The sequence below is a fragment of the Mixta tenebrionis genome, from assembly GCF_006517625.1.
Lineage (GTDB): Bacteria > Pseudomonadota > Gammaproteobacteria > Enterobacterales > Enterobacteriaceae > Mixta > Mixta tenebrionis.
Genome location: NZ_VHQI01000009.1, coordinates 1 through 57,671, shown reverse-complemented (window position 1 = coordinate 57,671; position 57,671 = coordinate 1). Strand labels below are relative to the sequence as shown.

Annotated in this window: 50 protein-coding genes and 9 tRNA genes (1 of these 59 running past the window's edge); 38 read left to right on the top strand and 21 right to left on the bottom strand. The window is 56.6% G+C overall.

Annotation, left to right across the window (positions count from 1 at the left end):
• The 3 genes from ybeY to miaB all read right to left on the bottom strand — a co-directional run.
• On the bottom strand, positions 1-50 hold the beginning of the coding sequence (gene ybeY, locus FKM52_RS15035) for an rRNA maturation RNase YbeY (protein ID WP_141176986.1). It extends 424 nt beyond the left edge of the window; the window shows 50 of its 474 coding nt (coding positions 1-50); it begins with the start codon at positions 48-50; its stop codon lies beyond the left edge, outside the window.
• Positions 47-1,114, bottom strand: a complete 1,068-nt coding sequence (locus FKM52_RS15030; protein WP_141176985.1) for a PhoH family protein — start codon at positions 1,112-1,114, stop codon at positions 47-49. The genes ybeY and FKM52_RS15030 overlap by 4 nt, the downstream gene beginning before the upstream one ends.
• 209 nt (positions 1,115-1,323) lie before the next feature.
• Positions 1,324-2,748, bottom strand: a complete 1,425-nt coding sequence (gene miaB, locus FKM52_RS15025; RefSeq protein ID WP_141176984.1) for a tRNA (N6-isopentenyl adenosine(37)-C2)-methylthiotransferase MiaB — start codon at positions 2,746-2,748, stop codon at positions 1,324-1,326.
• Positions 2,749-2,923: 175 nt separating this feature from the next.
• Here miaB and ubiF point away from each other — a divergent pair, with 175 nt between their 5' ends.
• The gene (ubiF, locus tag FKM52_RS15020; protein WP_141176983.1) at positions 2,924-4,096 is read left to right on the top strand and encodes a 3-demethoxyubiquinol 3-hydroxylase; all 1,173 of its coding nucleotides are present in this window, start codon (positions 2,924-2,926) and stop codon (positions 4,094-4,096) included.
• 87 nt (positions 4,097-4,183) lie between these two features.
• Here the strand turns inward: ubiF and FKM52_RS15015 are convergent.
• From FKM52_RS15015 to nagB, 12 genes are all read right to left on the bottom strand, one after another.
• Positions 4,184-4,258 (bottom strand) — tRNA-Gln (locus FKM52_RS15015).
• Positions 4,259-4,284: 26 nt separating this feature from the next.
• A tRNA-Gln gene (locus tag FKM52_RS15010) sits at positions 4,285-4,359 on the bottom strand.
• 6 nt (positions 4,360-4,365) lie between these two features.
• Positions 4,366-4,442 (bottom strand) — tRNA-Met (locus FKM52_RS15005).
• Positions 4,443-4,479: 37 nt separating this feature from the next.
• Positions 4,480-4,556, bottom strand: a tRNA-Met gene (locus tag FKM52_RS15000).
• 21 nt (positions 4,557-4,577) lie between these two features.
• A tRNA-Gln gene (locus FKM52_RS14995) sits at positions 4,578-4,652 on the bottom strand.
• A 35-nt stretch (positions 4,653-4,687) separates the two neighbouring features.
• A tRNA-Gln gene (locus FKM52_RS14990) sits at positions 4,688-4,762 on the bottom strand.
• Between the two features lie 20 nt (positions 4,763-4,782).
• Positions 4,783-4,867, bottom strand: a tRNA-Leu gene (locus FKM52_RS14985).
• A gap of 7 nt (positions 4,868-4,874) precedes the next feature.
• A tRNA-Met gene (locus FKM52_RS14980) sits at positions 4,875-4,951 on the bottom strand.
• Positions 4,952-5,171: 220 nt separating this feature from the next.
• Positions 5,172-6,836: an asparagine synthase B gene (asnB, locus tag FKM52_RS14975; RefSeq protein WP_141176982.1), complete on the bottom strand. Its 1,665-nt coding sequence runs from the start codon at positions 6,834-6,836 to the stop codon at positions 5,172-5,174.
• Positions 6,837-7,123: 287 nt separating this feature from the next.
• The gene (nagC, locus tag FKM52_RS14970; RefSeq protein ID WP_141176981.1) at positions 7,124-8,344 is read right to left on the bottom strand and encodes a DNA-binding transcriptional regulator NagC; all 1,221 of its coding nucleotides are present in this window, start codon (positions 8,342-8,344) and stop codon (positions 7,124-7,126) included.
• A 6-nt stretch (positions 8,345-8,350) separates the two neighbouring features.
• Positions 8,351-9,499 (bottom strand): N-acetylglucosamine-6-phosphate deacetylase, encoded by a 1,149-nt coding sequence (nagA, locus tag FKM52_RS14965; RefSeq protein ID WP_141176980.1) that lies wholly within the window; start codon positions 9,497-9,499, stop codon positions 8,351-8,353.
• Positions 9,500-9,570: 71 nt separating this feature from the next.
• Positions 9,571-10,371 carry a glucosamine-6-phosphate deaminase gene (nagB, locus tag FKM52_RS14960; RefSeq protein WP_141176979.1) on the bottom strand — a complete coding sequence of 267 codons (801 nt, stop codon included), beginning with the start codon at positions 10,369-10,371 and terminating at the stop codon, positions 9,571-9,573.
• A gap of 337 nt (positions 10,372-10,708) precedes the next feature.
• On the opposite strand from nagB, the gene nagE reads away from it, so the two are divergent.
• From nagE to FKM52_RS14935, 5 genes are all read left to right on the top strand, one after another.
• The gene (gene nagE, locus FKM52_RS14955) at positions 10,709-12,733 is read left to right on the top strand and encodes an N-acetylglucosamine-specific PTS transporter subunit IIBC (RefSeq protein ID WP_181407946.1); all 2,025 of its coding nucleotides are present in this window, start codon (positions 10,709-10,711) and stop codon (positions 12,731-12,733) included.
• Between the two features lie 156 nt (positions 12,734-12,889).
• A complete protein-coding gene (gene glnS / locus FKM52_RS14950) occupies positions 12,890-14,557 on the top strand; it encodes a glutamine--tRNA ligase (RefSeq protein WP_141176977.1) in 1,668 nt (555 codons plus the stop codon).
• Between the two features lie 268 nt (positions 14,558-14,825).
• Positions 14,826-16,076, top strand: a complete 1,251-nt coding sequence (gene mtr, locus FKM52_RS14945; RefSeq protein ID WP_141176976.1) for a tryptophan permease — start codon at positions 14,826-14,828, stop codon at positions 16,074-16,076.
• Between the two features lie 358 nt (positions 16,077-16,434).
• Positions 16,435-17,835: a chitoporin ChiP gene (gene chiP, locus FKM52_RS14940; protein ID WP_141176975.1), complete on the top strand. Its 1,401-nt coding sequence runs from the start codon at positions 16,435-16,437 to the stop codon at positions 17,833-17,835.
• Between the two features lie 116 nt (positions 17,836-17,951).
• A complete protein-coding gene (locus FKM52_RS14935) occupies positions 17,952-20,609 on the top strand; it encodes a beta-N-acetylhexosaminidase (protein WP_141176974.1) in 2,658 nt (885 codons plus the stop codon).
• A gap of 104 nt (positions 20,610-20,713) precedes the next feature.
• Here FKM52_RS14935 and fur read toward each other — a convergent pair whose 3' ends face one another.
• The 4 genes from fur to ybfF all read right to left on the bottom strand — a co-directional run bounded on the left by fur (position 20,714) and on the right by ybfF (position 23,385).
• Complete coding sequence (fur, locus tag FKM52_RS14930) at positions 20,714-21,157, bottom strand: ferric iron uptake transcriptional regulator (protein WP_141176973.1); 444 nt, start codon at positions 21,155-21,157, stop codon at positions 20,714-20,716.
• Between the two features lie 359 nt (positions 21,158-21,516).
• Positions 21,517-22,047, bottom strand: coding sequence for a flavodoxin FldA (gene fldA, locus FKM52_RS14925; protein ID WP_141176972.1), 531 nt, complete (start codon positions 22,045-22,047; stop codon positions 21,517-21,519).
• A gap of 141 nt (positions 22,048-22,188) precedes the next feature.
• Positions 22,189-22,464, bottom strand: a complete 276-nt coding sequence (gene ybfE, locus FKM52_RS14920; RefSeq protein ID WP_141176971.1) for a LexA regulated protein — start codon at positions 22,462-22,464, stop codon at positions 22,189-22,191.
• A gap of 156 nt (positions 22,465-22,620) precedes the next feature.
• On the bottom strand, positions 22,621-23,385 hold the full coding sequence (ybfF, locus tag FKM52_RS14915; RefSeq protein WP_141176970.1) for an esterase: 765 nt from the start codon (positions 23,383-23,385) through the stop codon (positions 22,621-22,623).
• A 256-nt stretch (positions 23,386-23,641) separates the two neighbouring features.
• Here ybfF and seqA point away from each other — a divergent pair, with 256 nt between their 5' ends.
• Both seqA and pgm read left to right on the top strand, forming a co-directional pair.
• Entirely contained in the window at positions 23,642-24,193 is a 552-nt protein-coding gene (seqA, locus tag FKM52_RS14910; RefSeq protein WP_141176969.1) for a replication initiation negative regulator SeqA, read from the top strand.
• A 24-nt stretch (positions 24,194-24,217) separates the two neighbouring features.
• Entirely contained in the window at positions 24,218-25,858 is a 1,641-nt protein-coding gene (gene pgm, locus FKM52_RS14905; RefSeq protein WP_141176968.1) for a phosphoglucomutase (alpha-D-glucose-1,6-bisphosphate-dependent), read from the top strand.
• A gap of 64 nt (positions 25,859-25,922) precedes the next feature.
• On the opposite strand, the gene kdpE is transcribed toward pgm, so the two are convergent.
• Positions 25,923-26,600 (bottom strand): two-component system response regulator KdpE, encoded by a 678-nt coding sequence (kdpE, locus tag FKM52_RS14900; protein WP_141176967.1) that lies wholly within the window; start codon positions 26,598-26,600, stop codon positions 25,923-25,925.
• A 266-nt stretch (positions 26,601-26,866) separates the two neighbouring features.
• Between kdpE and FKM52_RS14895 the strand changes: the two genes are divergently transcribed.
• The 11 genes from FKM52_RS14895 to nei all read left to right on the top strand — a co-directional run bounded on the left by FKM52_RS14895 (position 26,867) and on the right by nei (position 36,124).
• Positions 26,867-27,067, top strand: coding sequence for a YbfA family protein (locus FKM52_RS14895; RefSeq protein WP_141176966.1), 201 nt, complete (start codon positions 26,867-26,869; stop codon positions 27,065-27,067).
• Between the two features lie 185 nt (positions 27,068-27,252).
• Positions 27,253-28,206: a YbgA family protein gene (locus tag FKM52_RS14890; RefSeq protein ID WP_141176965.1), complete on the top strand. Its 954-nt coding sequence runs from the start codon at positions 27,253-27,255 to the stop codon at positions 28,204-28,206.
• A gap of 16 nt (positions 28,207-28,222) precedes the next feature.
• The gene (gene phrB, locus FKM52_RS14885) at positions 28,223-29,668 is read left to right on the top strand and encodes a deoxyribodipyrimidine photo-lyase (protein WP_141176964.1); all 1,446 of its coding nucleotides are present in this window, start codon (positions 28,223-28,225) and stop codon (positions 29,666-29,668) included.
• A gap of 4 nt (positions 29,669-29,672) precedes the next feature.
• Positions 29,673-30,416 (top strand): type 2 GTP cyclohydrolase I, encoded by a 744-nt coding sequence (locus tag FKM52_RS14880; RefSeq protein ID WP_141176963.1) that lies wholly within the window; start codon positions 29,673-29,675, stop codon positions 30,414-30,416.
• 152 nt (positions 30,417-30,568) lie between these two features.
• Positions 30,569-31,225 (top strand): 5-oxoprolinase subunit PxpB, encoded by a 657-nt coding sequence (pxpB, locus tag FKM52_RS14875; RefSeq protein WP_141176962.1) that lies wholly within the window; start codon positions 30,569-30,571, stop codon positions 31,223-31,225.
• On the top strand, positions 31,219-32,151 hold the full coding sequence (gene pxpC, locus FKM52_RS14870) for a 5-oxoprolinase subunit PxpC (RefSeq protein ID WP_141176961.1): 933 nt from the start codon (positions 31,219-31,221) through the stop codon (positions 32,149-32,151). Before pxpB ends, pxpC begins: the two co-directional genes overlap by 7 nt.
• Positions 32,141-32,881 carry a 5-oxoprolinase subunit PxpA gene (pxpA, locus tag FKM52_RS14865; protein ID WP_141176960.1) on the top strand — a complete coding sequence of 247 codons (741 nt, stop codon included), beginning with the start codon at positions 32,141-32,143 and terminating at the stop codon, positions 32,879-32,881. Before pxpC ends, pxpA begins: the two co-directional genes overlap by 11 nt.
• A 41-nt stretch (positions 32,882-32,922) precedes the next feature.
• Complete coding sequence (locus FKM52_RS14860) at positions 32,923-33,651, top strand: DUF969 domain-containing protein (protein ID WP_141176959.1); 729 nt, start codon at positions 32,923-32,925, stop codon at positions 33,649-33,651.
• Positions 33,651-34,667: a DUF979 domain-containing protein gene (locus tag FKM52_RS14855; RefSeq protein WP_141176958.1), complete on the top strand. Its 1,017-nt coding sequence runs from the start codon at positions 33,651-33,653 to the stop codon at positions 34,665-34,667. Before FKM52_RS14860 ends, FKM52_RS14855 begins: the two co-directional genes overlap by 1 nt.
• Before the next feature lie 8 nt (positions 34,668-34,675).
• Positions 34,676-35,323 carry a pyroglutamyl-peptidase I gene (gene pcp / locus FKM52_RS14850; protein ID WP_141176957.1) on the top strand — a complete coding sequence of 216 codons (648 nt, stop codon included), beginning with the start codon at positions 34,676-34,678 and terminating at the stop codon, positions 35,321-35,323.
• Positions 35,324-35,335: 12 nt separating this feature from the next.
• Complete coding sequence (gene nei / locus FKM52_RS14845; protein ID WP_141176956.1) at positions 35,336-36,124, top strand: endonuclease VIII; 789 nt, start codon at positions 35,336-35,338, stop codon at positions 36,122-36,124.
• Between the two features lie 219 nt (positions 36,125-36,343).
• Here the strand turns inward: nei and FKM52_RS14840 are convergent, their stop codons facing one another.
• Positions 36,344-37,627, bottom strand: a complete 1,284-nt coding sequence (locus FKM52_RS14840) for a citrate synthase (RefSeq protein WP_141176955.1) — start codon at positions 37,625-37,627, stop codon at positions 36,344-36,346.
• 634 nt (positions 37,628-38,261) lie between these two features.
• On the opposite strand from FKM52_RS14840, the gene sdhC reads away from it, so the two are divergent.
• The 19 genes from sdhC (at position 38,262) to FKM52_RS14745 (ending at position 57,624) form a co-directional block, all read left to right on the top strand.
• A complete protein-coding gene (gene sdhC / locus FKM52_RS14835; protein ID WP_141176954.1) occupies positions 38,262-38,651 on the top strand; it encodes a succinate dehydrogenase cytochrome b556 subunit in 390 nt (129 codons plus the stop codon).
• Positions 38,645-38,992 carry a succinate dehydrogenase membrane anchor subunit gene (gene sdhD / locus FKM52_RS14830; RefSeq protein WP_141176953.1) on the top strand — a complete coding sequence of 116 codons (348 nt, stop codon included), beginning with the start codon at positions 38,645-38,647 and terminating at the stop codon, positions 38,990-38,992. The genes sdhC and sdhD overlap by 7 nt, the downstream gene beginning before the upstream one ends.
• Before the next feature lies 1 nt (position 38,993).
• The gene (sdhA, locus tag FKM52_RS14825) at positions 38,994-40,760 is read left to right on the top strand and encodes a succinate dehydrogenase flavoprotein subunit (RefSeq protein ID WP_141176952.1); all 1,767 of its coding nucleotides are present in this window, start codon (positions 38,994-38,996) and stop codon (positions 40,758-40,760) included.
• 17 nt (positions 40,761-40,777) lie between these two features.
• The gene (locus tag FKM52_RS14820; protein WP_141176951.1) at positions 40,778-41,494 is read left to right on the top strand and encodes a succinate dehydrogenase iron-sulfur subunit; all 717 of its coding nucleotides are present in this window, start codon (positions 40,778-40,780) and stop codon (positions 41,492-41,494) included.
• 263 nt (positions 41,495-41,757) lie between these two features.
• Positions 41,758-44,565: a 2-oxoglutarate dehydrogenase E1 component gene (sucA, locus tag FKM52_RS14815; protein WP_141176950.1), complete on the top strand. Its 2,808-nt coding sequence runs from the start codon at positions 41,758-41,760 to the stop codon at positions 44,563-44,565.
• Between the two features lie 13 nt (positions 44,566-44,578).
• Positions 44,579-45,796, top strand: a complete 1,218-nt coding sequence (odhB, locus tag FKM52_RS14810; RefSeq protein WP_141176949.1) for a 2-oxoglutarate dehydrogenase complex dihydrolipoyllysine-residue succinyltransferase — start codon at positions 44,579-44,581, stop codon at positions 45,794-45,796.
• 69 nt (positions 45,797-45,865) lie between these two features.
• Positions 45,866-47,032, top strand: a complete 1,167-nt coding sequence (sucC, locus tag FKM52_RS14805; protein ID WP_141176948.1) for an ADP-forming succinate--CoA ligase subunit beta — start codon at positions 45,866-45,868, stop codon at positions 47,030-47,032.
• Positions 47,032-47,907: a succinate--CoA ligase subunit alpha gene (sucD, locus tag FKM52_RS14800; protein ID WP_141176947.1), complete on the top strand. Its 876-nt coding sequence runs from the start codon at positions 47,032-47,034 to the stop codon at positions 47,905-47,907. Before sucC ends, sucD begins: the two co-directional genes overlap by 1 nt.
• A gap of 781 nt (positions 47,908-48,688) precedes the next feature.
• Entirely contained in the window at positions 48,689-50,257 is a 1,569-nt protein-coding gene (gene cydA / locus FKM52_RS14795; RefSeq protein ID WP_141176946.1) for a cytochrome ubiquinol oxidase subunit I, read from the top strand.
• Positions 50,258-50,268: 11 nt separating this feature from the next.
• Entirely contained in the window at positions 50,269-51,408 is a 1,140-nt protein-coding gene (gene cydB, locus FKM52_RS14790) for a cytochrome d ubiquinol oxidase subunit II (protein ID WP_141176945.1), read from the top strand.
• Positions 51,409-51,423: 15 nt separating this feature from the next.
• Positions 51,424-51,534 (top strand): cytochrome bd-I oxidase subunit CydX, encoded by a 111-nt coding sequence (gene cydX, locus FKM52_RS14785; RefSeq protein ID WP_141176944.1) that lies wholly within the window; start codon positions 51,424-51,426, stop codon positions 51,532-51,534.
• Between the two features lie 263 nt (positions 51,535-51,797).
• Positions 51,798-52,202, top strand: coding sequence for a tol-pal system-associated acyl-CoA thioesterase (gene ybgC, locus FKM52_RS14780; protein ID WP_141176943.1), 405 nt, complete (start codon positions 51,798-51,800; stop codon positions 52,200-52,202).
• Complete coding sequence (tolQ, locus tag FKM52_RS14775) at positions 52,199-52,885, top strand: Tol-Pal system protein TolQ (RefSeq protein ID WP_141176942.1); 687 nt, start codon at positions 52,199-52,201, stop codon at positions 52,883-52,885. The genes ybgC and tolQ overlap by 4 nt, the downstream gene beginning before the upstream one ends.
• 13 nt (positions 52,886-52,898) lie before the next feature.
• A complete protein-coding gene (tolR, locus tag FKM52_RS14770; protein WP_141176941.1) occupies positions 52,899-53,327 on the top strand; it encodes a colicin uptake protein TolR in 429 nt (142 codons plus the stop codon).
• Between the two features lie 31 nt (positions 53,328-53,358).
• Positions 53,359-54,603 carry a cell envelope integrity protein TolA gene (gene tolA, locus FKM52_RS14765; protein ID WP_141176940.1) on the top strand — a complete coding sequence of 415 codons (1,245 nt, stop codon included), beginning with the start codon at positions 53,359-53,361 and terminating at the stop codon, positions 54,601-54,603.
• Positions 54,604-54,727: 124 nt separating this feature from the next.
• Positions 54,728-56,023, top strand: coding sequence for a Tol-Pal system beta propeller repeat protein TolB (tolB, locus tag FKM52_RS14760; protein WP_141176939.1), 1,296 nt, complete (start codon positions 54,728-54,730; stop codon positions 56,021-56,023).
• A 43-nt stretch (positions 56,024-56,066) separates the two neighbouring features.
• Positions 56,067-56,597, top strand: coding sequence for a peptidoglycan-associated lipoprotein Pal (gene pal / locus FKM52_RS14755; RefSeq protein ID WP_141176938.1), 531 nt, complete (start codon positions 56,067-56,069; stop codon positions 56,595-56,597).
• Positions 56,598-56,606: 9 nt separating this feature from the next.
• Entirely contained in the window at positions 56,607-57,383 is a 777-nt protein-coding gene (gene cpoB / locus FKM52_RS14750; RefSeq protein ID WP_141176937.1) for a cell division protein CpoB, read from the top strand.
• Positions 57,384-57,548: 165 nt separating this feature from the next.
• A tRNA-Lys gene (locus tag FKM52_RS14745) sits at positions 57,549-57,624 on the top strand.
• The last annotated feature ends 47 nt before the right edge of the window (positions 57,625-57,671 follow it).

Below are 57,671 nucleotides of genomic sequence, written 5' to 3'. Positions count from 1 at the left end.
CCTTCCGTTTGCTCGCAGGCGAGCTGTAAATCGAGAATCACCTGATTCATTTAGGTTCCTGTGTCGCCTGTACAGCCTGCGCCGCCAGCGCTTCGCGCTTACGCTCTTCCGCCAGCCTGTCGCGCCGTTTTTGATCGGCTTCTTCCCACGCTTCATAGGCGGTAACGATACGGGCGACCACCGGATGGCGCACTACGTCCTCGCTGTGGAAGAAGTTAAAGCTAATCTCTTCTACCTCTGACAGCACTTCGATCGCATGGCGCAGGCCCGATTTGGCGTTGCGCGGCAGGTCGATCTGGGTGATATCGCCGGTAATCACCGCCTTTGAGTTAAAGCCGATGCGGGTCAAAAACATCTTCATCTGTTCGATGGTGGTGTTCTGGCTCTCATCGAGAATAATAAAGGCGTCATTCAGCGTGCGTCCGCGCATATAGGCCAGCGGCGCGACTTCAATCACGTTGCGCTCCATCAGCTTTTCGACGCGCTCAAAGCCCAGCATCTCAAACAGGGCGTCATACAGCGGACGTAAGTAGGGATCGACCTTCTGGCTTAAGTCGCCCGGCAGGAAGCCCAGCTTTTCGCCCGCCTCGACGGCCGGACGCGTCAGCAGTATACGGCGTATCTCCTGACGCTCCAGCGCATCCACCGCTGCCGCTACCGCCAGGTAGGTTTTCCCGGTGCCCGCCGGCCCAACGCCGAAGGTAATATCGTGATCGAGAATATGGGCGATATACTGCGCCTGGTTCGGCGTGCGCGGCTTGATTACCCCGCGTTTGGTTTTGATATTTACCGCTTTGCCGTATTCCGGCACGCTTTCCGCCGACTGTTCCAGCACGCGGCTCTCTTTAATCGCCAGATGAATCTGTTCCGGCTCGATATCGGGTATAACGCCGCGTACCGGCGCGGTATCAACGTAGAGGTTGCGCAGAATATCGGCGGCGGCATTAACGCAAAGAGCGCGGCCAACCAGCTTAAAGCTGTGGTCGCGGTGGCTGATTTCGATGCCTAAACGACGCTCAAGCTGCTTGATGTTATCGTCGAAGGGGCCGCACAGGCTCTGCAATCGGTGATTATCCGCAGGTTCTAACACTATTTCGCGAGTTTCAATATTCAAACTAATCCTTTGGGTCACTCAGGGCCAGGTTGAGAAGTCACAGGAGGCATGTCGCCTGTCTGGCAGGCGCGTCATAGCAGAAGTATTTATGTCATGACAGAAAGGCGCAAGCCGTAAAGCGGATATTTGGGCGCGGCTTTCAGAAAGCAAGTGCAATGGCGTGAAATTGAGCGGCGGAGCGTGAATCTCCGCCGCAAAAGGAAAGGCGATCAAGGCTGATAAATGCCTACGCCGATGTCGTTCTCTTTACGCGTGCGCGCAATGACCGAGGCCGGGCTTTCCGCTACGCGCAGGCCCATCTGATCTTCGGTACGCACTACCACGCCGCGCAGCGAGTTGGGGTAGACATCGACAATTTCCACATCAACGAATTTACCGATCATCTCCGGCGTGCCTTCAAAATTCACCACGCGGTTGTTTTCGGTGCGTCCGGAAAGCTCCATTACGCTTTTACGCGAGGTGCCTTCCACCAGAATACGTTGCACGGTGCCCATCATGCGGCGGCTCCATGCCATCGCCTGCTGGTTGATGCGATCCTGCAGGATATAAAGGCGCTGCTTCTTCTCATCGTCGCTAACGTCGTCCGGCAGATCGGCCGCCGGCGTGCCCGGACGCGCCGAGTAGATAAAGCTGAAGCTCATATCAAAGTTGACGTCGGCGATCAGCTTCATCGTTTTCTCAAAGTCTTCCTGCGTTTCGCCAGGGAAGCCGATAATAAAGTCGGAGCTGATTTGAATGTTGGGGCGCGCCTCTTTCAGCTTGCGGATAATCGCCTTGTATTCCAGCGCGGTATGGGCGCGTTTCATCAGCGTCAGAATGCGATCGGAACCGCTCTGTACCGGCAGATGCAGGAAGCTCACCAGCTCCGGCGTATCGCGGTAAACCTCGACGATATCGTCGGTGAACTCGATGGGGTGGCTGGTGGTAAAGCGGATGCGGTCGATACCGTCAATGGCGGCCACCAGACGCAGCAGCTCGGCAAAGGTGCAGATGCCGTCATCATAGGTCGCGCCGCGGTAAGCGTTCACATTCTGACCGAGCAGGTTGACTTCGCGTACGCCCTGCGCCGCCAGCTGAGCGATCTCCAGCAGAATATCGTCGCAGGGACGGCTGACCTCTTCGCCGCGCGTATAGGGCACCACGCAGAAAGTGCAGTATTTATTGCAGCCTTCCATAATGGATACGAATGCCGTCGGGCCTTCGGCGCGCGGCTCCGGCAGGCGGTCGAATTTTTCAATTTCCGGAAAGCTGATATCGACTACCGGGCTTTTTGAGCCGCGTACGGTATTGATCATTTCCGGCAGGCGATGCAGCGTTTGCGGGCCAAATACGATATCAACGTAGCTGGCGCGTTGACGAATATGGTCACCTTCCTGCGAGGCGACGCAGCCGCCCACGCCAATAATCAGTTCAGGGTTGCGCTCTTTCAGCGTTTTCCAGCGTCCCAGCTGATGAAAGACCTTTTCCTGTGCCTTTTCGCGGATGGAGCAGGTATTGAGCAACAGAACATCAGCTTCTTCCGCCACTTCCGTGAGGGTATAGCCGTGCGTACTCTCCAGCAGGTCAGCCATTTTAGATGAATCGTATTCGTTCATCTGACAGCCCCAGGTTTTGATATGCAGTTTTTTACTCATCTAACTTGCCATTTATCAGTGCAGGAAGGATTGCAGGGCGCGTATTGTAATGCTTTGCTGCTGTTGTGACCAGCCTCCAGGCTTTTCTGTTTTCCGCTGATTTTCCGGTACACTTTAATCTGAATGATTCGCTGGCCTGTCGCAGCGAGACGACAGGACACAGAAGGAAAAACTTATGCATCAAACGCATGTTGATATCGCCGTGGTCGGCGGCGGAATGGTTGGCGCGGCGTTAGCCAGCGGGCTGACGCAGCAGGGCTTTCAGGTGGCGGTGCTGGAGCGGGACGCGCCGCCGGCGTTTCATCCTGAGGCGCCGCCCGATATTCGCGTTTCGGCTATCGGCTGCGCTTCGGTAGCGCTGTTAAAAGAGCTGGAAGCGTGGCCTGCCGTAATGCAGATGCGCTGCGCCCCTTATCGTCGCCTGGAGACCTGGGAGTGGCAGACGGCGCGGGTGCAGTTTACCGCGCAGAGCCTGGGGCTGCCGGAGCTGGGCTATATGGTTGAAAACAGCGTGCTGCAGCTGGCGCTGTGGCAGCGTTTGCAGCAGCAGGCGGTAACGCTGTTCGCCCCGGCCAGGCTATCGGCGCTGGCGCAGTATAACGGCGGCTGGCGGCTAACGCTGGAGGATGGGCGGCAGCTTACCGCCCGGTTGGTGATTGGCGCCGACGGGGCGAATTCACAGGTGCGCCAGCTGACCGGCATCGGCATTCAGGGCTGGAATTACAGCCAGTCCTGCATGTTGATTAGCGTCGAGCTGGAGCATGAAGCGGGCGATACCACCTGGCAGCACTTTACGCCCGACGGCCCGCACGCGCTGCTGCCGCTTTATGGCCGCTGGGCCTCGCTGGTCTGGTATGACAGCCCGGCGCGCATCCGGCAGCTACAGGCGCTGGCGCCGGAGCAGCTGCAAAAAGAGATCGCCCGCTGTTTCCCGGCGCGGCTGGGGCGTTTTCGCGTGCAGCAGGCCGCTTCGTTTCCGCTGACGCGCCGCCACGCCAGCCGCTACGTGCTGCCGGGCGTGGCGCTGGTGGGCGATGCCGCGCATACCATTAATCCGCTGGCGGGGCAGGGGGTTAATCTCGGCTATCGCGATGTGGATGCGCTGATCGATGTGTTGACCACGGCGCGCAATCAGGCGGAGGACTGGGCTTCCGGGCCCGTGCTGCTGCGTTATCAGCGCCAGCGCCAGCGGGATAATCTGCTGATGCAAAGCGGCATGGATTTCTTCTATTTTACCTTCAGCAATCGCCTGCCGCCGCTACGGTTACTGCGTAACGTCGGATTAATGGCGGCAGAGCGCGCCGGCGTGTTGAAGCGCCAGGCGTTGCGTTACGCGTTAGGACTGTAGATTTGAACGGGCGCGGAAACCTGCCCGTTAAAAGAGCTGAATCGCAGACGTAAAAAAGCCCGCAGAAGCGGGCTTTTTCACACTGTTTGGCTGGGGTGCAGGGATTCGAACCCCGGAATGCCGGAATCAGAATCCGGTGCCTTACCGCTTGGCGACACCCCAATAAATTGGGATAAACAGTTTGTAATTGGCTGGGGTACGAGGATTCGAACCTCGGAATGCCGGAATCAGAATCCGGTGCCTTACCGCTTGGCGATACCCCAATAATTTGGTGGCTACGACGGGATTTGAACCTGTGACCCCATCATTATGAGTGATGTGCTCTAACCAGCTGAGCTACGTAGCCAAATTTCACTTCATTCTGCTGTGGCTGGGANATAATTTGGTGGCTACGACGGGATTTGAACCTGTGACCCCATCATTATGAGTGATGTGCTCTAACCAGCTGAGCTACGTAGCCAAATTTCACTTCATTCTGCTGTGGCTGGGATACCTGGATTCGAACCAGGGAATGCCGGTATCAAAAACCGGTGCCTTACCGCTTGGCGATATCCCAATATCCGAACACGTATCTGTGTTACAGCAGAATGATGGCTGGGGTACCTGGATTCGAACCAGGGAATGCCGGTATCAAAAACCGGTGCCTTACCGCTTGGCGATACCCCATCCGCTGCCGATGACTGAAATGGTGCGGGAGGCGAGACTTGAACTCGCACACCTTGCGGCGCCAGAACCTAAATCTGGTGCGTCTACCAATTTCGCCACTCCCGCAAAAAGATGGTGGCTACGACGGGATTTGAACCTGTGACCCCATCATTATGAGTGATGTGCTCTAACCAGCTGAGCTACGTAGCCATCTTTTTCGCGTTACCTTCATCGGCGTTGCGGGGCGCAATTATGCGTATTGCGCTCAACAGCGTCAACAAGTTTTTTGCCGTTTTTTCCCGTTCACGCATCGTTTGACTGGCTTATAACCAGCATGATGAGAAAAAAGGCGATTTTTGATCGTAACTGCAGCAGATGCAATAAAAAACGGGCCGTGAAGGCCCGAATTATTTAATGCGCAAGGCGGGAATTAATAGGCGGATTGATGCACGCCAACCGCACGGCCTGACGGATCGTCCATTTTTTTGAAGGCTTCGTCCCATTCGATCGCTTTTGCCGAAGAGCAGGCGACGGAAGGGCCGCCCGGCACGCATTCCGCCGCGCTTGGCAGCGGGAACAGCTCCTCGAAGATCTCACGGTAGAGATATCCCTCTTTGGAGGTCGGCGTGTTGTACGGGAAGCGATAGTGGGCGGTCTGCAGCTGCTGATCGCTCACCTGCTGCTGCGCCACTTCCTTCAGCGTATCGATCCAGCTATAGCCGACGCCGTCAGAGAACTGCTCTTTCTGACGCCAGACTACGCTTTCCGGCAGATAAGAGGAGAAGCATTCGCGCAGAATGTGTTTTTCCATTTTGCCGTTGCTGCCGCACATTTTATCCTGCGGGTTGATGCTCATCGCCACGTCGAGGAATTTCTTATCGAGGAAGGGCACGCGCGCCTCCACGCCCCAGGCGGACATCGATTTATTGGCGCGCGCGCAGTCATACATATGCAGCGCCAGCAGCTTACGCACGTTCTCGTCGTGGAACTCCTGCGCGTTGGGCGCCTTGTGGAAGTAGAGATAGCCGCCAAACACCTCGTCGGCGCCTTCGCCGGAGAGCACCATTTTAATGCCCATCGCCTTGATCTTGCGCGACATCAGGTACATCGGCGTTGAGGCGCGGATGGTCGTAACGTCGTAGGTTTCGATGTGATAAATCACGTCGCGGATCGCGTCCAGCCCTTCCTGCACGGTAAAGTGAAGTTCGTGATGTACCGTACCGAGGTGGTCGGCCACCTTTTTCGCCGCCTGCAGATCGGGCGAGCCTTCCAGGCCAATGGCGAAGGAGTGCAGCTGCGGCCACCAGGCTTCGCTCTGGTCGTGATCCTCAACGCGTTTTGCCGCAAAGCGTTTGGTGATGGCGGAGATAATAGAAGAATCCAGCCCGCCGGAGAGCAGTACGCCATAGGGCACGTCAGACATCAGGTGGCTTTTTACCGATTCTTCCAGCGCATCTTTCAGCGCGGCGGCGTCGGTTACCTTATCGGCCACGTTGCGGTACTCCATCCAGTCACGCTGGTAGTAGCGACGAATTTCGCCGTCGGTGCTGGAAAGATAGCTTCCCGGCGGGAATTCTTTGATGGAGCGGCAGACCGGCACCAGCGATTTCATTTCGGAGGCGACAAACAGGTTGCCGTGTTCGTCGTTACCCATATAGAGCGGAATAATGCCGATATGATCGCGGCCAATCAGCCAGCTTTTCTTTTCGCTGTCATAGAGAATAAAGGCGAACATGCCCTGCAGGTCGTCAAGAAAATCGATGCCTTTTTCCTGGTAGAGCGCCAGGATGACTTCGCAGTCGGAGCCGGTCTGAAACGCGTAGCGATCGCTCAACTCCGCGCGCAGCGCCTGATGGTTGTAGATTTCGCCGTTGACCGCCAGCACATGGGTGCGTGCGGCGTTGTAAAGCGGCTGGGCGCCGTTGTTGACGTCAACAATGGAAAGACGCTCATGAACCAGAATGGCATCTTCATCAGCGTAAACGCCAGACCAGTCCGGTCCGCGGTGACGCATTAAACGGGAGAGCTCCAGCGCTTTTTTGCGCAGTTCGGAAGCATCGCTTTTCAGATCGAGTACGCCAAAAATTGAACACATAACCTGCTCCTGATCTCACCTTCAAGGTGATGTTGTCATTGAGTGATGTTGGATGCGCAACGCCTGCCGTTGCGTGATGAATAAGAAAATGCGCTATTTACTGCATGCAATGCAAGTAGTTTCCCATTTTTCTGATAAAAAGGTTGACCGTCAGCGCATAAAATTGAATTTCATCTAATAAATTCGCCTTAAAATTAATGAATCGGCAAAAAATACCGTAAGGCGTATAAAAAACGGGCGATCGGCAGGGCAGAAAAAAACCAGCCGCGGAGGGCTGGTTGGCGCTGTTAATCTTCTAACAGATGCTGCAGCAGCGTTCCGTTAAGCATGGCGCGTTTCGCCAGCGCAAAGGCGCCGATGGAGGAGCGGTGATCCAGCGCTGAGCGCACTATCGGCAAATTTTTGCGGAACGCCTTTAACGCCTGGGTATTAATGCAGCTTTCGATTGCCGGGAACAGTACCTTTTCCGCCTCGGTAATTTCGCCGGCCAGCACGATTTTTTGTGGGTTAAACAGATTAATGGCGATAGCGATCGCCTTGCCGAGATAGCGTCCGGCGTGCTCAATCACTTCCGCCGCCAGCGCATCGCCGCGGTTGGCCGCCTTGCCGATCGCCTGAATGGTGCAGTCATCCAGCGTCAGCGTGCTGGGATAGCCCTGCTGCAGCAAATGACGCACGCGATTTTCCAGCGCGCCGTTGGCGGCGATGGTTTCCAGACAGCCAAAGTTGCCGCAGTGGCAGCGCTCGCCCAGCGGATCGACCTGAATGTGGCCTATCTCGCCGACGTTGCCGTTGCTGCCGAGAAAGATTTGCCCGTTGGCGATAATGCCCGCCCCGGTGCCGCGGTGCAGGCGCACCAGAATAGAGTCGGCGCAGTCGCGGCTTGCACCAAAATAGTGTTCCGCCAGCGCCAGGCTGCGAATATCGTGGCCGACGAAACTGGTAACGTTAAAACGCTGCTGCAGGTTAGCCACCAGCGGCCAGTTATTTACCGTAAGATGCGGCATATAGCGGATAACGCCGTTATCCGGATCGACCAGCCCCGGCAGGATTACCGCAATAGCGATCAGCTCACGCAGTTTGCGCTGGTGGGTTTCGCTAAAATGCGCGATGGCGTTAAACAGCGCGTGCTCCAGCGTTTCCTGGGTGCGTTCCGGCAGCGGATAGTGCTCTTCCGCCAGCGCTTTGCCGCTCAAATCGTAGAGCGTCACCGTGGCGTCGCTGCGCCCCAGTCTTACGCCGATGGTATGAAAATTGCGGGTTTCGGTAACGATGGAGATAGCGCGGCGGCCGCCGGTGGAGGCCTGCTGATCGACTTCTTTAATCAGGCCGCGCTCAATAAGCTGACGGGTAATTTTCGTGACGCTGGCGGGCGCAAGCTGGCTGTGTTCCGCAATCTGGATGCGGGATATCGGGCCCTGCTGATCGATAAGGCGGTAAACCGCTGCGCTGTTTAACTGCTTTACAAGATCGACATTTCCTATTGGTGCATGGCCGCCAGTGGTCATTAATGATTACTCGCTAAAGACTTCGTTACCGTTAACGATGGTCTTGATAATTTGAAAATCACGCGTGAAAACCGCCAGGTTTGCGACTTTTCCTGCTTCGATTGAACCCAGCTGCTTATCTACGCCCATGGCACGGGCCGGATAAAGCGTCGCCATTCTCAGGGTTTCATCCAGGGAAATACCAACATGTTCAACGCAGTTGCGTATCCCTTCGATCATGGTCAGCGCCGATCCGCTAAGCGTTCCGTTTTCGTCAACGCACAGCCCGTCCCGATAGTATATTGTTTTGCCAGCAAAAATGAACTGGTCAATAGAGGCTCCCGCCGGCGCGGTCGCATCGGTGACTAAAACCAGCTTATCGCCCTTAATGCGTTTGGCGTTGCGTACGTTGGCATAGTGCACGTGCAGCCCGTCAACGATAATGCCGCAGTAAACTTCAGGCGTATCAAGCAGCGCGCCGATCAGGCCTGGCTCACGCCCGGTCAGCGTCGGCATGGCGTTATAGAGGTGCGTGGCGAAGCTGATGCCTGCGGCAAAGCCGCTGCGCGCTTCATCATAGGTAGCGTGAGAATGTCCGGCGGAGATGATGATGCCGGCCTCGCGCAGCTGACGGATCACGCGGGTATCCACCATTTCAGGCGCCAGCGTGATTTTGGTAATCGCCGCGGCGTTATCGCACAAAAACTGTACCAGCGCCGGATCGGGTTTACGGATCAGCTCCGCGCGATGGGTGCCTTTTTTCGCGACGCTAAGCCACGGCCCTTCAAGATGCAGGCCCAGCGCCTGGTGCGGATGCAGCGCCAGCCAGCTCTGCATCACTTCTACCGCGCGGATCATCAGCTCGTCGGAGCTGGTAATCAGCGTCGGCAGGAAGCTGGTACAGCCCGATTTTTCATTCGCCTTTTGCATAATGGCGAGCGTTTCCAGGCTCAGGGCCTCAAGGCTGTCATTAAACTGCACGCCGCCGCAGCCGTTGAGCTGAACGTCGATAAAACCGGGAGCCACAATCGCCCCGCCCACGTCGCGCTGTTCGCACTCTGCTGGCAGCTCGCTACGCGGGCAAACCCGTTCAATCAGGCCGTCTTTAATCACCACGGCATGATTATCCAGAACCTCGTGGCCGGTAAACAGGCGGCCGTTCACTAAAGCGTACATAATATTCTCCCGACTCAGGCGGCGTCTGTCCGGCTGCCTCGCCGGACAGAAGGTTAACTCTCGTGTCGTGCTTACAGACCCTGCATATTTTCCGCTTCCATTTCGCGGAAATATTTTACCGTTTTCACTTTGAGTTCCATGGTGGCAGGTTCATCGCAAACCACGACGGCTTTCGCATGGAGCTGCAGGCAGCTAATGGTCCACATATGATTGACGTTGCCTTCTACCGCCGCCTGAAGCGCCTGCGCTTTGACGTGACCGGTAACCAGGATCATCACCTCTTCCGCATCCAGCAGCGTGCCCACGCCTACCGTCAGGGCATATTTCGGCACCTGGTTGACGTCGCCGTCGAAAAAGCGCGAGTTGGCAACGCGGGTATCGTGCGTCAGCGTTTTAATGCGGGTGCGGGACGCCAGAGAGGAAGCCGGCTCGTTAAAGGCGATATGACCATCATTGCCTACGCCGCCCATAAAGAGGTGGATTTTCCCATAGGCGCGAATCTTTTCTTCATACTGGCGACATTCTGCGTCGATATCCGCCGCGTTTCCATTGAGAAGATTGATGTTTTCGCGCGGAATATCAACATGATCGAAGAAATTACGATACATAAAGCTGTGGTAGCTTTCCGGATGCTCTTTCGGCAGGCCGACATACTCGTCCATGTTAAAAGTGACGACATGTTTAAAGCTAACCTGGCCCGCTTTATGCATTTCAATTAAATGCTTGTATGCTTCCAGCGGCGTGCCGCCGGTCGGCAGGCCGAGCACGAAAGGACGGTCGGCGGTGGGTTTAAAGGCATTGATGCGGTTTACGATATGGCGCGCGGCCCATTTACCTACCTGGGAGGCGTTCGCCAGAGGAATCAGTCTCATATTTTACCTCGTCTAAGCAATATTTAAGTCGATGACGGACGGTACAGCTATTTGCTAAGCGTAGGGCAAAGTGGCAGAGCCTGGCCGCAGAGAGAAGCGCCGTCCTGATATTTTAGATCATAAAATAAGTCCGCAACGATAGCCAGAGGCATTACCAGCGGAAATAAGATTATGGTGACTAAAGTCACATACAGAGCGCTTTTAATTTGCGAAGCGAATTAAATTATTTTTACACTGCATGCCAGAGGTAGATTTTCGGCAGGTTATCTGAGGAATGTGATAACAAGAGTAACAGCTTCAGGGGCCTTTTTATGCTTACAAGGGGAAAATAGTGAATATTCTAAGTTACTTGCAGAAGGTAGGGCGGGCGCTGATGGTGCCGGTAGCTACGCTGCCTGCCGCAGCGGTACTGATGGGTATCGGTTACTGGCTTGATCCTGACAGCTGGGGCGCAGGCAATGCGCTGGCGGCGCTGCTGATTAAATCGGGCGGCGCGATTATTGAACATATGCCCGCGCTGTTCGCAGTAGGCATCGCCTACGGTATGTCGAAAGATAAGGATGGCGCCGCCGCGCTTTCCGGCTTCGTCGGTTTTCTGGTAGTGACTACGCTCTGTTCGCCAGCGGCGGTGGCCATGATTCAGAAACTGCCGGTGGATCAGGTGCCTGCCGCTTTCAATAAAATCGACAACCAGTTTGTCGGCATCCTGGTAGGTATTCTCTCTGCGGAAGTGTATAACCGCTTCAGTCACGTAGAGCTGCCGAAAGCGCTGTCGTTCTTTAGCGGACGCCGGCTGGTGCCGATTTTGGTTTCCTTCCTGATGATCCTGGTCTCTTTCATCCTGATGTATATCTGGCCGGTTATCTTTAATGCGCTGGTGACTTTCGGTGAACATATCCAGAAAATGGGTTCGACGGGCGCGGGCGTGTACGCGTTCTTCAACCGCCTGCTGATTCCGGTTGGTCTGCATCATGCGCTGAACTCAGTGTTCTGGTTCGACGTCGCCGGTATCAACGATATTCCTAACTTCCTGGGCGGCGCGCAGTCTATCGCTAACGGAAAAGGCATCGTTGGCGTGACCGGACAGTATCAGGCTGGCTTCTTCCCGATCATGATGTTTGGTCTGCCTGGCGCCGCGCTGGCTATCTATCAATGCGCGCGCCCTGAAAACCGTGCGAAGGTTGGCGGTATCATGCTGGCCGCGGCGTTTGCGGCGTTTTTTACCGGTATTACCGAACCGCTGGAATTCTCCTTTATGTTCGTAGCGCCGGTGCTGTATGTGATTCACGCGGCGCTGACCGGTATTTCCGTATTCATTTCCGCCAATATGCAGTGGATTTCCGGCTTCGGCTTTAGCGCCGGCCTGGTGGATATGGCGCTGCAGTCACGCAACCCGCTGGCGCATCAGTGGTATATGCTGATCCCGCAGGGCATTGTGTTCTTTGTGATTTACTATCTGGTGTTCCGCTTCACCATCAAAAAATTCAACCTGCTGACGCCGGGCCGCGAGCTGGCGGTTACCGGCGACGAGAGCGATGGTTACGATGTGAATGTTGAACAGGGCGGCCAGGGCGAAACGGAAACGGAATCGCTGGCGCGCCGCTACATTGGCGCGGTAGGCGGCTCAGACAACCTGACCCATATCGATGCCTGTATTACCCGCCTGCGTCTGAACGTTAAAGACAGCGCCGTGCTGAATGAAGCGCTGGCAAAACGCCTCGGCGCGTCCGGTGTTATTCGTCTGAACAAACAGAGCGTGCAGATTATTGTCGGCACCCAGGCGGAATCTATTGCTTCCGCGATGAAAACCGTGCTGGCGAAAGGGCCGGTCGCCGCTGCCGCTGGCGCTCCTGCCGCCCCGGTTGAAAAAGCCGCGCCTGCCGTTGCCGCTACCGCCGCGCAGGTTTTTGCGACGCTGCTGGCGCCGGTGAGCGGTGAGGTGGTTGCGCTGGAACAGGTGCCGGATGAAGCGTTCGCCAGCAAGGCCGTAGGCGAAGGCGTGGCGATTAAGCCTACTGATAAAACGGTCGTAGCGCCGCTGGCCGGCACGGTAGTAAAAATCTTCAACACCAACCATGCGTTCTGCCTGGAAAGCGCCGACGGCGTGGAGATTGTGGTGCATATGGGGCTGGATACCGTGGCGCTGGAAGGCAAAGGCTTTAAGCGTCTGGTGGAAGAGGGCGCAACCGTCGCCGCCGGCGATCCGGTGCTGGAAATGGATCTCGATTTCCTCAACGCCAACGCCCGCTCCATGATCAGTCCGGTGGTGGTCAGCAATATCGATGACTTCGCCGGTATCCATCCGCTGGCGTCAGGCAGCGTGGTGGCAGGCGAAAGCAAACTGTACGAAATCCGCAAATAACGCACCCTGGTGCGAAACCTCTACAGGCAGGAAGCGATTCCTGCCTTTTTTCTTCCCTGGCAGTAACAAACGGTTGTTTCTCTGGCGCGCTTTGTGGATCATAATCCGTTATTTCATGGTCGCAACGACCAGACATTTCGTGTTGAGGATACAGTGATGAGTGAGGCTGAAGCCCGCCCAACTAATTTTATTCGTCAGATTATTGACGAAGATTTGGCGAGCGGTAAGCACAGCAGTGTGCATACCCGTTTCCCACCGGAGCCGAACGGCTACCTGCATATTGGTCACGCGAAGTCGATCTGCCTGAATTTCGGCATTGCGCAGGATTATCAGGGGCAGTGCAACCTGCGTTTTGATGATACCAATCCGGCGAAAGAGGATATCGAATATGTCGAGTCCATTAAGCAGGATGTGCAGTGGCTGGGTTTCCAGTGGAGTGGCGAAATCTGTTACTCCTCCAATTATTTCGATCAGCTGTATAACTATGCGCTTGAGCTGATCAACAAAGGGCTGGCCTATGTCGATGAGCTGTCGCCGGAGCAGATCCGCGAATATCGCGGCACGCTGACCTCGCCGGGTAAAAACAGCCCTTATCGCGATCGCAGCGTGGAAGAGAACCTTGCGCTGTTTGAAAAAATGCGCAACGGCGAGTTCGCCGAGGGTGCGGCCTGCCTACGTGCGAAGATCGATATGGCCTCCAACTTTATCGTGATGCGCGATCCGGTGCTTTATCGCGTTAAGTTCGCCGAGCATCATCAGACCGGTAATAAGTGGTGCATCTACCCGATGTATGACTTTACCCACTGCATCTCCGATGCGCTGGAAGGCATTACCCACTCGCTCTGTACGCTGGAGTTCCAGGATAATCGTCGGCTGTATGATTGGGTGCTGGACAACATTACGATTCCGGTGCATCCGCGTCAGTACGAATTCTCACGCCTTAACCTCGAATACGCCATTATGTCCAAGCGTAAGCTGAACCTGCTGGTGACGGAGAAGGTGGTTGAGGGATGGGACGATCCGCGTATGCTGACCGTCTCCGGCCTGCGTCGTCGCGGCTACACTGCCGCCTCAATTCGCGAGTTCTGCCGCCGGATCGGCGTTACCAAGCAGGACAATATCGTCGAAATGGCCGCGCTGGAGTCCTGCATCCGTGACGATTTGAACGAGAATGCGCCGCGCGCAATGGCGGTGCTCGATCCGCTGAAAGTGGTGATCGAGAACCTGCCTGCCGGACATGAAGAGATGATTAGCATGCCGAATCATCCCAACAAGCCGGAAATGGGCACGCGCACCGTGCCGTTCAGCCGTGAAATCTGGATCGATCGCGCCGATTTCCGTGAAGAGGCCAACAAGCAGTACAAGCGTCTGGTGCTGGGTAAAGAAGTGCGCCTGCGCAACGCCTACGTGATTCGCGCAGAGCGGGTGGCGAAGGATGAAGCGGGCAATATTACCTGCATCTTCTGTACCTGCGATCTGGATACGCTGAGTAAAGATCCGGCGGATGGCCGCAAGGTGAAGGGCGTAATTCACTGGGTATCGGCGGTGCATGCGGCGCCGGCGGAATTCCGCCTGTACGATCGTCTGTTCAGCGTACCGAATCCGGCGGCGGCGGAAGATTTCCTCGCGACCATCAACCCGGAATCGCTGGTCATCAGGCACGGTTTCGTGGAGCCGGGGCTGGCGCAGGCGGAAGCGACCTCGCCCTATCAGTTTGAGCGTGAAGGCTACTTCTGTGCCGACAGCGTTTATTCCAGCCCGCAGCATCTGGTGTTTAACCGTACCGTTGGCCTGCGTGATACCTGGGCTAAAAGCGGCGTATAACACGCGTTGATAGTTATCGGGCGGCTCAATGAGCCGCCTTTTTTATGCCTTTTTCCACGCATTAAACCGGTAGGTCAGGCGGCAGGCCCGCCGTTGCCCGCTTTTTTGCACACTTCTGCCGCTTTTCTCCACGCGATGCGCGCCGGCTTTAACTTATGTACTAGTTCATGAGTTCAGTATCGGGTAGAATGTTTTCCATAGCAGCCATTCTGCCAGACAGAACGCCAGCTGAATAAAAAATAAACAAATAACATTCTGAGGTTATCTTATGGAAGCAGCGGTTTCCGTCAGTAAGCTCCCTTCGGTTCTTTGGGGGACGCTGATTATTACCGGCACCGTTGTCGGTGCCGGCATGTTTTCTTTGCCGGTCGTGATGTCCGGCGCCTGGTTTAGCTGGTCGGCGGCGATTCTGCTGCTGACCTGGCTCTGTATGCTGCTTTCCGGCCTGATGTTTCTGGAAGCGAGCCTGCATTATCCGACCGGCGCGGGTTTCGATACCCTGACGCGCGATCTGCTTGGCGCGCGCTGGAACCTGCTTAACGGCGCTTCAATCGCTTTTGTGTTGGGTATTTTGACCTACGCCTATATCTCCGCCAGCGGGGCGATTTTGCAGCATACTTTCGCCGCGCTAAATCTGCCGGTTTCCGCCAGAATGGCCGGACTGGGCTTTACGCTGCTGGTGGCGCTGTTCGTCTGGCTTGGCACCGCCGTGGTCAGCCGCGTGACGCTCATCTTCCTCGGCGCGAAAGTGATCACCTTCTTCCTGCTGTTCGGCGGCCTGCTGGGGCACGTTAAGCCGGCGCTGTTACTGGATGTGGGCAGCAGCGAGACGCACTATCTGCGCTACGGCTGGATGGTGATTCCGTTTTGCCTCGCCTCTTTCGGCTATCACGGCAATATTTCCGGGCTGATTGGCTACTACCGACACGATGGCAGGAAGGTGGCGCGCTGCCTGCTGCTGGGCACCGTGGCGGCGCTGGTTATCTATCTGGTATGGATTGTCGGCACCATGGGCAATATTCCGCGCGCTGATTTTATTGCCATCGCCCGGCGCGGCGGCAACATCGATGCGCTGGTAGAGGCGCTGGGCGGGCTGCTGCAGAACGCGTCGCTGAGCGCGCTGTTAACTATCTTTTCCACCTTTGCCGTCGCCAGCTCTTTTCTCGGCGTCACGCTGGGGCTGTTTGATTATCTGGCGGATCTGCTGCGCATTGATAACAGCGCCGCGGGGCGTTTAAAAACCACGCTGGCTACGTTTTCTCTGCCGCTGGCGGCGGCGATGATCTGGCCGAATGGCTTCCTGCTGGCGATTGGCTATGCCGGTCTGGCAGCGACGATTTGGGCGGTGATTACCCCGGCGCTGCTGGCGCATCGCGCCAGAAAACGTTTTCCGCAGGCCGCGGGATGGCGTTTAAAGGGCGGCGTGCTGCCGATTATTCTGGTATTGCTGTTTGCGACATTAAATATTGTGGTTTCGCTGCTTAGCTATGCCGATTTGCTGCCGGTATATGCCCGTTAATTTTTTCTCAGGACGGCGTCAGTCGTCCTGTTCTCTTCATTTTATTTTTTTCTGTCTGCCAATTAAAAATAAGTAATCTACTTAATTAAATGCAATTAGGGGCTTATTTAGGCTTATTAATATATAGCGTCAGCAATAATAAAAGATAGCCTGCTTATATTATTAATGCGACGGAAATAAGTTTATTTATTTGTTAATTGTCGTCTGTTTTTATGTGCCCCATGTCATATTTTAATAAAACAGCTATCTTTGCTTATTGATAATTCGCGGCGCGAAAAATATTCTGGTTTACGCAACGAGGCGGCGCCTCAGACGCTGTTATCGATAATTTTAAATTTTCCGTTAAAGAGGAATCCCCATGCGCACCTTACCAGGGAAGCGTAAGGCCGCCTGCTGTTCGGCGGCTGTGATAACCGCGCTATCTGCTTTTATTACCCCGCCAGCCCGCGCTACCGGCTTTATTGAAGATTCAACGTTAAAAGGCGCGGTTTATTATTGGCAACGGCAGCGTGACAGAAAAGAAGCTGATAAAAGCAGTGAACATTACGGTAAATATCAGGAGAACTTACATCACGCCACGTTAAACAGCAGCCTTGATTTTAATTCCGGCTATGCCGGCAATATTATCGGCCTCGATCTGGCCGTATTTGGCGCGGTTGAAATGAGCAACAGCGGACCGGCGGCGCCGAATGAAATAGGTTTTAGTCGTGGAAAAACGCGCTGGGATGAAGACTGGAGCGGCGATCGCAGCGGCACCAGCGTTTATAAGGCCGCATTAAAATTACAAGCGGATGATTACTGGCTGCGCGCCGGTTATATCCAGCCGCAGGGGCAGACGCTGCTGGCGCCGCACTGGAGCTTTTTGCCGGGCACCTACCGCGGCGTTGAGGCGGGATTGAGCCATGATTACGCCGAAGCGGGCAAGCTTGAGATGTCTTATATGTGGAGCGACCGCTATAAAGCGCCCTGGTATCGCCATACCTATCGTTTCCGCCAGGCCGATGGCAAAACCGGCATCTCCTGGCTGCATGCGGTCGGCGCTCGCTACGACTTCAAAAATAAGCTGATCCTGGAAGGCTCATGGGGTCAGGCGGCGGATTATATGGACCAGTATTTTGCTAAAGCCTCGTGGAGTATGCCGCTTGGCGACAGCGATTTACGCACCAGCTACCAGTTCTACGGCGCGCGCGATCGTGAAAGCGGCGGCGCGAACAACAGCAACGACGTCTATGACGGTATGGCCTGGCTGCAGGCGTTGACCTTCGGCTATACCTGGGGGCCCTTTGACTGGCGACTGGAGGGCAGCTGGGTTAAAGCGGAGGGCAACCAGGGCTTTTTCCTGCAGCGTATGACGCCATCCTACGCCAGCTCTAACGGCAGGCTGGATATCTGGTGGGACGCCCGCTCCGACTGGAACGCCAATGGCGAAAAGGCGGTTTTTGCCGGCGTAATGTATGACCTCAGCCAGTGGGATCTGGCGGGCTGGACGGTCGGCGCCTCCTGGGCCTACGGCTGGGATGCTAAACCGGGCAGCAATCCGCAGTGGGATCAGAGCCAGCGGATCAGGGAATCCGCCTGGAACCTTGATTTGATCTACACCATTCAGCAGGGCAGGGCGAAAGATACGCTGTTTAAGCTGCATTTTACCCGCTATGACAACCACAGCGACATACCGAGCTTCGGCGGCGGCTACGGCAATATGTTCCAGGACGAAAAAGACGTGAAGTTTATCGTCATTGCGCCTTTCACCATTTTTTAAACAGCGCAGGCAGCCACGGCTGCCTGCGGGCAACGGCCATAACGGCAATCGCCAACGGCTGACCGGCAACAGGCGGTAATGGAAAGCCCGTGCGACAGGATGAATAAGGGGAAAAGATGAAACGTTTAACGCTGTCAGCGCTGATTACGATGACGCTGGCGGGATGCAGCAGCGACGCCATGCAGGCGCAGCGAGTGGTGGATCAGGTAAGTCAGTTTGGCGTACGTTATGAGGTCACCGATAACCAGGCCGCTCTGCACGGCACCGACTGCGCCGCGCTGGGGGCTGACTGGGCCGCCTGCAACCGGGCAACCATCACCCTGACCAATAACGGTCCGGCGCTCTCCAGCCGCAACTGGGCGATTTACATGAGCAACGTCCATGCCACTCTCAAGATCGACAGCGATCAATTCAGGATCGTGCATGTTAACGGCGATCTGACGCGTCTGGAGCCTACAGAGAAATTTACCGGCATCGGCGCCGGCGAATCGATTACGATCCCGCTGATCAATGAATACTGGCAGCTGTTTATCACCGACGTGATGCCGCGCTGGTATGTGACGGCGGAAAATGCCCAGCCGCGTATTATCGCCAGCACCGATACGGAAGATTTGACGCAGTTTGTCGCGCCCTTTAATCACCACTGGAAGCGCACCGCCGATGATAAAAATATTCTGATGCAGCCCGCCAGCCGCTTTCTGAAAAACAGCGATAGCGCCGTGCTGCCGGCAGCGGCGCTGCGCGGGCAAATTACCCCGACGCCGCTGGCGCTGAAAGTTCATCCGCAGGATCTTGATTTAAGCCGGGGCATCGTCTTTGATTTGCTGACGCTGTCGGGCGATCGGGCGCAGGCGATTAAAGCGCGCTTCGCGCTGCTGGGTGTTAAAGAAAACCGCGACGGCGTGCCTTTGCGTACCGCTATTCGTCAGGCTGATTTTAGCGGCGAACGCGCGGTAAGCGGCGCCTACCATCTCACTATCCGCCCGCAGGGTATCGAACTGACCGGCTATGACAGCGCCGGCGTATTTTACGGATTGATGTCGGTTGCGTCGCTGCTGCCTGCCGAAGGGCTGCCGGTGGTGGCCACGCTGGAGGCGCAGGATGCGCCGCGCTTTGCCTATCGCGGCGCTTTCCTCGATGTGGCGCGTAATTTCCACAGCAAGCAGGCGGTAATGCGCATGCTGGATCAGATGGCCGCCTGGAAAATGAACAAGTTCCACTTCCATCTCAGCGACGATGAGGCCTGGCGTATCGCCATTCCGGGCCTGCCGGAGCTAACTGAAGTGGGCAGCCAGCGCTGTCACGATCTCAGCGAGCAGCGCTGCCTGCTGCCGCAGCTTGGCTCAGGCCCGTTTAATGATAACAACGGCAGCGGCTATTTTAGCCGTGCGGATTACATCGACATCGTTAAATATGCCCAGGCGCGCCATATTGAGGTGATCCCGGAAATCGATATGCCCGCGCACGCCCGCGCCGCCGTTATCTCCATGGAGGCGCGCTATCAGCGTTTGATGGAGGCGGGAGAGGCAGCAAAAGCGGAAGAGTACCGGCTGCGCGATCCGCTTGATACCTCGGAAACCACCTCGGTTCAGCTTTACGATCGCACCAGCTATCTCAATCCCTGCCTCGCCTCTTCACAGCGCTTCGTCGATAAGGTGATTGGCGAAATTCAGGCGATGCATAAGGAAGCGGGACAGCCGCTGACTACCTGGCACTTTGGCGGCGACGAGGCTAAAAATATTCGTCTTGGCGCCGGCTATAGCGATAAACAGCAGCCGCAGCCGGGCACCGGTCTGATTGACCGCAGCCAGGAAAACCGCCCGTGGGAAAAATCGCCCGCCTGCCAGAAGATGATTGCGGCCGGCGAAGTTAAAGATCTCGATCATCTGCCAAGCTATTTTGCGCTGGCGGTCAGCAATAAGGTGCGCGCGCACGGCATCGAACGTATGCAGGCCTGGCAGGATGGGGTGAAACATGCGGAGAACGCCGCCGCCTTCGCCACGCCCAAGGTAGCGGTCAACTTCTGGGATACCCTCTACTGGGGCGGTTTTGACAGCGCTAACGACTGGGCCAATAAAGGCTACGATGTGGTTATCTCTAACCCTGACTACGTCTATATGGATTTCCCTTATGAGGTGAACCCCTCAGAGCGCGGCTACTACTGGGGCACGCGCTACAGCGATGAACGCAAAATGTTTAGCTTCGCGCCGAACAATCTGCCGCAAAATGCGGAAACCTCGGTCGATCGCGACGGCAAAACCTTTACGGCGCGCTCTGATAAACCCTGGCCCGGCGCCTGGGGGCTGTCGGCGCAGCTGTGGAGCGAAACCGTCCGCACCGACGATCAGATGGAATATATGATCTTCCCGCGTCTGTTAACCGTAGCGGAACGCGCCTGGCATCGCGCCGCCTGGGAGCAGGATTATCAGCCGGGACGCGAATATCAGGGCGGCGTCACGCAGTTTGTCGATCGTCAGACGTTAAACCGCGACTGGCAGCGCTTCGCCAATATTCTGGGGCAGCGCGAGCTGGCGAAGCTGGATAAAGCCGGCATTGCTTACCGCCTGCCGGTACCGGGCGCGCAAATTCGCAACGGCACGCTGGAGGCGAACCTTGCGCTGCCGGGGCTGGCGATCGAATACTCGCTGGATGGCGGCAAAGGCTGGCTACGCTATGACGAGCGGGTGAAGCCTGCGGTTGCTGAGGGCAGCAGCGTCATGGTTCGCAGCGTCAGCCCGGACGGAGAGCGCTACAGTCGCAGCGAAGCGCTTTGATTCAAAAGGTTAGGGCAGGCAGTTTTACGCTTGCCCGCCAGCAACCAGCCATAAAAAAACCGGTGCTCAGGGCACCGGTTTCCATTACTGCATAGCACAATTTTTTATTTGTCGTGTAATGTTTCATCTTCGCGGCAGTCGCCCGTCGCGCAGTGACCGTACAGATAGAGGCTGTGGTTGGTCAGTTTGATGCCATAGCGCGTGGCGATTTCACGCTGGCGGGCTTCGATCGATTCGTCACTAAATTCAATTACCCGGCCGCAGTCGAGGCAGATCAGATGATCGTGATGATGCTGCTGGGTCAGTTCGAAAACCGATTTGCCGCCTTCGAAATTATGGCGCGTAACGATGCCGGCATCGTCAAACTGGTTCAGTACGCGATATACCGTCGCCAGCCCTATTTCTTCGCCCATGTCGATCAGGCGCTTATACAAATCTTCCGCACTGACGTGATGGCTCTCAGGTTCCTGAAGCACTTCCAGGATTTTTAGTCGAGGAAGCGTAACCTTCAGGCCGGCCTTCTTTAATGCGGTGTTATTGTCAGTCATGCGGATATTGTCCTGTTACTTTGCTAGTCACAATGTGGCTGAACAGCCATGAACATCGGTCGACGCTAAAGCTAATTGCGTCTCATTATAGAACTGATGCTTCGAAATGAAAACCGTACGGGGAGGCGTGAAGCCGCAAGTGGAAGTAAGTTAAGAGCTACATCCGGCGTTGTTCATGCTCATCTGATGCTGCGTTTACATTTCGCTTCATCCTGCCGCTTTACAGCGCAACGGCAGGAAAGCGTATGACCGATACGGGTATTCTACCGACTGTTTGATAAAATTTTCAAACCCGTACCTATCATTTCTATAGGAAAAACCTGTTACGCAATGTGATGCGGCACACAATAAGCGTGCAATCAGGCTTCCAGAATTTCCTGCAGATGCAGCTCTTGGTAAATCTGCTTCACCCACTTCTCAACGCGTTCGCTGGTCAGCTCAGGCTGACGATCTTCGTCAATCGCCAGGCCGAGGAAATGGGCATCGTCGGCAAGACCTTTAGAGGCTTCGAAGTGATAACCTTCGGTCGGCCAGTGGCCGACAATCACCGCGCCGTTCGGCTCGATAATGTCGCGAATAGTGCCCATAGCGTCGCAGAAATATTCAGCGTAGTCTTCCTGGTCGCCGCAGCCGAACAGCGCGACCAGCTTGCCGTTAAAATCGATCTCTTCCAGCGTCGGGAAGAAATCGTCCCAGTCGCACTGCGCTTCGCCGTAATACCAGGTAGGGATACCCAGCAGCAGAATATCAAAAGCTTCCAGGTCTTCTTTACTGCTTTTGGCAATATCATGCACTGCGGCAACGTCGCTACCGAGCTGTTTCTGGATCATTTTCGCAATGTTTTCTGTATTGCCGGTATCGCTGCCAAAGAAAATGCCTACGATTGCCATGAGTTTGATAACCTCTTGAAACTTATAGAATTGGTAACTGCGCGTGGAATGCAGATTACGGCAATAATAGCAGAGACCGTCTGGAGGCGGAACTCGTAAAGCCGCTGCATTTGTGTCTCATTGTGCGCTTCCTGCGGCCAGTCAGAGCGCCTTCAGCTGGGCAAGAATCATCTCTTCAATCAGCTCGCTGCGGCTTACGCCGCGTTCAGCGGCCATTGCATTAAGCGCTTCGACAGCCTCACTGTTCATCTTCAGTTCAACGCGCCGTAAACCGCGTACTTTGTCACGTTTCAACTGGTTACGTTTGTTGATACGAAGTTGTTCATCACGCGACAGCGGACTGGTTTTCGGGCGTCCCGGACGACGTTCATCTGCGAACAGATCGATCGTGGTCCGGTCCGTGTGTTCTTTCGCCATAGAATCGTGGTACTGAATGGGCTGCGCGTTCGCGCCGCGCATGGTGACGTTTGGGCCGGCTTGCCGCCGCTTTCGGCGACGGCAAAATTTTAGCGCGCCATCATACCCTGAGCAAAGAGTGAGAACAATCTTTGTCGGCGGGTTAACGCCTTGCTTTTACAGCGCTAAAAATCGCCGCACCGCGCGCAGTACCGCATCGGGCTTTTCCGCATGTACCCAGTGACCCGCGCCGGCAATCACATGCGCGCGCGCCTGCGGAAACTGCGCCAGCAGCATATTGCGATGAATATCATCCAGATAGGGGGAAAGCTCGCCGCGAATAAACAGCGCCGGCCCCTGCCACGGCGGCACCCTTTCCCAGCCGCAAATCGCGCTATAGTTATCCCACAGGGCAGGGACGTTAAAGCGCCAGGCGCCGTCGTGAAAAGATTTTAGCAGAAACTGGATCACCCCTTCTTCAGCGATGATTCCACGCATAAGGTCGGCGGCGGCGCTGCGTTGGGTAACGCCCGCGGCGGTGACGGCGTTAACGGCAGCGAAAATCTCATCGTGTCGGCGAGTCTGGTAGTCCACCGGAGCGATATCGATCGGCACCAGCTGTTTGATACGTTCCGGCGCCAGCGCGGTCATAGTCATGGCGATTTTGCCGCCCATGGAGTGGCCAATAACCGTTACGTCGCGAATGCCGTGCCGATCGAGCGTTTCCAGCATATCCTGCGCCATCGCCCGATAGCTCATCTCTTCGCTGCGCGGCGACAGGCCATGGTTGCGCACGTCAACCTGAATCAGCGGACGATCCGCCTTCAGGCCGCGCGCCAGTACGCCAAGATTATCCAGGCTGCCGAACAGACCGTGAATTAGCAGGATGGGCGTGGCATCGCTGACGGATTGTTCAGTTTGCAGGCGAGTATTCAAATTCATGGCAAAGTTCTTACAGTTGACGGTAAAGCTTAGGTTATCATGGTTTTTACTTTCCCTGCCGGTCAGTGAGCGGTTGTTTGCCGGAAGGCTTTGCGGCATATTCTGACTTTTGGCTGCAAGCGCCAACGTTGCTACCGACCCGCAGGATTTAACTTTATAATCCTTATGTTAGAACCAGCGCACAGTTTATACAGCTGACTTTTGCTAATACCCGCTGCGTCTGGCTCTGCCACAAGCAATTACCGTACGGATGAAGATGAAAACGATTGAAGTCGACGAAGAGCTCTACCGCTACATTGCCAGCCACACGCAGCATATCGGTGAAAGCGCCTCGGATATTTTACGGCGTATGCTGAAATTTACCGCCGGTCAGAGCGCGCCGGCGGCGGCCCCCGTTTCCGCTGCGGCTGGCGACGTAAGCCAGCAGAGCGAAACGAGCAAGCCGGCGCCGCGTTCCCAGGATCGCGTGCGCGCGGTACGGGAGCTGCTACTCTCTGATGAGTATGCCGAGCAAAAAAAAGCGGTTAACCGTTTTATGCTAATTCTGTCGACGCTCTATTCTCTTGATCCCGCTGCGTTTGCCGAGGCGACCGCCTCGCTGCAGGGACGCACCCGCGTTTACTTTGCCGGCGATGAGCAAACACTGTTACAGCATGGCACCCATACCAAGCCGAAGCACGTGCCCGGCACGCCGTACTGGGTGATCACCAACACTAACACAGGCCGCAAATGCAGCATGGTGGAACACATTATGCTGGCGATGCAGTTCCCGCAGGAACTGACAGATAAGGTTTGCGGCACCATTTAACTGAAGCGTCAGGGAGAAGCGCCAATGGCCAATCACCCCCGTGCCGGGCAGCCTGCCCAGCAGAGCGATTTGATTAACGTCGCACAATTAACGTCCCAGTACTACGTTCTGCAGCCTGAAAAAGGCAATGTGGAACATGCGGTGAAATTCGGCACCTCAGGCCATCGCGGCAGCGCCGCGCGTCAAAGCTTCAACGAAACGCATATTCTCGCGATTGCGCAGGCGATAGCGGAAGAACGGCGGAAAAACGGCATCACCGGTCCCTGTTTTGTCGGTAAGGACACGCATGCGCTGTCGGAACCGGCGATTATTTCCGTACTGGAAGTGCTGGCGGCTAACGGTGTTGATGTGATTGTGCAGCAGGACAACGGCTATACGCCAACCCCGGCGATCTCAAACGCTATTCTTGAACATAACAAAGCGGGCGGCGCGCAGGCGGATGGTATCGTCATTACGCCTTCCCACAACCCGCCGGAAGATGGCGGCATCAAATACAATCCGCCGAACGGCGGCCCGGCGGATACTAACGTCACGAAAGTGGTGGAAGATCGCGCCAATCAGCTGATCAACGATGAGCTGAAAGAGGTGAAACGCCTTACCCTGGCGCAGGCGTGGGCCAGCGGCCATCTGCAGGAAAAAGATCTGATCCAGCCGTATGTAGAAGGGCTGGCGCAGGTGGTCGATATGGACGCGATTAAAAAAGCGGGCCTGAAAATCGGCGTCGATCCGCTTGGCGGCTCCGGCATGGCGTACTGGCAGCGCATCGCTGAGCATTATCAGCTCGATCTGACTATCGTCAACGACGCTATCGATCAAACCTTCCGCTTTATGCATCTGGATAAAGATGGCGTAGTGCGTATGGATTGCTCTTCCGAATGCGCGATGGCGGGTCTGCTGGCGCTGCGCGATAAGTTCGATCTCGCTTTCGGTAACGATCCTGACTATGACCGCCACGGCATCGTTACGCCGGCGGGCCTGATGAACCCGAACCACTATCTGGCGGTAGCGATCAACTACCTGTTCCAGCACCGTCCGCAATGGGGCAAAGAGGTGGCCGTTGGTAAGACGCTGGTTTCCAGCGCGATGATCGATCGCGTGGTCAATGATATCGGGCGCAAGCTGGTGGAAGTGCCGGTCGGCTTTAAATGGTTTGTTGACGGCCTGTTTGACGGCAGCTTCGGCTTCGGCGGCGAAGAGAGCGCGGGCGCATCCTTCCTGCGTTTTGACGGCACGCCCTGGTCTACCGATAAAGACGGCATCATTCTCTGCCTGCTGGCGGCGGAAATCACCGCGGTGACCGGTAAAAACCCGCAGCAGCACTACGATGAGCTGGCTAAGCGCTTTGGCGCGCCAAGCTATAACCGTTTGCAGGCGCCGGCTACTTCGGCACAGAAAGCGGCGCTGTCGAAGCTGTCGCCGGAAATGGTCAGCGCCGATACGCTGGCTGGCGATCCTATTACCGCGCGCCTGACCAGCGCGCCGGGCAACGGCGCGGCGATTGGCGGCCTGAAGGTAATGACGGAGAACGGCTGGTTTGCCGCGCGTCCGTCCGGTACCGAAGATGCCTATAAGATCTACTGCGAAAGCTTCCTCGGCGCGGAACATCGCGAAAAAATCGAGAAAGAAGCGGTTGAGATCGTTAGCGCGGTGTTGAAAAACGCCTGAGTCTGAACGCAAACGCAAGAAAGGCGCTGATTATCAGCGCCTTTTTTGTTGCCGGCATACCGGGTTAAGGCATAAAGCGATAGCCGATGGCGGTTTCGGTCAGCAGGTGCGCCGGACGTGCCGGATCCTGTTCCAGCTTCTGGCGCAGATGTCCCATATAGATACGTAAATAGTGGCTGTGTTCAACCGCGTTTGGCCCCCAGACATGGTTTAGCAGCTGGCGTTGGGTCAGCACTTTTCCCGGATTGTTCAACAGCAGCGCCAGCAAACGAAACTCGGTCGGCGTCAGATGTACGGCTGCGCCGGCGCGCGTAATATGATGAGCGGCTAAATCAACCTGCACCTGACCAAACTGCACCACGCTGTTGGGGCTATTTTTCCCCGCCTGGCGCCGCAGCGCCACGCGCACGCGCGCCAGCAGCTCGCCGGTGCCGAACGGCTTGGTGAGAAAGTCATCCGCTCCGGCGTCCAGCGCTGCGATCTTATCCAGCTCATCGCTGCGCGCCGAAAGCACGATAAGCGGGATTGCGCTCCACTGGCGCAGATCGCGAATAAAATCGATGCCGTCGCCGTCGGGCAGGCCAAGATCGAGAATAACCAGATCGGGGCGACGCGTTGCCGCTTCAATCAGGCCGCGCTGCAGCGTGTCGCAGTCGTACACGCGCAGCGCTTCGCTCTCCAGCGCCACGCGCAGAAAGCGGCGTATCTCTTTTTCATCTTCAACAATCAGTACGCTGGTCAAAATGGGCCTCTCCGTGCCGCAAAATAAATCGAACACCCTGAAAGCGCGCTTTGTTAAAAGGCGTCTCTCGCATTACCGTTACTCTTTGCCAATAAAACAACATTGAAACTTTAAATAAACAATATTGTAACTTAATTACCGCCGGAGGCATTTTCTGCCCTTTTTTTCAGCAAAAAAAGTGGTCAGATGAGTAGTAAAATTACACAATGAGGTCTATTATCGTTCACATATTCCGTTATTGTGCATATTTTCAGGAGGCGTAGGTTATGTATTCTGTTTATCCCCTGCCTAAAATTATCCTGCGTCGCACGGCCGTGGTGCTTATTGGCCTGCTGGCGCTGCCCGTAATGCTTTTTCGTTCGGACAGAGCGCGTTTTTACAGCTATCTGCATCGCGTCTGGAGTAAAACCAGCAGCAAGCCCGTCTGGCTGGCTCAGGCGGAAGCGGCTGGTGGAGACTTCTACTAAACTGGCAGTTAAGGCCAGCGATTAATCGACAATTCGTCCATGGATAGCCTTTGCTACCCTCAGAAATCCTGCCCTGCGGCGGGATTTTTTTTTGCTTTCTTTCCGGCGCGGCGGGTTTTTAAGTGCGTTGCAGAGGGGCTTCAGCTACACTAAAACTTATACAAGTATTTTGGAGTTGTACAAGTATGAGCGAAAAAATACCGGTAGGAATCAGCGCCTGTTTACTGGGAGAAAGCGTGCGTTTCGACGGCGGTCACAAGCGGCTGGCTTTTGCCGCTGAGGAGCTGGCCCCCTATGTCCGCTATGAACCGATCTGCCCGGAAATGGCTATCGGGCTGCCAACGCCGCGTCCGGCGCTGCGGCTGGTGAAAAAGCAGGATGAGGTCGCGCTCTGCTTCAGCAAAAACGGCGGCGAAGAGATCACCGCGCAGATGCGTGAGTTTGCCGTGCATAAGGCGGGCGGGCTGCATCATCTGTGCGGCTATATCCTGTGCGCCAAATCCCCCAGCTGCGGCATGGAGCGGGTGCGCGTTTACGAATCTGACAGCAATAACAATCGTAAAGAGGGCATCGGTGTTTTCGCCGAGGCGCTACAGCGCGAGATGCCCTGGCTGCCGCTGGAAGAAGATGGGCGTCTGCATGATGATGTGCTGCGCGAAAATTTCGTCAGCCGGGTTTACGCCCTGCATGAGTTTAACCAGATGTGGCGTCAGGGGCTGACGGCGCACGCTCTGATCGCTTTCCATACGCGCTATAAGCTGCTGCTGCTGGCTCATTCGCAGCCGAAGTACCGGGAGCTGGGGCGTTTTGTCGCGGCGATAGATAGCCATCCTTCGCTGGAGGCGTACGCGACGGAATACCGTAACCGCCTGATGGCGCTGATGGCGCATCGCGCCACGCGCAACAATCACACTAACGTTTTGATGCACGTTCAGGGTTATTTCCGCCGCCAGCTCTCTTCCGCCCAGCGTCAGGAGCTTGCCTCGCTGATCGATCGCTATCGCCAGGGATTACAGCCGCTGCTGGCGCCGATTACCCTGCTTAAACACTATATGAAAGAGTATCCGCACGGGTGGCTGGCGCAGCAGCGCTATTTTGAGCCTTACCCGGAAGCGCTGCGTTTACGCTACGGTCGTTGATTGCGCAGGAGAGGATATGACCACCCATCTGGTCTGGCTGCGCAACGATCTGCGCGTCAACGATAACAGCGCGCTCTGGGCCGCCTGCCGCTCGCGCCACGCCCGCGTTATCGCCCTGTTTATCGCCACGCCGGCGCAGTGGCGTCAGCATAATATGGCGCCGCGTCAGGCGGAATATATCTGGCGCAGCCTGCGACAGCTGCAGCAGAGCCTGGCGGAAAAGGGGATCGCGCTGCACTACCATCAGTGCGACGATTTCGCCGCCGCCGTTAGCTACCTGCAGGATTTCTGTCGCCAGCAGCGGGTTGATGCGCTGTTCTACAACTATCAGTATGAGTTTAACGAACGCGAACGGGATGCCGCCGCTGAGCGTCTGCTCTCTCAGCAGGGCGTGACGGTGCAGGGGTTTGACGACAGCGTCCTGTTGCCGCCGGGCAGCGTCAGAACCGGCAATAATGAAGCGTATAAAGTCTTTACGCCGTTCAGCAAAGCGTATCGCAAGCGTCTGCGCGCCGGGTTGCCAGAGTGTCTGTCGGCGCCGCCGGCGCGGACGGAAGCGCCGCTAACGGCATTGCCGCCGCTGTCGCCCTTTGACTATCCGCGTGAATCCTTTGATGAGCAGCTGTTTCCCGTCGGTGAAGCCGCCGCGCTCCAGCGCCTGCGCGCTTTCTGCCGCCAGCCGGTGCTGGCTTATCCGGCGCAGCGTGACTTTCCCGCATCGGAGGGCACCAGCCGGCTTTCTGTCTGCCTGGCGACCGGCACGCTGTCGCCGCGCCAGTGTTTGCATCGGCTGCTGCGCGAGCAGCCGCAGGCGCTGGAAGAGGGAGCGGCCAGCATCTGGCTGAACGAGCTAATCTGGCGTGATTTTTACCGCCATCTGCTGGTCGCTTTTCCGCGGCTGTGTAAAAACCAGCCCTTTGCAGCCTGGACGAAAAAAGTAGCCTGGCAGCAGCGGCCCGATCGGTTCGCTGCCTGGCGTGAGGGAAAAACCGGCTATCCCATTGTCGATGCCGCAATGCGCCAGCTGAACGCTACCGGCTGGATGCATAACCGCCTGCGGATGATCGCCGCCAGCTTTTTGATTAAGGATCTGCAAATCGACTGGCGTTCAGGCGAGCGCTATTTTATGTCGGTACTAATCGATGGCGATCTGGCCGCCAACAACGGCGGCTGGCAATGGTCCGCCTCTACCGGCACCGATGCGGTTCCCTGGTTTCGAATTTTTAATCCCACCACTCAGGGCGAGCGCTTCGACGCCGGGGGCGAATTTATTCGTCGCTGGCTGCCGGAGCTGGCGGCGGTGCCCGATAAAGCGATTCACCATCCGCATGACTGGGCGAAGAAAAATCATCAACGGCTCGATTATCCGCTGCCAATCGTGGAACATAAGGCGGCAAGAGAGCAAACCCTGGCTATTTTCGAGGCGGCGCGCAAGGCGTCGTCCGCCATATCCCCGGAGTAGGTGAATGAATAACTTTGAACTGGAGCAGATCGTTAACCAGCAGCTTAACAGCGCCGCCTTCAGCGACTACGCGCCCAACGGTTTACAGGTTGAGGGACGCGCAGAGGTAAAGAAGATCGTGACCGGCGTCACCGCCTGTCAGGCGCTGCTGGATGAGGCGGTGCGGCTGGAGGCGGATGCGGTAATGGTGCACCACGGCTATTTCTGGAAAAACGAGGCGCCGGCGATTAAGGGCATCAAGCGCCGCCGTCTGCGTACGCTGCTGGCGAACGATATCAATCTCTACGGCTGGCATCTGCCGCTGGACGCGCACCCGCAGCTGGGCAACAACGCCCAGCTGGCGCAGGCGCTGGGTATTGCCATTCAGGGTGAAATCCAGCCGCTGGTGCCGTGGGGCGAGCTGGCGCAGGCGCTGAGCGGAGAGGCGCTGACGGCGCGTATCGCGCAGGCGCTGGGTCGTCAGCCGCTGCACTGCGGCGACAACGCGCCGCAGCAGATCCGTCGTGTTGCCTGGTGCAGCGGCGGCGGTCAGGGCTTTATCGATAGCGCGGCGGCGTTTGGCGTCGACGCCTTTATTAGCGGCGAGGTTTCAGAGCAGACGATTCACAGCGCCAGAGAGAACGGCCTGCATTTCTTCGCGGCGGGACATCACGCCACGGAACGCGGCGGTATTCGCGCATTGGGCGAGTGGCTGGCAGCGCATTATTCGCTGGATGTCACCTTTATCGATATCGATAATCCGGCTTAAAAAGCCGCTTTTTCCCTGCGGCGGGCATGCGCCTGCCGCCTTCTGCGCGTCACATCCTCACTCAAACTGGTTGACACTCCTGTAGCATCCCCGCATAACTATTTGTTCAAAATGAATAAGTCACGCAGTTTGGCGTTGTCAGGAGGTCTGTTTTGCAACGAGCACGTTGTTACCTGCTGGGGGAACGCGCGGTCGTGCTTGAGCTGGAACCGCCCGTTTCGTTGCTCAGCCAGCAGCGAATTTGGGGATTAACGCAGCGCCTGCGCGACTATCCGCAGGTGCTGGAGGCGATCCCCGGAATGAATAATCTGACGGTAGTGCTACGCGATCCGCAGCATCAGGCGCTGGACGCCATTGAACGTCTGCAACGCTGGTGGGAAGAGAGCGAGGCCGTCGTGCCTGAGTCGCGCCATGTCGCTATACCGGTTATTTACGGCGGCGAGGCGGGGCCGGATCTGGAAGCGGTGGCGCGCCACTGCCGGATGTCGCCGCAGCAGCTGGTCGAGGCGCACACTGCCGTTGACTATGTGGTCTATTTTATCGGCTTTCAGCCCGGTTTCCCCTATCTGGGCGGGCTGGACAGCCGCCTGCATGCGCCGCGTCGCGATGTGCCGCGCGTGCAGGTGCCTGCCGGATCGGTAGGCATCGGCGGCAGCCAGACCGGTATTTATCCTTTAGCATCGCCCGGCGGCTGGCAGCTGCTGGGACGCACCACGCTGGCGCTGTTTAATCCGCAGCATCAGCCGCCGACGCTGCTGCGTCCCGGCGATCGCGTACGCTTCGTGCCGCAGAAGGAGGGCGTATGCTGAAAATTATTCGCGCCGGTATGCATACCACATTACAGGATCACGGGCGCAGCGGCTGGCGCCAGTTCGGCATCAGCGGCGGCGGGGTGCTGGATGACCCGGCGATGCGTACTGCGAACCTGCTGGTCGGCAATGCGCAATCGCAGGCGGTGCTGGAGATTACCCTGGGCCAGTTTTGCGCCGAATTCGGCCGCGACGGCTGGTTTGCGCTGACCGGCGCGGGCTGTAACGCCGAGCTGGACGGGCGTCCCGTCTGGACCGGCTGGCGTCATGCGGTAAAAAAAGGGCAGCGCCTGACGCTCGCCATGCCGGTGCGCGGCATGCGCAGCTACCTGGCGATTGACGGCGGTTTTGCCGTCGAGCCGCTGCTTGATTCGTGCAGCACCGATCTGAAGGCCGCTTTCGGCGGCTGGCAGGGACGCTGTTTGCAGGATGGCGACAGGCTGCCGCTGGCCGCGCCGAAGCGCCAGTTTACCCGCCCGGCCGGCGTACGGCAGCTGCTGTGGGGCAATCGCCTGCGCGCGCTGCCCGGCCCGGAATATCACGAATTCAGCCATGAGTCGCAGGAGGCGTTCTGGCGTGTCTCCTGGCGGCTCGATCCGCAGAGCAACCGCATGGGCTACCGCCTGCAGGGGCGCCCGCTGGCGCGCAGCAGCCGCCGTGAATTACTTTCGCACGGCCTGCTGCCCGGCGTGATTCAGGTGCCGCATAGCGGCCAGCCGATTGTGCTGATGGCCGACGCGCAGACTACCGGCGGCTATCCGCGCATCGCCTGCGTGATCGAAGCCGATCTCTACCATCTGGCGCAGATCCGCCTTGGCGAGCCGATCCATTTTATCCACTGCACGCTGGAGGAGGCGCTACAGGCGCGGCAGCAACAGCAGCAGGTTATCGCACGCATGGCATGGGGACTGGAAAATGAAAATTGATTTAAACGCTGACTTAGGCGAAGGGTGCGCCAGCGATCGCGAACTGCTGCAGCTGGTCAGCTCCGCCAATATCGCCTGCGGTTTCCACGCGGGCGATGCGCAGACCATGCTGCAATCGGTGCGCTGGGCGCTGGAGTATGGCGTCGCCATCGGCGCCCATCCCGCCTTTCCCGATCGGGAAAACTTCGGGCGCAGCGCCATGCAGCTGCCGCCGGAAACCGTCTACGCCCAGATGCTGTATCAAATCGGCGCGCTCCGGGCGCTGGCGGAAAGCGAAGGGGGGCGTCTGACGCACGTTAAGCCGCACGGGATGCTCTATAACCAGGCGGCGCGCGATGCGCAGCTGGCGGACGCTATCGCCAGGGCGGTGAAGGCGGTGGATGCCAGCCTGCTGCTGGTGGGGCTGGCGGGCAGCGAATCGATACGCGCCGCGCAGCATTACGGTTTGCGCACCCGCGAAGAGGTGTTCGCCGATCGCGGCTATCAGGCCGACGGCTCGCTGGTGCCGCGCGGTCAGCCTGGGGCGATGATTGAAGAAGAGGAACAGGCCATTTCTCGTACGCTTGACATGGTACAGCATGGCAAAGTCGAAAGCGTAACGGGGGAACGGGTGGCGCTGCGGGCGCAAACCGTTTGCCTGCACGGCGACGGCCCCCATGCGCTCGCCTTCGCCCGCCGGCTGCGCGCCGCCTTTGCCGCGCAGCACATTTTAGTCAGCAGTGACGTCTGACGTTTATCCCGGCGCTGGCCGGGAATTTTACAGGAGAAATTATGCAACCTCTGGTTAATCTGTGGCCGTTGCTTGGCATCGCCGCCATCGTTATTGGTTTCCTGCTGCGCTTTAATCCGGTGCTGGTGGTGGTTATCGCCGGCGGAGTGACCGGCGTAGCGGCGCATATGCCGCTGGCGGATATGCTGGAAAAACTGGGTTCCGGTTTTCTTAATACGCGCAATCTGCCGTTTATTCTGCTGCTGCCGCTGGCGGTTATCGGCCTGCTGGAGCGGCACGGGCTTAAAGAGCGCGCCCAGGCGTGGATAGCGACGATTAAAACCGCCACCGCCGGACGCCTGCTGACGATTTATCTGCTGGTGCGCGAAGCGACGGCGGCGTTGGGCTTAACCAGCCTGGGCGGCCATCCGCAGATGGTGCGTCCGCTGCTGGCGCCGATGGCGGAAGGGGCCGCGGAAAATCGCTACGGCGATCTGCCGGATTCGGTACGCTATCGCCTGCGCGCTATGTCTGCCGCTACCGATAATGTCGGGCTGTTTTTCGGCGAGGATATTTTTGTCGCCTTCGGCGCGATTATCTTTATGCATAACTTTATGCTGGAGTCGGGCGGCATTCAAACCGAGCCGCTGCATATTGCGCTCTGGGGCATCCCCACGGCGGTGAGCGCCTTTATTATTCATGCGCTGCGCCTGCGGCGGCTGGATAAGAAGCTGGCGGCGGAACTGAGCGCGCTGAACCAGGCGGCGCTACAGCAGAAGGGAGGCCGCTAATGTTTCAGCAACAGTATCTGTTTTATCTGGCGGGGGTGATTCTGCTGGTGGTGGCGCTGATGTCGTGGCGCGATAAGGCGAATCCGCGCCGCTTAACCACCGGCCTGTTCTGGGGACTGTACGCGCTGATCTTTTTTATCGGCGACTGGGCCTATCAGCTGGCGGAACAGCTCAGCGCCGGACGCGAAGCGGGCGCGCGCGGGCTGCATATCGCCGTCGGCGTGCTGGTGGTGGCGATGGCGCTGCTGGCGGGCTGCGGCGGCGTGCGGCTCGGACGTTATCACCAGCGCAGTGAAAAAGAGCGTCAGCAGAGCGCCAGCCGCCTCGGCGGGCGTCTGTTTTATCCGGCGCTGGCGATTCCGCTGGTTACCGTAGCGGGCGTGCTGGCCTTTAACCATCTGCCCGGCCTGCAGGAGGCGGTGTTCGGCGCTGGCAATCACGCCACGCTGGTTACGCTGTTCTCGATGACTATCGGCTGCTTTATCGGCTGGCTGCTGGCGCTGAAAATGAGCCGCGAAGGCCCGGCGCAGTCGATGCAGGAGGCGCGCCGCCTGCTGGATGCTATCGGCTGGGCGTTTATTTTGCCGCAGATCCTCGCCACGCTTGGCCTGCTGTTTACCAGCGCGGGCGTAGGCACCGCCATCGCTCATTTAACTTCGCACTATCTGGCGGTTGATAACCGTTTTATCGCCGTCGCCGTTTTTGTGCTGGGCATGGCGCTGCTTACCATGATTATGGGCAACGCGTTCGCCGCCTTTCCAATTATCACCGCAGGCGTCGGTATTCCGATTCTGGTGTTGCAGCATGGCGGCAACCCGGCGGTGATGGCGGCGATCGGCATGTTTTCCGGCTACTGCGGCACGCTGATGACGCCGATGGCGGCCAACTTCAATATCGTACCGGCGGCGCTGCTGGAGCTGCCGGATCGCAATGCGGTAATCAAGGTTCAGGCGCCGACCGGCGTGCTATTGTTAATTGTTAACGTTTTTCTACTCTATTTTTTAATGTTCCTGTGAGGCGATAAATGAGAACGGTGCTGATTACGGCGTTTGAACCTTTTGGCGGCGAACAGATTAATCCCTCATGGGAGGCGGTGCGCCAGCTGCATGAACGCATGGTATGCGGTTGTAAGGTGATGGCGAGGCAGCTGCCCTGCGCCTTTGGCGATGCGTTGAGCGCGCTTTATGCTGAGATGGAGGCGCTGCAGCCGGAGTTGGTGATCGCGGTAGGGCAGGCGGGCGGGCGCGCCGATATTACCGTCGAGCGCATCGGCATTAACATTAACGATGCGCGCATTGCGGATAATAACGGCAATCAGCCGATCGATGAGCCGATTATCCCCGACGGGCCGGCCGCCTATTTCGCCACGCTGCCGATCAAGGCGATAGTTGACGGCATCCGCGAGGCGGGCATTCCCGCCTCGGTGTCGCAAACTGCCGGCACCTATGTCTGTAACCATGTGATGTATGGCCTGCTGCATCGTCTTGCTCAGCAAAGCGATAAGGCGCGCGGCGGCTTTATCCATGTCCCTTATTTGCCGGAGCAGGCGGTAAAACATCCCGGCAGCCCCAGCATGGCGGCACAAACCATCATACTGGCGCTGGAAATGGCGATTACTATTGCGCTTCGCACCGAACAAGATTTGCGCCTGGTTGGCGGCGCAACGCACTGACAGGATCATGTTATGCCAGAAGGACCGGAGATCCGCCGCGCGGCGGATCGGCTGGAAGAAGCCATTGTCGGTAAACCCCTGACGGCGGTCTGGTTTGCCTTTCCGCAGTTGAAAACTTATGAAGACGCGCTGGTCGGCGAGAGCGTGACGGCGATCGAGACGCGCGGCAAGGCGCTGCTGACGCATTTTTCCAACGGGCTGACGCTCTACAGCCATAACCAGCTGTATGGCGTCTGGCGCGTGGTGAAAACCGGCAGCGAGCCGACGACGCAGCGGGTGTTGCGCGTTAAGCTCGCCTGCGCCGACTGGACTATTCTGCTTTACAGCGCCTCAGATATTGAGATGCACAATGCCGATACGCTGGCGGCGCAGCCCTTTTTGCAGCGTATCGGGCCGGATGTGCTGGATATGCGTTTGACCGAAGAGGACGTCCGCGAACGCTTACTTTCTCCGCGCTTCCGGCGGCGTCAGTTTAGCGGTCTGCTGCTCGATCAGGCTTTTCTTGCCGGGCTGGGTAATTATCTGCGCGTGGAGATTTTATGGCAGGCGGAGCTGGCGCCGCAGCATCGGGCGCAGGACTTAACTGAAGCGCAGCTGACGCGGCTGACGCAGGCGCTGCTGGCGATTCCGCGCCACTCTTACCGGATGCGCGGCACCATGACCAGCGCGCATCACGGCGCCGCGTTTGAATTTAAGGTGTTTCATCGCGCGGGTAAGGCGTGCGAGCGCTGCGGCGGTACGATTGAGAAAACCACGCTGTCGTCGCGCCCTTTTTACTGGTGCCCCGGCTGTCAGCACTAACTGGACGTTGCGGGTAATAAAAAAGGGCCGGCTGGCCCTTTAGTGATTATTACCGTGCTGTCGCAGGAGAGATGTCCCGTTCGCAAAGACGCAAAAGACCGCATCCCTGCCAGCTCGGCCCGCGCCCTCCATGGCGCGGGACGCTTTGCTCTTTGGTACATGTCTCCCGCTCCTTAGCTTTAGCGATAATCTGCAAGACCCGCAGGCCCTTTTTAATGCTTATTTCGGCAGGTTAGATTCAAACTCGCGCTGAGCGTAACCGGTATAGAGCTGGCGCGGACGGGCAATCTTCATGCCTTCGTCATGCATCTCTTTCCAGTGGGCAATCCAGCCGACGGTACGCGCCATCGCGAAGATAACGGTAAACATCGACGAAGGAATCCCCATCGCTTTCAGGATGATGCCGGAGTAGAAATCGACGTTCGGATAGAGCTTACGTTCAATAAAGTAGGGGTCATTAAGCGCAATATGCTCCAGCTCCATGGCCACTTCCAGCAGATCATCCTTCATGCCCAGCTCGTTCAGCACTTCGTGGCAGGTTTCACGCATTACCGTGGCGCGCGGATCGTAGTTTTTATAAACACGATGACCAAAGCCCATCAGACGGAACGAATCGTTCTTGTCTTTCGCGCGCTTCACGAATTCCGGAATATGATCTTTATGGCTGATCTCTTCCAGCATGCGCAGACAGGCTTCGTTGGCGCCGCCGTGCGCCGGTCCCCACAGTGAAGCGATACCGGCAGCGATACAGGCGAACGGGTTAGCGCCGGATGAGCCGGCGGTACGCACGGTAGAGGTAGAGGCGTTCTGCTCATGATCGGCGTGCAGAATCAAAATGCGATCCATAGCGCGTTCCAGCACCGGGTTCACGGTATATTCCTCGCACGGCGTGGCGAACATCATATGCAGGAAGTTGCCGGCATAGGAGAGATCGTTGCGCGGATAAACAAACGGCTGGCCGATAGAATATTTGTAGCACATCGCGGCGACGGTCGGCATCTTGGAAAGCAGACGGAAAGCGGCGATTTCACGGTGACGCTCAAGATTGACATCCAGCGAGTCATGATAGAAAGCCGCCAGCGCGCCGGTCACGCCGCACATTACCGCCATCGGGTGCGAATCGCGTCGGAAACCGTGGAACAGACGGGTAATCTGTTCGTGAATCATGGTATGGCGCGTCACAATGGTGCGGAACTCTTCAAACTGCTCCTGGGTCGGCGCTTCGCCGTTCAGCAGGATATAGCAGACTTCAAGATAGTTAGACTGAGTGGCGAGTTGATCGATCGGATAACCACGATGAAGCAGAATGCCTTCATCACCGTCGATATAAGTGATTTTGGATTCACAGGACGCAGTAGAGGTAAAACCTGGGTCAAACGTGAATAAACCTTTAGAGCCAAGGCTTCGTACATCCACCACATCCTGACCCAGCGTGCCCTGTAGCACGTCAAGCTCAACAGGCGTTTCACCGGTTACGGTGAGCGTCACTTTTTTATCAGACATTTACAGTCTCCTTAGCGCCATGTTTGATGGATCTTTGACACCAGAATTAGCAACATGCTGCGAAGCGCCAGAAAAAACTGTCGGCTGTCTACTCTGTGGCATGGGTTGCGTGCAGGGTACAGAGTGACGGGCGCGGTTGGAAAAGCTGCCGGCAAACATGATACTAATGCGTTCTGCGGTTGTTAAAGATCCGTTCTGGTCATTATGAATCTTAACTAGTAATCTGATGCGTTTAGCAATTTAATTCAATCACTGTTACATAACTTACCATTAGGGGAAAGTGTATCCCCATAACTTTTACGCATCACAGGAATTTTGTGCCTTAGTTTGTAACTGAAATGTTTAAGTTTTGTCAAATCAGATAATTAAATTTGTTTAAAATGTGAAATTCGTGAGATCGATCACTGTTCTGCCTAAATGTCCCCAAAGCTTTTGTAGAGGAATTGTAATAATAATGTGATCGTCCTATACTGCCGCCAGGTCTCCGGAATACCCTGACACCAGGAGCCACCCAGCGTTTTACCGCTTCAATTAACACTGGATGTTGCTGTTTTGGTGCCGGTGCACGAGTCTGACCACGCCCGTGATCGGCTTTCACCTTCAGGCCCGGAGGAAGCAAAATAAGAAAGGCTGTGTGGGCAAAACCGTGAAAAAACAAAGACCTGTCAACTTGGATCTCACTACGATCCGGTTTCCCGTTACTGCAATTGCGTCCATTCTCCACCGCGTTTCCGGCGTCATTAGCTTTGTGGCCGTCGGTATTCTGCTCTGGCTACTGGGTCTCTCGCTCTCTTCCCCCGAAGGCTTCCTGCAGGCGTCCGCCGTAATGAACAGCTTCTTCGCTAAGTTCATTATGTGGGGCATCCTTACCGCGCTGGCCTGGCATATCGTCGGCGGCGTGCGCCATATGCTGATGGACTTCGGATATCTGGCTGAAACTCAGCGCACAGGCAATAGCTCGGCGCGTATCGGTTTTGGCATTACTGTCGTGCTTTCAATTCTGGCTGGAGTCCTCGTATGGTAAGCAATGCTACTGCACTGGGGCGCAATGGCGTTCAGGACTGGCTGCTGCTGCGTGCCACAGCGATCCTCATTACGCTTTACACCCTGTATATCCTCGGCTTCATCATTATGTCAGATACGCTGACCTATGATATCTGGCGCGCCTTTTTCGCCTCGTCCTTTACCAAAGTCTTCACGCTGCTCACCCTGTTTTCTACCGTGATTCACGGCTGGATCGGCATGTGGCAGGTACTGACCGACTACATTAAACCGCTGGCGTGGCGTCTGCTGCTGCAGCTGGTGATTGTCGTCGCGCTGTTGGTATATGCGATTTATGGAACTGTTGTGGTGTGGGGTGCGTGAGATGAATTTGCCAGTCAGAGAGTTTGATGCCGTAGTGATCGGCGCAGGCGGCGCAGGTATGCGCGCGGCCCTGCAAATTTCCCAGTCGGGTCAGAGCTGCGCCCTGCTGTCTAAAGTTTTTCCTACCCGTTCCCATACGGTTTCCGCGCAGGGCGGCATCACCGTCGCGTTAGGCAACAGCCATGAGGATAACTGGGAATGGCATATGTACGATACCGTTAAAGGTTCCGACTATATCGGCGACCAGGACGCGATCGAATATATGTGTAAAACCGGCCCGGAAGCGATTCTGGAGCTGGAACATATGGGCCTGCCGTTCTCCCGTCTTGACGATGGCCGTATCTATCAGCGTCCGTTCGGCGGCCAGTCGCGCAACTTCGGCGGCGAACAGGCGGCGCGTACCGCAGCCGCAGCCGACCGTACCGGTCACGCTCTGCTGCACACGCTGTATCAGCAGAACCTGAAGAATAAAACCACTATCTTCTCCGAGTGGTATGCGCTCGATCTGGTGAAAAACCAGGATGGCGCCGTTGTCGGCTGTACCGCGCTCAGCATTGAAACCGGCGAAGTCGTCTACTTCAAAGCGAAAGCGACGGTGCTGGCTACCGGCGGCGCGGGCCGTATCTATCAGTCCACCACCAATGCGCATATCAACACCGGCGACGGCGTCGGCATGGCGCTGCGCGCCGGCGTACCGGTGCAGGATATGGAGATGTGGCAGTTCCACCCAACCGGCATCGCCGGCGCCGGCGTGCTGGTGACCGAAGGCTGCCGCGGTGAAGGCGGCTACCTGCTGAATAAGCATGGCGAACGCTTTATGGAGCGCTATGCGCCGAACGCCAAAGATCTGGCGGGCCGTGACGTGGTGGCGCGTTCGATGATGATCGAAATTCGCGAAGGCCGCGGCTGCGAAGGTCCGTGGGGGCCGCACATTAAGCTGAAACTGGATCATCTGGGTAAAGAGGTGCTGGAATCGCGTCTGCCGGGCATTCTGGAGCTGTCGCGCACCTTCGCCCACGTCGATCCGGTAAAAGAGCCGATTCCGGTTATCCCAACCTGCCACTATATGATGGGCGGCATTCCGACCAAAGTGACCGGTCAGGCGCTGACGCTGAATGCGCAGGGCGAAGAGGTAATCGTGCCTGGTCTGTTCGCGGTAGGCGAAATCGCCTGCGTATCGGTGCACGGCGCCAACCGCCTCGGCGGCAACTCGCTGCTGGATCTGGTGGTGTTCGGCCGTGCTGCGGGTCTGCATCTGCAGGAATCTATCCAGCAGCAGGGCGCGCTGCGCGACGCCTCCCCGGACGATATCGATGCCGCGATGGCGCGTTATCAGCGCTGGGATAACAACGTCACCGGCGAAGATCCGGTAGAGATTCGCAAAGCGTTGCAAAGCTGCATGCAGAACAACTTCTCGGTATTCCGTGAAGGCGATGCGATGGCGCAAGGGCTGGAGGATCTGAAACAGATTCGCGAACGCCTGAAATTCGCGCGCCTGGATGACCGTTCCAGCGATTTCAACACCCAGCGCATTGAGTGTCTGGAGCTGGATAACCTGATGGAAACCGCCTTCGCTACCGCCGTTGCGGCGAACTACCGCACGGAAAGCCGCGGCGCCCATAGCCGTTTTGACTACCCGGATCGTGACGATGAGAAATGGCTGTGCCATTCGCTCTATCTGCCGCAAACCGAAAGCATGACGCGCCGTGAGGTAAACATGCAGCCGAAACTGCGCCCCGCTTTCCCGCCGAAAGTGCGCACCTACTAATTTGCGGAGAAGAGACGATGAGACTCGAATTTTCCATTTATCGTTATAACCCGGATGTGGATGACGCGCCCCGTATGCAGGATTACACCCTGGAAGCGGAAGAGGGACGCGACATGATGCTGCTGGACGCGCTGATCAAGCTGAAAGAAAAAGATCCGTCGCTGGCGTTTCGCCGCTCCTGCCGCGAAGGCGTTTGCGGCTCCGACGGGCTGAATATGAACGGGCGCAACGGTCTGGCCTGCATCACGCCGGTCTCGGCGCTGGGCAACGGCAAACAGAAGATTGTCATCCGTCCATTGCCGGGCCTGCCGGTGATCCGCGACTTAGTCGTGGACATGGGCCAGTTCTACAAGCAGTATGAGAAGATTAAGCCTTACCTGTTGAATAATGGCGAAAATCCGCCGGCGCGCGAGCATTTGCAAACGCCGGAAGAGCGCGCACATTTAGACGGGCTGTATGAGTGTATTCTGTGCGCCTGCTGCTCAACCTCCTGTCCGTCGTTCTGGTGGAACCCGGATAAATTCGTTGGGCCTGCGGGGCTGCTGGCCGCTTATCGCTTCCTGATTGACAGCCGCGATACCGAAACCAACGCGCGTCTGGACAATCTCAGCGATGCTTTCAGCGTCTTCCGCTGTCACAGCATTATGAACTGCGTTAGCGTTTGTCCGAAAGGATTAAACCCGACGCGCGCCATCGGCCATATTAAGTCGATGCTGCTGCAGCGTAACGCATAACGCCACAAGCGATCCGGGAACCCAGGTTCCCGGATATTTTACGGAAACCCCGGTAAGCGCTGGCAGCGGAATGAGGCTGTAGCAACGCTTACCAAGGTTCCCTTACGGGCCAGGGCATCGGTTGCCCGCTGCGCTCGTATCGATGAACTGGATCTGGCTGTGCCGCGCGCTTTACAAGCAAGTGCGGGGCGCAGCGTTGGGCAAGCCGGTAACCCGGCAACAATGAAACCTCGAATAAAGCATGTAATGCTTAAGGGATCACAATGCAGAACAGCGCAATGAAGCCCTGGCTTGACTCCTCCTGGCTGGCCGGCGCGAACCAATCTTACATAGAGCAGCTCTATGAGGATTATCTCACCGATCCTGACTCTGTTGATGCTGTATGGCGTGACATGTTCCAGCAGCTTCCCGGCACCGGGCTCAGGCCTGAGCAGTTCCACTCCTCTACGCGCGATTATTTCCGCCGTCTGGCGAAAGATACCTCGCGCTATGCCGCTTCCGTTGGCGATCCCGATGCCAATGCCAAACAGGTTAAAGTCCTGCAGCTTATCAACGCTTTCCGCTTCCGCGGCCACCAGCATGCCAATCTTGATCCGCTGGGGCTATGGCAGCAGGAGCAGGTATCAGATCTCGAACCCGCCTTTCACGGCCTGAGCGAGGCGGATTACCAGGAAACCTTCAACGTCGGTTCTTTCGCTATCGGTAAAGATCGCATGCAGCTCGGCGAGCTGATCAATGCCCTGAAGCAGACCTACTGCGGACCGATCGGCGCGGAATATATGCACATCACCAATACCGAAGAGAAGCGCTGGCTGCAGCAGCGCATCGAGTCGGTGGTGGGGCACGCCTCTTTCAGCACGGAAGAGAAAAAAGGCTTCCTGAAAGAGCTGACCGCGGCGGAAGGGCTGGAACGCTATCTCGGCGCGAAATTCCCGGGCGCGAAACGTTTCTCGCTCGAAGGCGGCGATGCGCTGGTACCGATGCTGCGCGAAATGATTCGCCATGCCGGTAAAAGCGGCACCCGTGAAGTGGTGCTGGGGATGGCGCACCGCGGTCGTCTGAACGTCCTGATTAACGTGCTGGGTAAAAAGCCGCAGGATCTGTTCGACGAGTTCTCCGGCAAGCATAAAGAGCATCTTGGCACCGGCGACGTGAAATATCATATGGGCTTCTCTTCCGACGTGGAGACCGAAGGCGGTATGGTGCATCTGGCGCTGGCGTTTAACCCGTCGCACCTGGAGATCGTCAGCCCGGTGGTGATGGGCTCGGTGCGCGCGCGTCTCGATCGCCTGGATGAGCCGGGCAGCAATAAAGTGCTGCCGATTACCATTCACGGCGATGCGGCGGTTATCGGTCAGGGCGTGGTGCAGGAAACCCTGAACATGTCGCAGGCGCGTGGTTATGAAGTGGGCGGTACGGTACGTATCGTGATCAACAACCAGATTGGTTTCACCACCTCCAACCCGAAAGATGCCCGTTCAACGCAATACTGTACCGATATCGGCAAAATGGTGCAGGCGCCGATCTTCCACGTCAACGCTGACGACCCGGAAGCGGTAGCCTTTGTGACCCGCCTGGCGCTCGATTTCCGTAACACCTTTAAGCGTGACGTTTTTATCGATCTGGTCTGCTATCGTCGCCACGGCCATAACGAAGCGGATGAGCCGAGCGCCACGCAGCCGGTGATGTACCAGAAAATCAAAAAGCATCCGACGCCGCGTAAGATTTACGCCGATCGTCTGGAAGCTGAACAGGTGATCAACCTGGAAGATGCCACGGAAATGGTTAATCTTTATCGTGACGCGCTGGACGCTGGCGAATGCGTGGTGCCGGAATGGCGGCCGATGAGCCTGCACTCCTTTACCTGGTCGCCCTATCTCAACCATGAGTGGGACGAAAGCTACCCGGAAAAAGTGGATGGCAAGCGGCTGCAGGAGCTGGCGAAACGTATCAGCCAGGTGCCGGAATCGGTAGAAGTACAGTCGCGCGTGGCGAAAATTTACAACGACCGCGCCGAAATGGCGGCGGGCAATAAGCCGTTTGACTGGGGCGCGGCGGAAAACCTCGCCTACGCCACGCTGGTAGATGAGGGCATTCCGGTGCGTCTTTCCGGCGAAGATTCCGGGCGCGGCACCTTCTTTCATCGCCATGCGGTGATTCATAACCAGGCGAACGGCTCAACTTACACGCCGCTGCAGCATATCCATAACGGTCAGGGCCAGTTTAAAGTCTGGGATTCCGTGCTGTCGGAAGAGGCGGTGCTGGCGTTTGAATATGGCTACGCTACCGCCGAACCGCGCACGCTTACCATTTGGGAAGCGCAGTTTGGCGACTTCGCTAACGGCGCGCAGGTGGTGATTGATCAGTTCATCAGCTCCGGCGAGCAGAAGTGGGGCCGTATGTGCGGCCTGGTGATGCTGCTGCCGCACGGATATGAAGGGCAGGGGCCGGAACACTCCTCGGCGCGCCTGGAGCGTTATCTTCAGCTGTGCGCCGAGCAAAATATGCAGGTTTGCGTACCGTCTACTCCGGCGCAGGTGTATCACATGCTACGCCGCCAGGCGCTGCGCGGCATGCGCCGTCCGCTGGTGGTGATGTCGCCGAAATCGCTGTTGCGTCATCCGCTGGCGGTCTCTTCGCTGGAAGAGCTGGCGAACGGCAGTTTCCAGCCGGCGATTGGCGAGGTCGACGATCTCGATCCGCAGGCGGTAAAACGCGTGGTGCTGTGCGCCGGCAAGGTCTACTACGATCTGCTGGAGCAGCGCCGTAAAAATGAGCAAAACGATGTGGCTATCGTTCGCGTTGAGCAGCTCTATCCTTTCCCGCATAAAGCGGTACAGGAAGCGCTACAGCCCTATGCGCACGTGCACGATTTCGTCTGGTGTCAGGAGGAGCCGCTGAACCAGGGTGCCTGGTATTGCAGCCAGCACCACTTCCGCGAAGTGGTTCCTTTTGGCGCTTCTTTACGTTATGCCGGCCGTCCGGCTTCCGCTTCACCTGCTGTAGGTTACATGTCCGTACACCTGAAACAGCAGCAAGACCTGGTTAATGACGCGCTGAACGTTGATTAAATAAGGAAAGATAATGAGTAGCGTAGATATTCTCGTTCCCGACCTGCCTGAATCTGTTGCTGACGCCACCGTAGCAACCTGGCATAAAAAACCGGGCGATGCGGTAAGCCGCGATGAAGTACTGGTAGAGATCGAAACGGATAAAGTTATCCTGGAAGTGCCTGCTTCCGCCGACGGCGTGCTGGAAGCCGTGCTGGAAGATGAAGGCGCTACCGTCACCTCGCGTCAGATTCTGGGCCGCCTGAAAGAGGGCAACAGCGGCGGTAAAGAAACCACCGCCAAAGCTGAAAACAAAGAATCTACCCCGGCGCAGCGTCAGTCCGCTTCGCTGGAAGAAGAAAGTAATGACGCGCTCGGCCCGGCGATTCGTCGTCTGATCGCTGAGCACGATCTCGACGCCTCGGCCATTAAAGGCACCGGCGTCGGCGGCCGTCTGACCCGCGAAGATGTGGAAAAACATCTGAAACAGCAGCCTGCCGCCGCGAAAGCGGAGCAGAAGCCAGAGGCCGCGGCGCCGCAGCCGCTGGCTGGCCGCAGCGAAAAACGCGTGCCGATGACCCGCCTGCGTAAGCGCGTGGCGGAGCGTCTGCTGGAAGCGAAAAACAGCACCGCGATGCTGACTACCTTCAACGAAGTGAACATGAAGCCGATTATGGATCTGCGCAAGCAGTACGGCGAAGCCTTCGAGAAGCGTCACGGCGTGCGCCTGGGCTTTATGTCCTTCTACATTAAGGCGGTAGTGGAAGCGCTGAAGCGTTATCCGGAAGTGAATGCTTCTATCGACGGCGACGATGTGGTTTATCACAACTACTTCGACGTCAGCATTGCCGTCTCCACGCCGCGCGGCCTGGTGACGCCGGTGCTGAAAGATGTCGATACGCTGAGCATGGCGGACATTGAGAAGAAAATCAAAGAGCTGGCGATTAAAGGCCGTGACGGCAAGCTGACGGTAGATGAGCTGACCGGCGGCAACTTTACCATCACCAACGGCGGCGTTTTTGGTTCGTTGATGTCCACGCCGATTATCAACCCGCCGCAGAGCGCGATTCTGGGCATGCACGCCATTAAAGATCGTCCGATGGCGGTTAATGGCCAGGTAGTGGTGCTGCCGATGATGTATCTGGCGCTCTCTTACGATCACCGTTTAATCGACGGCCGCGAATCCGTGGGCTATCTGGTGGCGGTGAAAGAGATGCTGGAAGATCCGGCGCGTCTGCTGCTGGACGTTTAACCTTGCCGGGCGCGGTACAAGCCGCGCCCAACGTTATTAATGTTTTCAGACCTGAATGGATAGAACATCATGAACTTACACGAGTACCAGGCGAAACAGCTGTTTGCACGGTATGGCTTACCGGCACCCACCGGCTACGCCTGCACTACGCCACGCGAAGCGGAAGAGGCGGCCTCCAAAATCGGCGCAGGCCCGTGGGTAGTGAAATGTCAGGTTCATGCCGGCGGCCGCGGTAAAGCGGGCGGTGTGAAAGTGGTTAACAGCAAAGAAGATATTCGCGCCTTTGCTGAGAACTGGCTGGGTAAACGTCTGGTCACTTACCAGACGGATGCGGAAGGGCAGCCGGTGAACCAGATTCTGGTGGAAGCCGCTACCGATATCGATAAAGAACTTTACTTTGGCGCGGTCGTCGATCGCAGCTCGCGTCGCGTAGTGTTTATGGCCTCTACCGAAGGCGGCGTAGAAATTGAGAAAGTGGCGGAAGAAACCCCGCACCTGATTCATAAAATGGCGCTCGATCCGTTGACCGGCCCGCAGCCGTATCAGGGCCGCGAGCTGGCGTTTAAGCTCGGCCTGAGCGGCAAGCAGGTAAACCAGTTCACGAAAATTTTTATGGGTCTGGCGACTCTGTTCCTGGAGCGCGATCTGGCGCTGGTTGAGATCAATCCGCTGGTGATCACCAAACAGGGCGATCTCATCTGCCTGGACGGCAAGCTGGGCGCGGACGGCAACGCCATGTTCCGCCAGCCGGAGCTGCGTGAAATGCGCGATCCGAGTCAGGAAGATCCGCGTGAAGCGCATGCTGCGCAGTGGGAGCTGAACTACGTAGCGCTGGAAGGCAACATCGGCTGTATGGTAAACGGCGCCGGTCTGGCGATGGGCACCATGGATATCGTGAAGCATCACGGCGGCCAGCCGGCTAACTTCCTTGATGTCGGCGGCGGCGCGACCAAAGAGCGCGTAACCGAAGCCTTTAAAATCATTCTCTCTGACGATGCGGTAAAAGCGGTATTCGTTAACATTTTCGGCGGCATCGTGCGCTGCGACCTGATTGCCGACGGCATTATCGGCGCGGTAGCGGAAGTCGGCGTCAACGTACCGGTTGTGGTACGTCTGGAAGGGAACAACGCTGAGCTGGGCGCACAGAAACTGGCGGACAGCGGTTTGAATATTATTGCGGCAACCAGCCTGACCGACGCGGCACAACGCGTTGTTGCTGCAGCGGAGGGTAAGTAATGTCCATTCTGATCGACAAAAACACCAAAGTTATCTGCCAGGGTTTCACCGGCGGCCAGGGTACATTCCACTCTGAGCAGGCGCTGGCCTATGGTACGCAGCTGGTTGGCGGCGTAACGCCGGGCAAAGGCGGCACTACCCATCTCGGCCTGCCGGTATTCAATACCGTGCGCGAAGCGGTAGAAGCCACCGGCGCCACCGCCTCGGTGATTTACGTACCGGCGCCGTTCTGTAAAGACGGTATCCTGGAAGCGATCGATGCGGGCATTAAATTAATCATTACCATTACCGAAGGCATTCCGACGCTGGATATGCTGACGGTAAAAGTGAAGCTGGATGAAGCTGGCGTACGTATGATCGGACCGAACTGTCCGGGCGTTATCACGCCAGGCGAATGTAAGATCGGCATTATGCCGGGCCACATTCACCAGCCGGGCCGTATTGGCATCGTCTCCCGTTCAGGGACGCTGACCTATGAAGCGGTTAAACAGACTACCGATATCGGTTACGGCCAGTCCACCTGCGTGGGCATCGGCGGCGACCCGATTCCAGGTTCTAATTTTATCGATATTCTGCAGATGTTTCAGGATGACCCGCAGACCGAAGCTATCGTAATGATCGGCGAAATCGGCGGCAGCGCGGAAGAAGAGGCGGCCGCCTTTATCAAAGAGCACGTCACCAAGCCGGTAGTCGGTTATATTGCGGGCGTGACCGCGCCGAAAGGCAAGCGTATGGGCCATGCCGGCGCCATCATTGCCGGCGGTAAAGGGACGGCGGATGAGAAATTCGCTGCGCTGGAAGCCGCCGGCGTAAAAACCGTGCGTAGCCTGGCGGATATCGGCGATGCGGTAAAAGCAGTTCTTCCTCTGAAATAATCTTAAAGATTATTGGTCAACAAGGCCGCCTGCGGGCGGCTTTTTTTATACTTTGTCTCTGGTTAGGCCACTTCTTACCTTCCGCATCAGGCTAATTCAGCCGCGTACTCCTCTCATTCATTCTTCATGTTTTATATCTGGCATAAATATTGCAAAATATTATTGTTAATAATTGTGGTGCTTGAAGTTTATATATTGTAAATGTTGGCCGCGGAGGCGACAGTGAAAATAATGTTATCGCAAGAATATGAATTAAAAACTTTAGCTGTTTGGCTAAAAGGACAGATCCTTTTAGTAATTAGCTGTTTTTCTAATATTAAAACAACACTAAAGATACACCTAATAAATACATAGATTTAACATCAAAATTACTAACCATACAATTTTCCTCATTAAATTTTAATTTATCTTTGATGTGCGATTAATTATTTGAACTTTAACTTTTCCTGTTGACCTTGTGCTGTTTTGGAGTAAATTGCGCTACATCATTTTTTAGATTTTTACCCCGTTTGTGGTAATTGTGAATCTGGATCAAAAAAATTCTGCAGGCCGCAATAATTTTGCTTTACCGTATCGTTTGTATGGGTATTATATTAGCGTCTCACCAGGGAAAGTATTATTAACTTTTGTTTAACTGCCGTGGGGCAGAGCGGTTCTGTGCGCCTGCTATACGGCAAAAAATAAAAAAACATTCTCAACAGCAATCAGCCTGCCGTTATTTGTTGGCTCGCCAGGGAATAACGCATGCGTTAGTTGCTTTCAGCGAAAGCAAGGGGTCAAGATGTTCGATATCGTCGATCTGTCGCGTTTACAGTTCGCCTTGACGGCGATGTACCATTTTCTGTTTGTGCCACTGACGATAGGACTGTCGTTTCTGTTGGCGATTATGGAAACCGTTTATGTCCTGTCGGGCAAAACTATTTATAAAGACATGACTAAATTCTGGGGCAAGTTGTTTGGCATCAACTTCGCTCTGGGGGTGGCCACCGGCCTGACGATGGAGTTCCAGTTCGGTACTAACTGGTCCTACTACTCGCACTACGTTGGGGATATTTTCGGCGCCCCGCTGGCTATCGAAGCTCTGATGGCCTTCTTCCTTGAGTCAACATTTGTCGGCCTCTTCTTTTTCGGCTGGGATCGTCTCGGCAAAGTTCAGCATATGGCCGTTACCTGGCTGGTGGCGCTGGGCTCCAACCTTTCCGCGCTGTGGATTCTGGTCGCTAACGGCTGGATGCAGAATCCGATTGCCGCCGAGTTCAACTTCGAAACCATGCGCATGGAGATGGTGAGCTTCTCCGAGCTGGTATTAAACCCGGTGGCGCAGGTGAAATTCGTGCATACCGTTGCGGCGGGCTACACCACCGGCGCCATGTTTATTCTCGGCATCAGCGCTTATTACCTGCTGCGCGGGCGCGATATCGCTTTTGCGAAGCGCTCTTTCGCTATTGCGGCCAGCTTTGGTATGGCAGCGGTGCTGTCGGTCATTCTGCTGGGCGATGAGTCAGGCTATGAAATGGGCGACGTGCAGAAAACCAAGCTGGCGGCGATAGAAGCGGAGTGGGAAACCCAGCCGGCGCCCGCCTCCTTTACGCTATTCGGCCTGCCCAATCAGGAAACGCAGCAAAACGACTACGCCGTTCAGATCCCCTGGCTGCTGGGGCTGATCGCCACCCGTTCGGTGGATACGCCGGTAACCGGGCTGAAAGAGCTGATGGCGGAACATGAGGTACGCATCCGCAACGGTATGAAGGCGTATCAGCTGCTGGAAGCGCTGCGCGCCGGCGAAACCGATCCGGCAGTGCGCGAAGACTTTAACGCGCGTAAGCAGGATCTCGGCTACGGCCTGCTGCTGAAACGCTATACGCCGAATGTTGCTGACGCCACGGAAAGCCAGATCAAGCTGGCAACGCAGGATTCCATCCCGCAGGTGGCACCGCTCTATTTCTCCTTCCGCATTATGGTGCTGTGCGGCGTGCTGATGCTGGGCATTATCGGGCTCTCTTTCTGGAGCGTTATCCGTAACCGCATTGGTAAAAATCGCTGGCTGCTGAGGGCGGCATTCTTCGGCATCCCGCTGCCCTGGATCGCCGTTGAAGCGGGCTGGTTCGTGGCGGAGTATGGCCGTCAGCCCTGGGCGATTGGCGAAGTGCTGCCGACGGCGGTGGCTAACTCCTCGCTCACTATCGGCGACCTGCTGTTCTCAATGATTCTGATCTGCGGCCTCTACACGATTTTCGTGGTGATAGAGATGTTCCTGATGATCAAATTCGCCCGTCTGGGGCCGAGCAGCCTGAAAACCGGACGTTATCACTATGAGCAGTCCACTATCGCTTCGCAGCCTGCGCAGTAAAGGAGTCAGCCATGTTGGATTATGAAGTTGTACGTTTTATCTGGTGGGTGCTGATTGGTGTCTTGCTGATTGGCTTCGCTATCGCCGATGGGTTCGATATGGGCGTTGGCATGCTGTCGCGCATCCTGGGACGCACCGATACCGAGCGCCGCGTGATGATTAACAGCATCGCGCCGCACTGGGACGGCAACCAGGTATGGCTGATCACCGCCGGCGGCGCGCTGTTTGCCGCCTGGCCGATGGTTTACGCCGCGGCGTTTTCCGGTTTTTACATTGCGATGATCCTGGTGCTGGCTTCGCTTTACTTCCGCCCGCTGGGTTTCGACTATCGCTCAAAAATCGAGGAGCCGCGCTGGCGTCGGGCGTGGGATATCTGCATTTTTATCGGCAGCTTCGTGCCGCCGCTGGTGATCGGCATCGCGTTTGGCAACCTGTTGCAGGGCGTGCCTTACCATGCCGACGCCTACCTGCGCCTTTTTTATACCGGCAGCTTCTTTGAACTGTTGAACCCGTTTGGCCTGCTGGCGGGCGTGATCAGCGTGGCGATGATTCTGACTCAGGGCGCAGCCTATCTGCAGATGCGCACCGGCGGCGAGCTCGCTTTGCGCGCCCGCGCGGCGGCGCAGATCTCCGCGCTGGTGATGCTGGTGGCGTTTGCGCTGGCCGGCGTTTGGGTGGTGTATGGCATTGAAGGCTACGTTGTAACCAGCACGCTCGATCATGCGGCGGTATCTAACCCGCTGAATAAAGAAGTCGCACGTCAGGCGGGCGCCTGGCTGATTAACTTCCAGCGCTATCCTCTGCTGTGGCTGTTTCCCGCGCTGGGCCTGCTGCTGCCGCTGTTGACGGTAGTCTGTTCGCGGCTGAAAAAGGGCGCATGGGCGTTTCTTTGCTCCTCGCTGACGCTGGCCTGCGTGATCCTTACTGCCGGTGTGGCGATGTTCCCGTTCATTATGCCCTCCAGCACGCAGCCTAACGTGAGCCTGACGATGTGGGACGCCACTTCAAGCCTGTTAACCCTCAACCTGATGCTGTATGTGGCGATGGTGTTCGTGCCGATCATCCTGATCTACACCAGCTGGTGCTACTACAAAATGTTCGGGCGCATCACTAAAGAACATATAGAACGTAACACTCATTCACTTTACTAACGGAGGCGACAAGCTATGTGGTACTTTGCCTGGATTCTCGGAACGCTGCTGGCCTGCGCCTTCGGTATTATCACCGCGCTGGCGCTGGAACATATAGAAGAAAGCGCGCCGCAGGATAACGCCTGAGGCGGGTTGTTCGCCAGCGGCGGCATCGTGCGCTAACAGAAGAGGGCCCGCAACGGGCCCTTTTCTTGTTACCGCCCTGGCGGCAAGGAAAATTTTTGTCAACCAATCTGTATTTAGTCCCACCTTACGCCAGTAAATATCACGAAATTTTTGTCAATAGTTTCCCTTTGATAATTATTTTATCTGCGCTCTGAAGACCCATTCCCAAGCCGTTTGCACTTGCGTATAGTAGCAACGTTTAAAAAGCATTACCGGGATGTAAAGTGAGTACAACGCTGTTTCGCTGGCCGGTACGTGTCTATTACGAAGATACGGATGCCGGTGGCGTGGTTTACCACGCCAGCTATATTGCTTTCTATGAACGAGCACGTACTGAAATGCTGCGCGAGCGTCATTTCAATCAGCAATCGCTGCTTGAACAGCAGATTGCTTTCGTTGTTCGTCGTATGACGGTTGATTACATTGCTGCTGCGCGTCTGGATGAACTGCTTGAGGTTCAGAGCGAGGTAACGACGATGAGTCGGGCCACCATGACGTTCAGGCAACGTATTGTTAACGCGGAAGGCAAGGTGCTCAATGAAGCGGAAGTCCTTATTGCCTGCATCAACCCACACCTCATGAAGCCGATAGCGCTTCCCAAGTCTATTGTCGCGGAGTTCAAGCAGTGACTGACATGAATGTTCTTGATTTGTTCCTGAAGGCAAGCCTTCTGGTCAAACTTATCATGTTGATTTTGATCGGGTTTTCTATTGCGTCCTGGGCAATTATCATCCAGCGTACCCGCATTCTCAACGCGGCGGGGCGTGAAGCGGAAGCCTTTGAAGATAAATTCTGGTCGGGCATTGAGCTTTCCCGCCTTTACCAGGAAAGCCAGGCGCGCCGCGACGAGCTAAGCGGCTCAGAGCAGATCTTTTATGCCGGCTTTAAAGAGTTTGCCCGCCTGCACCGTGCTAACAGCCATGTGCCGGAAGCGGTGGTGGATGGCGCCAGCCGGGCGATGCGCATCTCGATGAACCGTGAGCTGGAGGCGCTGGAAAACCATATTCCTTTCCTTGGCACCGTAGGCTCCATCAGCCCCTATATCGGCCTGTTTGGTACGGTGTGGGGGATTATGCACGCCTTTATCGCGCTGGGGGCGGTGAAACAGGCCACGCTGCAAATGGTGGCGCCGGGTATCGCCGAAGCGCTGATCGCGACCGCCATCGGCCTGTTTGCCGCTATTCCGGCGGTTATGGCCTATAACCGCCTTAACCAGCGCGTGAATAAGCTGGAGCAGGGCTACGACAACTTTATGGAAGAGTTCACGGCTATCCTGCACCGTCAGGCATTCTCCAGCGACAGTAAAAAGTAAGCCGAGGTGAGCTATGGCCAGAACGCGTGGTCGCGGTCGCCGCGATCTGAAATCAGAAATTAATATTGTTCCGCTGCTGGACGTGCTGCTGGTGCTGCTGCTGATCTTTATGGCGACGGTGCCGATTATCACCCAGAGCGTGGAGGTGGATCTGCCGGACGCCACGGATGCGAAAACCGTCGCCAGCGATGATAATCCGCCGGTGATCGTGGAGGTCGCAGGCGTTGGACAGTACAGCCTGGTGGTCGATCACGATCGCATGGAACAGCTGCCTGCCGAGCAGGTGGTGGCAGAAGCGCAGCGTCGACTGGAAGCGAATCCGAAAACGGTATTTCTGATTGGCGGTGCGAAAGATGTCCCCTATGACGAAATTATCAAGGCGCTGAACCTGCTGCATCAGGCGGGTGTGAAATCAGTCGGCCTGATGACGCAGCCAGTTTAATTATTCCGTAACCGTTTTTTGGGAACCGAGCGTGTCGAAGGCATCCGAACAAAACGATAAGTTAAAACGCGCGATAATCATTTCAGTGATACTGCATATCGTTATGATTGCATTACTGATTTGGAGTTCGTTTGACGAAAAAATCGAGGCCAGCGGCGGTGGCGGCGGCAGCGATATTGACGCTGTCATGGTCGATCCGGGCGCGGTGGTTGAGCAATATAATCGCCAGCAAAACCAGCAAAGCGACAGCCGTCGGGCTGAGCAGCAGCGGCAGAAAAAGGCGCAGCAGCAGGCTGAGGAACTGCAGCAAAAGCAGGCCGCAGAACAGCAGCGCCTGAAAGAGCTGGAAAAAGAGCGGCTGCAGGCGCAGGAAGAGGCGAAAAAGCAGGCGCAGGAACAGGCCGAGCAGCAGCGTCAGGCTGAAGAGGCGATGAAGCGCGCGCAGGAGCAGCAGAAAGCGGCGGAAGCCGCCGCGGCGAAAGCGAAAGCCGAGGCGGCGGAACAGGCGAAGGCCGCCGCTGCTGAAGCGAAGGCCAAAGCGGAAGAGCAGGCGAAAGCCGCTGCAGCTGCGGCAGCAAAAGCCAAAGCGGAAGAACAGGCGAAAGCCGCCGCGGCCGAGGCGAAGAAAAAAGCGGAGCAGCAGGCGAAAGCGCAGGCGGCCGCCGATGCCAAAGCGAAAGCTGAGGAAAAAGCCAAAGCTGCGGCGGAGGCGAAAGCAAAAGCTGCGGCGGAAGCGAAGGAGAAAGCGGCGCAGGAAGCCAAAGAAAAAGCGGCGGCCGATGCCAAAGCGAAAGCAAAGGCAGCGGCGGACGCCAAAGCCAAAGCAGCTGCGGAAGCGAAAGCGAAGGCGGCAGCGGACGCGAAGAAAAAAGCGGCGGCGGAAGCAGCCAGCGATAGTAGCGCGGTAGATGATCTGCTGGGCGGCCTGACATCAGGTAAGAACGCACCTAAAACCGGACAGTCCGGCGGCGCGGCAGGCAAGGGCGCGCAGAAGAAATCAGGCGCTTCCGGGGCGGCTATCGACAGCTATCTCGGACAGGTAAAAGGGGCGATAGAGAGCAAGTTCTACGATTCCGATACCTTTAAAGGGCGTACCTGCAACGTGCGCATCAAGCTGGCGCCGGATGGACTGCTGATTTCAGCGACGGCGGCGGGCGGCGATGCGGCCCTGTGTCAGGCGGCGATCAACGCGGCGCGCATGGCGCGGATGCCGAAGCCGCCAAGCCAGGATGTCTGGCAGGCGGTGAAGGACGCGGTGCTGGAATTCAAGCCTTAATAATGCAGTAACAAATGGTAGGTTGAACTATGGTTAGCTTGCCATACTCTGTATGGTTTTAGCTAATCGTCGTCAGGAACAGTGCGAATTATCGTGGACGTAACGTTCAGATAAGGGAGAGAAAATGAAGCAGGCACTACGTGTAACCTTAAGCTTTTTTCTTCTTCTGTGGGCAGCGATGCTGCACGCGGAAGTACGCATCGAAATTACCCAGGGGGTAAACACGGCGCGTCCGATAGGCGTCGTCCCGTTTAAATGGGATGGCCCCGGCGCGGCGCCGGAAGATATCGGCGGCATTATCGCTGCCGATCTGCGCAACAGCGGCAAGTTTAATCCGCTGGATCGTTCTCGTCTGCCGCAGCAGCCGACCAGCGCGGCGGAAGTGCAGCCGGCAGCCTGGACGGCGCTGGGCATCGATGCCGTCGTCGTGGGGCAGATTCAGCCCGGCGCTGACGGCAGCTATACCATCTCTTATCAGCTGGTTGATACTTCCGGTTCGCCGGGCACCGTGCTGGCGCAAAATCAGTATAAGGTCACGAAGCAGTGGCTGCGCTATGCGGCGCATACCGCCAGCGATGAAACTTTCGAGAAGCTGACCGGTATTAAAGGCGCTTTCCGTACCCGCATCGCTTATGTAGTGCAGACCAACGGCGGTCAGTTCCCTTACGAGCTGCGCGTTTCCGATTATGACGGCTATAACCAGTTTGTGGTGCACCGTTCGCCGCAGCCGCTGATGTCGCCGGCCTGGTCGCCGGACGGCAGCAAGCTGGCCTATGTTACTTTTGAAAGCGGCAAATCGGCGCTGGTTATTCAAACGCTGGCGAATGGCGCCATTCGTCAGGTGGCATCGTTCCCGCGTCATAACGGCGCGCCGGCCTTCTCGCCGGATGGCTCGAAGCTGGCGTTTGTACTCTCTAAAACCGGTAGCCTTAACCTGTACGTCATGGATCTTGGCTCCGGACAGATTCGCCAGGTAACCGACGGCCGCTATAACAGCACCGAACCGACCTGGTTCCCGGACAGCCAGAGTCTGGCCTTTACTTCAGACCAGGCGGGACGTCCGCAAATTTATAAAATTAACGTCAATGGCGGCACTGCGCAGCGCATTACCTGGGAAGGTTCACAAAACCAGAATGCTGGCGTTGCCACCGACGGCAAATCTATGGTGATGATCAGCACCAACGGCGGCGCGCAACACGTCGCCAGACAGGATCTGGAAACGGGAGCCGTGCAGCAATTAACGGACACGTTCCTGGATGAGACGCCAAGTCTCGCACCTAACGGCACGATGGTAATCTATAGCTCTACTCAGGGGATGGGTTCCGTGTTGCAGTTGGTTTCGACAGACGGGCGTTTCAAAGCGCGTCTTCCGGCTACCGATGGACAGGTCAAATTCCCTGCCTGGTCGCCGTATCTGTGATGCATGTGTAAATATGTATAGCAACTTATAACAGGATTTAGAAATGCAACTGAACAAAGTGCTGAAGGGTTTAATGCTGGCTCTGCCGGTAATTGCTGTGGCTGCATGTAGCTCGCACAAAGACAACAACAACGACCAGACCAACGGTATGGGCGCTGATGGTGCTTACGGCAGCGGTAGCGGCAACGGCATGAACGGCGGCAACATGTCCTCTGAAGAGCAGGCGCGTCTGCAGATGCAGCAGCTGCAGCAGAACAACATCGTTTACTTCGATCTCGATAAGTATGACATCCGTTCTGATTTCGCTCAGATGCTGGATGCGCACGCGACTTTCCTGCGTAGCAACCCCTCTTACAAAGTGACTGTCGAAGGTCATGCGGATGAGCGCGGCACGCCGGAATACAATATCGCGCTGGGCGAACGTCGTGCTAACGCGGTTAAAATGTATCTGCAGGGCAAAGGCGTGTCTGCCGATCAGATCTCTATCGTTTCTTACGGTAAAGAGAAGCCGGCTGTTCTTGGTCATGACGAAGCGGCGTACTCCAAAAACCGTCGTGCCGTGCTGGTATACTAAGAGAATCACATGATTAGTAGCTTCAGAACTCATCTGTTGAGTCTGTCGTTACTGACTGGCATAGCGGCCCCCTGGGCCGCTATTGCTCAGGCTTCAATCAGTAACGTCGGCTCCGGCTCGGTAGAAGATCGGGTCATCTCTCTTGAGCGCATCTCCAATTCGCAGGCTCAGCTTCTTCAACAGCTACAGCAGCAGCTTAACGCAACGCAAAGCGATATCGATTCGCTGCGCGGTCAGATTCAGGAAAACAGCTACCAGCTAAACCAGGTGGTTGAGCGGCAAAAACAGATCTATCAACAGATAGACAGTCTGAGCAGCGGCGCTTCAGCCAGCGCGGGCGGCGCAGCGGCTTCAGGCGACAGCGGCGCGGCAGATAGCGCGGCGAGCGCCTCGGCGGCGTCGGTACAAAGCGGCGATGCGAATAGCGATTACAACAGCGCAGTGGCGCTGGTGCTGGAAAAGAAACAGTACGATCAGGCGATTACTGCTTTTCAGGCCTTTGTGAAAAAATATCCTGACTCTACCTATCAGCCAAATGCGAATTACTGGCTGGGTCAGCTAAATTACAACAAAGGCAAAAAAGATGATGCGGCCTATTATTTCGCTACCGTGGTGAAGAATTATCCTAAATCGCCAAAAAGCGCGGAAGCGCTGTATAAGGTTGGCGTGATCATGCAGGATAAGGGCGACAACGCGAAGGCGAAGGCGGTCTATCAGCAGGTAATTAAACAGTACCCGAATACCGAAGCGGCGAAGCAGGCGCAAAAACGCGCTGCGGGGCTGTAATTGCGTTAAGTTGACCAGATTTCGCTGGATTTCTGGTCTTAACGCCTGAAAGGTAAGCAGTTGAGCCGTCTCAGGGAAAATAGTGGTTGCGCTGAAAATGTAAATCGGTAATATATGCCGCCGTTGACGGGGCATAAGCGATTATGTTTCGGCAGGCAAAAAAGTGGGTCGTTAGCTCAGTTGGTAGAGCAGTTGACTTTTAATCAATTGGTCGCAGGTTCGAATCCTGCACGACCCACCAATTTAATGCCATATCCGGTGTAAGCCGGCAGGATAAGAAGCTGCAGC

Bases quoted from the DNA above. Each gene is read 5' to 3' on its own strand.
- miaB (WP_141176984.1), bottom strand. From the start codon at position 2,748: ATGAGTAAAAAACTGCATATCAAAACCTGGGGCTGTCAGATGAACGAA.
- ubiF (WP_141176983.1), top strand. From the start codon at position 2,924: ATGCATCAAACGCATGTTGATATCGCCGTGGTCGGCGGCGGAATGGTT.
- asnB (WP_141176982.1), bottom strand. From the start codon at position 6,836: ATGTGTTCAATTTTTGGCGTACTCGATCTGAAAAGCGATGCTTCCGAA.
- nagC (WP_141176981.1), bottom strand. From the start codon at position 8,344: ATGACCACTGGCGGCCATGCACCAATAGGAAATGTCGATCTTGTAAAG.
- nagA (WP_141176980.1), bottom strand. From the start codon at position 9,499: ATGTACGCTTTAGTGAACGGCCGCCTGTTTACCGGCCACGAGGTTCTG.
- nagB (WP_141176979.1), bottom strand. From the start codon at position 10,371: ATGAGACTGATTCCTCTGGCGAACGCCTCCCAGGTAGGTAAATGGGCC.
- glnS (WP_141176977.1), top strand. From the start codon at position 12,890: ATGAGTGAGGCTGAAGCCCGCCCAACTAATTTTATTCGTCAGATTATT.
- mtr (WP_141176976.1), top strand. From the start codon at position 14,826: ATGGAAGCAGCGGTTTCCGTCAGTAAGCTCCCTTCGGTTCTTTGGGGG.
- chiP (WP_141176975.1), top strand. From the start codon at position 16,435: ATGCGCACCTTACCAGGGAAGCGTAAGGCCGCCTGCTGTTCGGCGGCT.
- FKM52_RS14935 (WP_141176974.1), top strand. From the start codon at position 17,952: ATGAAACGTTTAACGCTGTCAGCGCTGATTACGATGACGCTGGCGGGA.
- fur (WP_141176973.1), bottom strand. From the start codon at position 21,157: ATGACTGACAATAACACCGCATTAAAGAAGGCCGGCCTGAAGGTTACG.
- fldA (WP_141176972.1), bottom strand. From the start codon at position 22,047: ATGGCAATCGTAGGCATTTTCTTTGGCAGCGATACCGGCAATACAGAA.
- ybfE (WP_141176971.1), bottom strand. From the start codon at position 22,464: ATGGCGAAAGAACACACGGACCGGACCACGATCGATCTGTTCGCAGAT.
- ybfF (WP_141176970.1), bottom strand. From the start codon at position 23,385: ATGAATTTGAATACTCGCCTGCAAACTGAACAATCCGTCAGCGATGCC.
- seqA (WP_141176969.1), top strand. From the start codon at position 23,642: ATGAAAACGATTGAAGTCGACGAAGAGCTCTACCGCTACATTGCCAGC.
- pgm (WP_141176968.1), top strand. From the start codon at position 24,218: ATGGCCAATCACCCCCGTGCCGGGCAGCCTGCCCAGCAGAGCGATTTG.
- FKM52_RS14895 (WP_141176966.1), top strand. From the start codon at position 26,867: ATGTATTCTGTTTATCCCCTGCCTAAAATTATCCTGCGTCGCACGGCC.
- FKM52_RS14890 (WP_141176965.1), top strand. From the start codon at position 27,253: ATGAGCGAAAAAATACCGGTAGGAATCAGCGCCTGTTTACTGGGAGAA.
- phrB (WP_141176964.1), top strand. From the start codon at position 28,223: ATGACCACCCATCTGGTCTGGCTGCGCAACGATCTGCGCGTCAACGAT.
- FKM52_RS14880 (WP_141176963.1), top strand. From the start codon at position 29,673: ATGAATAACTTTGAACTGGAGCAGATCGTTAACCAGCAGCTTAACAGC.
- pxpC (WP_141176961.1), top strand. From the start codon at position 31,219: ATGCTGAAAATTATTCGCGCCGGTATGCATACCACATTACAGGATCAC.
- pxpA (WP_141176960.1), top strand. From the start codon at position 32,141: ATGAAAATTGATTTAAACGCTGACTTAGGCGAAGGGTGCGCCAGCGAT.
- FKM52_RS14860 (WP_141176959.1), top strand. From the start codon at position 32,923: ATGCAACCTCTGGTTAATCTGTGGCCGTTGCTTGGCATCGCCGCCATC.
- FKM52_RS14855 (WP_141176958.1), top strand. From the start codon at position 33,651: ATGTTTCAGCAACAGTATCTGTTTTATCTGGCGGGGGTGATTCTGCTG.
- pcp (WP_141176957.1), top strand. From the start codon at position 34,676: ATGAGAACGGTGCTGATTACGGCGTTTGAACCTTTTGGCGGCGAACAG.
- nei (WP_141176956.1), top strand. From the start codon at position 35,336: ATGCCAGAAGGACCGGAGATCCGCCGCGCGGCGGATCGGCTGGAAGAA.
- FKM52_RS14840 (WP_141176955.1), bottom strand. From the start codon at position 37,627: ATGTCTGATAAAAAAGTGACGCTCACCGTAACCGGTGAAACGCCTGTT.
- sdhD (WP_141176953.1), top strand. From the start codon at position 38,645: ATGGTAAGCAATGCTACTGCACTGGGGCGCAATGGCGTTCAGGACTGG.
- sdhA (WP_141176952.1), top strand. From the start codon at position 38,994: ATGAATTTGCCAGTCAGAGAGTTTGATGCCGTAGTGATCGGCGCAGGC.
- FKM52_RS14820 (WP_141176951.1), top strand. From the start codon at position 40,778: ATGAGACTCGAATTTTCCATTTATCGTTATAACCCGGATGTGGATGAC.
- sucA (WP_141176950.1), top strand. From the start codon at position 41,758: ATGCAGAACAGCGCAATGAAGCCCTGGCTTGACTCCTCCTGGCTGGCC.
- odhB (WP_141176949.1), top strand. From the start codon at position 44,579: ATGAGTAGCGTAGATATTCTCGTTCCCGACCTGCCTGAATCTGTTGCT.
- sucC (WP_141176948.1), top strand. From the start codon at position 45,866: ATGAACTTACACGAGTACCAGGCGAAACAGCTGTTTGCACGGTATGGC.
- sucD (WP_141176947.1), top strand. From the start codon at position 47,032: ATGTCCATTCTGATCGACAAAAACACCAAAGTTATCTGCCAGGGTTTC.
- cydA (WP_141176946.1), top strand. From the start codon at position 48,689: ATGTTCGATATCGTCGATCTGTCGCGTTTACAGTTCGCCTTGACGGCG.
- cydB (WP_141176945.1), top strand. From the start codon at position 50,269: ATGTTGGATTATGAAGTTGTACGTTTTATCTGGTGGGTGCTGATTGGT.
- cydX (WP_141176944.1), top strand. From the start codon at position 51,424: ATGTGGTACTTTGCCTGGATTCTCGGAACGCTGCTGGCCTGCGCCTTC.
- tolR (WP_141176941.1), top strand. From the start codon at position 52,899: ATGGCCAGAACGCGTGGTCGCGGTCGCCGCGATCTGAAATCAGAAATT.
- tolB (WP_141176939.1), top strand. From the start codon at position 54,728: ATGAAGCAGGCACTACGTGTAACCTTAAGCTTTTTTCTTCTTCTGTGG.
- pal (WP_141176938.1), top strand. From the start codon at position 56,067: ATGCAACTGAACAAAGTGCTGAAGGGTTTAATGCTGGCTCTGCCGGTA.
- cpoB (WP_141176937.1), top strand. From the start codon at position 56,607: ATGATTAGTAGCTTCAGAACTCATCTGTTGAGTCTGTCGTTACTGACT.